The following is a 41,582-nucleotide window of genomic DNA, read 5'->3' as shown; positions in this document are numbered from 1 at the left end:
AAATTTATTTAGGACACATATGTATGACACACAAACCACGCGTATTAACATGGCATATCCATGGATCGTACTTGTATTATTTATCCCAAGGTGACTATATCTTATATATTCCATATACGCCCGAAAGAGGACCTCGCTATGGCGGACGGGGAACAACCTTCCCTTTTGGCGACAATGTGATTGAAGTTCCTGCCTGCGAAGTGCGTAATCTCGACCTAGATCTTATCCTTTTTCAATGCGATGAAAATTACTTGGAAGATCAATATCTGATCCTGTCTGAAGTGCAGCAACAGTTACCTCGTATCTATATTGAACACGACCCGCCATGGCAGCATCCCTGTGATGAAGTTCATCCAGTCACCAATCCAGCCGTTACACTGGTGCATGTGACACACTTCAACCAGTTAATGTGGAAGGCAAATATTCCGGATGTACGTGTCATCACACATGGTGTAGATACACACGATGTCGCTTACAATGGTCGATTGGAAAAAGGGATTGTCGTTATCAACAACCTTCCCTCCCGTGGACGCATGCTAGGTAGCGATATTTTCAAGTATGTACAAAAGCAGGTACCATTAGATCTCATCGGAATGGGTAACGAACCCTATGGGCTTCGTGAAGTGCTCCATCCGCGCCTACCCGAATTTATTAAAGACTATCGTTTCTTTTTCAATCCAATACGGTACACAAGTTTGGGCTTAGCAATCTGCGAAGCTATGATGGTGGGTCTTCCCATCGTTGGATTGGCTACCACAGAGCTTTCTACCATTATTGAAAATGAAAAAACAGGCTATATCGGCTTAGAGATCGAAGAGCTCATCGCTAAAATGAAAATGCTGCTGAATAATCCCCAACATGCACAGCAGCTCAGTGTAAACGCACAGCAGAAAGCAAAAGAGCTTTTCGACATAGTTCGATTTGGACAACAATGGGAGAATTTAATTAATGAAAAAATTCATCAATATATACTATCATGAAAAAAAGAATAGCTTTTATTAGTGATCATGCCTCACCCTTAGCGACCCTCGGAGGTAAAGACAGCGGCGGCCAAAACGTTTATGTTGCCGAGGTTGCCATGCAGCTCGCTTTGATGGGCAATCAAATAGACATCTATACGCGATGTGAGCATCCAAGCCGAGAAGGGGTCGTCCTCTGGAAACCAAATATAAGGGTCATTCATATTGTCGCAGGCCCCAAAGATATACTCCCAAAGGAAGAGCTTTATGGACATATCGATGAATTTACCGCCCATACAATCGAATTTATGACCGCTAACCAGCTGAGCTACCAGTTGGTACATGCGCATTTTTGGCTGTCGGGTATGGTGGCCATGGAAATCAAGAAACAACTGCATATCCCCTTTGTTATTACTTTTCATGCCCTAGGTGCGGTGCGCCGCTTACACCAGGGGGGCTCAGACAAATTTCCGAAAATTCGTGAAAAAATTGAGAAAGATATCATTTGGGCAGCCGAACGCGTCATTGCCGAATGCCCAAACGATCTGAAGGACTTGATTCAACATTATCAGGCGCCACAGGATAAAATAGAAATTATTCCCTGTGGTTTTAATCCGGCTGATTTTCATCCAACAGACCGCACCGAAGCAAAGGAAAAGCTTGGACTTGATTCCGCGTACACCTACATTTTGCAACTTGGTCGCATGGTGAAACGAAAGGGAATAGACAATGTGATCGAAGCCTTTTCCCATGCGCACCATGCGCTGCCCGAATTGCGGCTATTGGTCGTTGGTGGAAATCTGGCGACAGCGGAAGACCGCGCAGAATTTGATCGTCTGCATCATCTGTGTATCGAGTTAAAAGTGGAAGATAAGGTCATTTTCACGGGACAACAGCGTCGTGATCTGCTTAGGTACTATTATGCTGCAAGTGAGCTTTTTATCACCACGCCGTGGTATGAACCATTCGGGATTACTCCGCTGGAATCCATGGCCTGTGGTACGCCCGTAATTGGTGCCGATGTGGGCGGTATATCGTTTACGGTAAGGCATGAAGAAACCGGCCTTTTGGTAGCGGCACAACAGCCACAACAATTGTCTGCTGCGATTGTTGACCTGATAAATAACGACCGTAAACGATTGAAATTTTCTGTTAATTCTCTACGCCATGTTAAATCCTTTACGTGGAAAGTGGTCAGCGAAAGTATTGCGCAGCTTTATGCACAATGTTTGCCTCAGGATGCCGAAAAAGAAACAATTACGCAGATCAGGCAAAGCTTTTTGGGTTCCTCAAAGACTTTCGAAAAAGCGGCAGAATCTTTGGCGCTTGGCATAGCCAGGCTGTCGTCCAAAATGGTCTCTGTATTGCATGAAGGTAAAAAAATCATGATCTGCGGCAATGGTGGTAGTGCCGCGGAGAGCCAGCATTTCGCTGCCGAGCTCGTGGGTCGATTTGAAATACCACAGCGTCCCGGCTATCCGGTGATCTCGCTTAACGCTGATGTGGCGGTTCTCACCGCATGGGCAAACGACTTTGGCTACGAAAGCGTATTTGCAAGACAGGTACAGGCACTTGGGCAACCAGGAGATATGCTGATCTGTTTAAGTACAAGTGGCAACTCGCCCAATATCCTAAACGCATTGAAAGAAGCCAGTAAAGCTGGGGTGATTTGTGCAAATTTGCTGGGAAAAGATGGTGGCGAGGCCACGCAATTCGGAGATCATAATCTCATAGTTCCTTCCGATCACACGGCCCGTATTCAGGAAGTACAGCTACATATTATTCACCAGCTCTGCGCACTGGTGGAACAGCGGATGGCAAATCTGAGTAGGAAAAATGAACACTTCGTTATACATAATAAATTGATCGCATCATGATGGAGAGCGCTGTTTTTCTGGATAAGGATGGAACGCTGATTAAGGATGTTCCCTACAACGTTGATCCCGCACGCATCGTTTGTTATTCCGACATTTTTGAGCCTCTAAGAGGGTTACAAAAAAGGGGCTATAAGCTCATTGTTATCAGCAATCAGTCGGGTATTGCCCGACGTTATTTTACAGCTGAAGATTTGGATATCGCTTTTTCAGCATTGCACGAACTACTCCGCTACGAGCACATCCAATTAGACGGTATCTACTATTGTCCACATGGCGATGTCATGGACGAACCGCAATGCTCCTGCCGTAAGCCTTTACCCGGAATGCTCTATCGGGCTGCCAAGGAGCTGAACATAGATTTAAAAAAATCCTGGATGATCGGCGATATCCTAAGTGATGTCGGCGCCGGCCGTGCGGCAGGCTGCAGGACCATATTGGTAGACCGAAGCCAGGAAGAAAGGAAACAGGAGCGAATTTCTGATCCTAAATATACACCAGATTTCATCGTAGATGATTTTTACGGATTGGCGCAACTTATCAACTCAGAAAAAGTAGATTATGAAAGATATAGCATTAAATAAACTTGTCGAAAATGGTTTTGACAATCCAAGGGTCCTTGTTTTGGGAGACTGTATGCTGGATATTTATCTAGATGGGGAATGCAAGCGGCTTGCTCCCGATGTCGCCGTACCCGTGCTCGATGTCCAATCCGTAGAACATTGCCTTGGCGGAGCCGGGAATGTGATCACGAACCTCAGCAATATGGGGGCCGTCGTGTCGGTCGTTAGTCTGTTGGGCGACGATAGCAGTGGACAGACAATAGCACGCAGTGTGCAGCGACAGGGAATTGACACGGGTGGCCTGCTCTATAATAAAAATTGTCAGACACTAACAAAAACACGATTACGTAGAGATGGACACTGTCTGCTTCGTTATGATATTGGTCAGAAGTATCATTTTAGTGCAGCGCTGGCCAACCAATATCTGACAGCGGTAAAAAAAGCCCTTCAACATGTCGACATTGTTTTTATTGCAGATTATGGAAAAGGTAACATCACGGATGAGCTCATTGTGCTGCTCGCAGAAGAACAGCAGGTTGAGCCCAAAATTATTGCCATAGACAGCAAAGATTACGACAAGTATGCATGCCTAAATCCCGACTTAATTAAGCCCAATTATGACGAAGCAAGAAAAATCCTGAGCCAGGAAGAAGAGGACGACCGCCTAACACAAGCATCGAAATGGCCCGAAAGCCTAGCTGCCTTGTCTCAGGCGAACTGGGTGGCACTTACCCTTGATAAGGATGGTGTTATCCTCTTTAAAAAAGGTGGTTCAGCAAAGCACTACCGGGTTCCTGCTTTAAAAGAAGGTAATTTCTCCGGCGCTGGCGACACCTTTCTGACCGTGCTTTGCTTGGCTTACTATAATAAACTTGATGCGGATATTGCGATAGCACTGAGTATAAAGGCAGCACAGATCGGTATACAAAAAAATGGTACAGCACATTGTAGCTGCACGGAATTAGCCCAGCGCCTTACGAACAAAGATGATAAATTAATTACCGACCTGAATCATCTTGAAGCACTATGCGATGGACTTCGGAAAGAAAATAAACTCGTATTCACCAACGGTTGTTTCGATATTTTCCATGCCGGCCATGCCCATTACCTCGGTGCAGCTAAGGCACAGGGTGATATTTTGATTGTCGGCATCAATACAGACGAGAGCATCAGACGTTTAAAAGGAGCAACAAGACCTGTCAATTCGCTTGACGATCGAATTGAAGTATTGCGGGCGCTTGGAGCTGTAGATTATATTGTACCGTTTGGTGATGAATTATCGGACAACCCTATCCCGATCATCGAAAAGGTTAAACCGCATATCTTTGTAAAAGGTGAAGCATACCAAAATAAAGAACTGGCCGAACAAGGGCTACTCCAAATACTAGGGACACAACTCGTATTTATTCCGCATGTCCATCAGCAGTCGACTACTAAAATCATTCAGCGGGTGCAGGAAAAGGACAATCAACTGTTAAAGAAAATCAGCTAAAATGGGGACTTGGAAAGATTGTAAAAACATGTTGATCATTCGCTTAGACAATATGGGCGATCTGATCATGAGTAATGCAGCGCTTCAGGAAATTAAATCAGCGAATGGAAATTGTAAAATCACATTACTTGCGTCAGAAATGGCTGTTCCCATTATCCCCTACCTAGGCACTGTCGATGACTATATACAATACGATGCCCCTTGGATGAAATTGAGCTCGCATGACACGGTTGCTTCGACTGAAGCATTGATTGCTGCAATTAAAAAGCGGGAGTTTGATAGCTGTATTATTTTCAATGTATACAGCCAAAATCCAATGGCTTCGATCATGTTGGCATATCTAGCGGAAATCCCCCTGCGAGCGGCTTATATGCGCGAGAATCCCTATACGTTGCTTACCCATTGGATACCAGACAAAGAACCCCTGTTTGAGATACAGCACCAAATAGCACGTGATCTCGAACTGGTCAGACTACTTGGCATCAGCCGGTCGATCAATCGATTACCGAGCCTAATTGTACCCCGAGGTCAATTATCGAATTTAATTCCTTTACGTGGGGGGAAACAGATTATTGTCAATTGTGATGTTTCGGAGCAAAAAAGACGAATTCCCCGTGCTGTCGCACAACAATTGACGCGGCAGCTACTTGATTCAGCATTTCAGGTCATACTTGTTGGCAAGGAATACAACGATTACCTGAGATCATGTTTTTCAGAACTCGTAAGGGAAAATCTGATTAACCTTATTGGAAAGACGACAATTGATGATCTCCTACTCCTCGTAGCACATGCAGATGCTGTGCTCACGGTCAACACGGGCGTTGCTCATATTGCCTGCGCGCTACAAAAAACCACGTTGGTCCTTTACGCTCAAACAAACCCGCAGCATATCCCATGGTCGCAGGATACTGACTTTATCCTTTACCCCGTCGACCCTGCTCTGCGCTCCAAAAATACGATTAACAGCTTTGTCGATAAGCAGAATGGATCATCTAGAATGACACCGTTAAGTGTTGAAAATATCATGGATAAATTGAATTCATTACTTAAGCATTCCTCCCAAAAACAGACAGCGCCGGAAGGACCCGTCTGATCTCGCGTACAATATGCTCTATGGCGATAGGTTTGGTCAGATCAAAAGTGATATGCAGTGCTGTGTTGAGTGGCCCCCAACGCTCGGGCTCACCATCTAGACTTATGACCACACTTTTTGCTTCTAAAGCAGCGGCAATATGGGATATTCCTGTGCAGTTGCATACAAGTAAAGTCGATTCCTTCAAAAGACAGCCAAGCGTACCCAAATCAAGTCTAGAACAGAGGTTAAGCACAGGTCCTTCAAGTATGCGCTGCAGTTCATTGACCAAAGATTCTTCAGCACTTACCCCAGTCAGGACAATCTGATATCCCATTTGCTGCATTAAGTTCGCAAGAAATCCGAAGTTTTCAATAGGCCAGCGTCGTTTGGCGTCCCGACTGCCCACATGGATAATAACGAAAGGATAGTTTATTTCAGCTTTTATTTTCCTATAGGCCTCCCAATCCTCGGGAAATAAGGGGAAATACATTGTACGGTTTGGAATTTTTAAACCTAGAAATTCCATAAGAGCTAGGTGCCTGTTCACCTCGTGAAGCTTTCCTGGATAAGTCATCCAGTCGGGGTTGTCAATTGAAGCTGTTGGTTGAAATCCTACCAGTCGCTTTGCCGCAAAATTCTGTAAAAAATCATTCACCACAGTTCCATCTCCCTGCATCTGAATCAGAAGGTCAAATTTTTCCGCTTGCATCTGCTTGACGAATCGTTCAAGATTGTCGGGATTATATGCAATTTCGGGAAGCTGCGGATGCCCGGGAAAATCCACATATTCATCGATGCAATCAAAGCGTTCCATCAATACACGCATATGAGGCAAACCAATAAAGTACAGTCTGGCATCGGGATAATGCGACTTCAATGCCCTTATGGCGGGAATAGAGGACAGTAGATCGCCCAGCTGAAGGGCTCGAAAAATAGCTATCTTAAACATACCATCGATTTTAAGGATAGACAACCCCCAAGGAAATACGGTTTGATTTATTCCTTTTTATCAATCAAAGCGTTTTTCCTATGCTAAATCATATTATTTCAAACCTTCATCATATTATTTCAAACCTTCGCGGATTTAGATCCGTTCTCTTGAAACATAGAAAAAACATAAACAAAATTTAGTTATATGGAGAATTTAAAAAATAAGCGGATAGCGATATTAGTAACAGATGGATTTGAAGAAATAGAATTGACTAGCCCAAAGGAAGCCTTGGAAAATGCAGGCGCCAAAACAGACATTATATCACCGGCTGAAGGAACAGTGCGGGCAAAAAATGGAGATGAATGGTCAAATGACTATCCTGTCGATGTTGCTCTGCAGGAGGCAGAAGAGAATCGATATGACGGATTGCTGCTACCAGGCGGGGTCATCAATCCTGATAAATTGAGGACGAATAAAACGGCTATTGCATTGATCAATGCTTTCTGGGAACGGGATAAACCGATCGCAGCCATTTGCCATGGACCTCAATTACTGATTAACGCGGATCTGGTGCGTGATAAAAAAATAACGTCCGTTGAAGCCATTCAAATGGACCTGATTAATGCAGGCGCATTATGGGAAGACAGCGAAGTGGTGATTGACGACAAACTTATTACAAGTCGTACGCCCGACGATCTGCCCGCTTTTAATAAAGCCATCATTAAAGCGTTTGCGACAGAAAAAAAGAACAAAGCGTAGTAGTACAGTTTCAATAACGTATAAAATCGGCCAACCTTTAGATCTTGTAACATGTTCAGCATATAAATAACACATAAAACAGTATATTATGAATACAACAAAAAGTTCAAGCCATACGACTGCCAAAGGGCAATCGCAAAGCAGCAACGCTAACAAAGAAAAAAAATCAGCGACAACAACAGGAAAAAGTGCTTCAGCGTCTAAAGGATCGCAAAACGGAAGTTCTGATAAAACCAAAGCTGAACTCTTGGAAATGGCAAAGAAAATGGAGATCACCGGGCGTCACGATATGACGAAAGATGAACTTGCTAAAGCCATTGAGAAGCAGGGCAAAAAATAGAAATGTCATTCACGGACAAGTGCTGATTAGTCCTGAAAATAGATACAGATTTTCAGCTAGAAACTAAGCTTAACAGAAAGACCCGCAATTTTAAATGCGGGTCTTTCTTATTTCTTCCTTTCTTTTGGCCTATCTGTAGGATCATTGGGCATCTCGTTCAACTGATCCACCTGCGGGTCTACTCCGGCCTCGGCATCGCCCTGATCCTTATCGCCTACATCTCGCAGTGTCTCTCCATTTACACCTAACTTGACCTTTTTCTTTTTTTCCATTTCGGTTCCGACGACGCGGTTTTCATTTTTTGTTGCCATATTCCTCTATTTTTTGTTTTTATTGTTTAATCAATGTAAGAGCATGTGATGAAAACCGAAGCTGACAAGACCAGCTGTATTTTTTGTATTCGTTTTCTCGATCAGTTTCTGTCGGTGCCCTTCCACCGTACGTTTGCTCAAAAAAATACGCTCTGCAATTTCGCCGTTGGTGTATCCCTGTGCGATGAGTTCCAATACATGCAATTCGCGTTCTGAAATATCATATTTTAACAAAACACGATTTAGGTCTGGAGCCCTGTCCGCAAAGTTTTTATAATCGTTAAGGCAGGAAACACTTAAGGAACCACTGATATATTTTTCTCCTTTGGCAACCTGCCGTATACCAAAAAGTACCTCATCACAACTACTATCTTTCACTAAATAGCCATCTGCTCCTGCACGCAATACATCTGCGGCAATGTGTTTGTCATTTTCCATCGTCAAGGCAAGGATTTTTATATCGGGGTATTTCTGTTTAACGAAATCAATGAGAGCTATCCCGCCCATTTCACCCATATTAATATCCGTAAGGATAATATCTGGTCGCTGATCGACATTCAACACATCCAAAGCTGCTTCAGCACTTTCAACATCAGCCAAAACAGTAATGTCATCTTGCGTTTCTAAAATCAGCCGAAAACCACTTCTTACCAAATGATGGTCGTCAACAAGCACTATCTGAATCATAGCTATCTGTTTAATGAACTTATGTACTTCTAGGAACAGCACCCAATTGTAAAAAGTTTTTTACAATTGAATTTATCTAAAAAATAAAGAAAATAAGATTGATTTTCTTTTTCTATCATAATAGCAAATATAGAAAGCGAAACGCTTTTGACCTGAGCTTTGTTCTCCTACTAAGTGCATGCAGGTGACATGCCATCATTAAACGATAGATAATATGAAAAACTCAACAAAATTAATTGCCGTCAGTCTATTATGCTTAGCAGCCTATGGATGTAACGGCGCTAAAACTGATGATCAAAAATCACAGGAACTGATGCGTGATTCCGTTCCCAACGATACCACGACGATACAATATCGCGACACCACATCTTCCGAATCCCGTGGAGAAATCCCGCCGACACCACAGCCGGATACAACGACAAAAAAATAAAACGAATGTAACTTGGCTAATGTTCTTGGCTTGATAATAGCATAATTATGAAGTCCTCCCGTCGTGAGATGGCTGGAGATTAGATTTATTGTAGAGAGCTAGACAATGTAAACATTGTCTAGCTTTTTTATTTGGGCACTATTCGAAGGTCAGATTGATTTTCGAAAATCCCAATCCCTGTAAGAGCGGTTTAAAAACGGTGGTTGCATTGGCCTTGGTCTGCTGCAGGATATCCGATTTCTTTACATCATCAGCAACAGCTTTTTCCGCAGCTTTATAAGCTTCATCCACGAGCTCTGCTTCGCGCAAGAAAGCCATTTTCGTATCATAGACTTTGGACGCCTCGTGGTCGATCTTGATGTAACAAATTTCTGGAGCCGGCAATTTGATGGAGACCGAATCCCCCAAAACCGTGATATCTTCCGGACTAAGTTTCGTCAAATTCACACAGCCTACAGCATCTGCTTTCACGATGAGTAATACACTTGCATCCGGTAAAAAAGTATTCACGTTTTTGTGCTCTACAACATCACTGTAACGGTATTTGACCAATTCCAGTTTTCCCATGGCTTCAATACGGTCCACCAACAGCTGATGTTTACTTTCCACTGTCGGTCCGCTGTTATATTTATGATACACAAACCAGGCGCCAACTGCCAAAATGGCTACGATAATTAAAAATTTTAAAAATTTTCCCATAAACTATACTATACAAATTAAAGACCAAGCTGCTTTTTTAGACATTTAACCTGAAAATATTACCTCAATATTATTCTTCAGGGTCACTAAATGGGCATACTTGAAAATTATACCTTTTGATAGACAATTGTTTAGTTAAAAAGTTTAAAAAACATTTGGAACATATGAGCTATAATACTACTTTTGTGACATCAAAATCACGGTAGGTATAGCTCAGTTGGTTAGAGCACTAGATTGTGGTTCTAGGGGTCGTCGGTTCGAGCCCGATTACTTACCCAAAAGGCAGATCAAATGATCTGCCTTTTTTGTTTCTAGTCCCGTCTGTTTGCTCCCGTCTGTTAGCGCCACATAAACCCGCCAATACGGAAAAAGCGGAGCAACTTGTTGATCACGGTTAAAGCAGGTTTTTTAATCTTCCATTTTAATCCATCGAATCCTGTGGGAGCCGCATTGAAATCTTTCACTGTCGCCGCCCCTGTTTTCATATGGATCGGCGCTTCATCCCTTCGAAGTTTCTCCACCACCAGGATGCTATCGTAGTAGTGTAGAGACCCTACCGAACGCGTAAATCCGTTGACCTTCAATCCACGTTGCTCAGAATGGTAAGCATTGATGTAATCAATAAAATTTTTACTATACTCTATAAAAGTACCATTCCTTTTATGGCCACCACCATAAAATACCTGATAAGATGTATGTAAATCTTCACAAAGGTATACGCCATTGTCTTTCACATGATCAAAAAGCTCCTCAAATGTCACAATCTGTTGTTTCATCGTATGGCCACCATCATCAATCAATATATCGATCGGCGGAATAGACTCTTTTACCTGACGCAGAAACTTTCGGTCGGACTGCGAACCAATAAAGATCTCGACATTTTCTTCTTCGAGTTCCTTACAGTGCGGATTGATGTCAATACCATATATTTTAGCACGATCGCCAAAATAGTTCTTCCACATCTGCAGACTTCCACCCTGAAAAACCCCAACTTCCAACACCACGATCTCTTTGCCTTTGAAACGACTAAAATGTCTGTCGTATATATCGAAATAATGCATCCATTTATTGATTAGCTTCGCATTATTATTTCGGAAATAAGTTTCTAACTCGTTCATGTCCTTCGGTCTATTTTAAGGGGTTCTGGTTTTTTATGTGTTGAATTTATTGAAATATAACGAAATAAGCAACGATATATTTTTCTCCAGTCTAATTTTAAAATTCAATTTTAAAACATTCAAATAATTTTCCTACATTTACATAACTAGTTATATAATTACTTATAATACGATGGAATTATTTGAAAAAACAGGAAAAATAGCCTTAGGTAGCAGATTGCGTTACATGGCTTCCAACATCACAGAAGAAGCCGCCCGGATACACGAGCTTTATCAGATTGAATTTGCACCCAAATGGTTTCCCGTATTCTTTATTTTATCGGAAGGTGATTCCAAGACAATTACTGATATAGCAACAGAGATTGGCCACTCCCAGCCGTCGGTCACTAAAATCGTTAAAGAAATGATCGAAGCGGGCCTACTTGAAGATAACCTTCGCTCTATGGATAAACGGAGAAATATGGTTGGATTGAGTAATAAAGGAAAAATGCTATGGGAAAGAATGAAAATTCAATGTATCGATATCGATCGTGCCATTGATGGGATTATCCAGGAAGCTACGCACAATCTATGGGAAGCTTTAGCGGAATGGGAATTTCTCCTTGAACAAAAATCCTTATTGAAACGGGTGCAAGAGCAAAAGAAAATGCGTGAAAGTAAGGATATCAACATTGTACCGTACAATCCAGCCTACCGCTTAGCATTTAAGTCCTTGAATGAGGAATGGATTTCCACCTATTTTGAATTGGAAGAGGCGGACCATAAAGCACTTGACAACCCTGAGGAGTATATTTTGGCAAAAGGCGGCAAAATTATGGTTGCTCTTTATAATGACAAGCCCGTAGGTGTATGTTCACTTATCAAAATGAATCATCCCGATTTTGACTATGAATTGGCAAAAATGGTGGTTTCTCCAACAGTGCAAGGCAAAAATATAGGCTATCTTTTGGGAAAAGCAATTATTGAAGAAGCAAAGACTCTAGGGGCTTCAAAACTGTTTCTCGAGAGCAACACCATTTTAAAACCTGCGATCAATCTCTATCACAAGTTAGGTTTTCAAAAAATCAATGGCTTTCCAAGTACTTATCAACGCTGTAATATCCAGATGGAACTGGATTTAAAAAAATAACCCTGCGCAGTAGAAACATACACTGGAATAGTCAACTCAGATAAGCGAATGAATGCTTCCTTTTTTTGGGGAAGCATTTTTGTTTAATTAATTTTCAAATAAAAGGTGATACTTTTCGCTAAATTGGTACATGTCTATAAATGATATTGCTATGCAACAATTGATCAATTCAAATCGAACAATAGACCGGCAGGTGCTCTTTATGAACTTGTATAAAAGTACATTTCCTATCGTGGCTAAGTATATCAGTCGCATGGGCGGTAATTTAGATGAAGCCAAAGATGTATTTCAGGACGCTTTACTGGTGTATTATGAAAAGATACATTTAAAAGAAACACCACTAAACAACGCTATTGGTTATTTGGTCGGAACAGCCAAAAATCTATGGCTTAAACGGTATGGTCAATCCAGCCCAAACCTCTCCCTAGATCAAGTGGATATTGCTTTGACAACCGAAGAGTCTCCTTCTAGCGCAAGGCTGTTTCGCTTTTTGGAGATTGCCGGGCGCAAATGTTTAGAACTTTTGAAAAGCTTCTATTATGATCAAATGTCCCTGCAAGAAATTGCAGATGAATATGGCTATTCGGGCGTAAGGAGCGCCACTGTACAGAAATTCAAATGCCTGGAGAAAGTTAGAGAATCCGTTAAAGAAAAATCCCTGGTTTATGATGACTTCATGGAATGAGACCCAGCAGATAGAAGCATATATCTTTGGAATGGCTGAACCAGAAGAAGCGTTGCTTTTTGAAGCGCAATTGGTATTGGACGAAGAATTGGCAGACAAGGTTATTGCGCAACAAAAAGCTTATGAAGCTATTCAGCAATTTGGGCGCAAACAATTAAAAACTGAAATTGAAGCCATAACGCAAGCATTATTTACATATCCTGAACATGTCTCTTTTAGAAAAAAAATACTAAAGTTATTTCGCAAATCCTAAATTCTTAACATCATGACGATTGACAAAAATGAGTTCCGCAAATTTGCGGTAGGGCACTGCTATGTCCAAAAAGATCTGGTGGATCATTACATTTCCGGTATCGAGCAATCCCGCATGCCGCTTGCCATGACTCCATATATCACCGAAGAACGCGAATTGCGCGTATCACAGATGGACGTATTTTCCAGATTGATGATTGACCGTATTATCTTTATGGGTGCTGCCGTAGAATCCAACATCGCCAATATCGTACAAGCCCAGCTGCTATTTCTTCAATCTGTTGATCCCAAAAAAGATATACAACTGTATATCAACTCTCCTGGCGGCGAAGTTTATGCTGGATTAGGTATTTATGATACTATGCAATTGATCAGTCCTGATGTTGCAACAATCTGCACCGGTATGGCACTCTCTTTTGGCGCGATATTACTCTGTGGCGGCGCCGCCGGCAAGCGTAGCGCCCTGCAGCACGCACGGGTGATGTTGCATCAACCGCTGGGCGGTGTTCAAGGGCAGGCATCTGACATTGAAATTACAGCCAATCAAGTGTTGAAAATAAAGAAGGAGCTGTACGATATTATTGCCAAACATAGTGGACAAAGCTATCAACGTGTACATGATGTTAGCGACCGGGATCACTGGATGGTTGCTTCAGAAGCAAAAGAATTTGGAATTATTGACGACGTACTGACCTAGCGATGATCATTAAATTTATGAACAATTTCAAACGGACTATTGACAGACTATTGTCAATAGTCCGTTTAATTTTGTTATCAATAAATTTAGATCATCATGAAATTAACATCCATTCGACTGATTGCAAATGACATCCAGCAATCCGTCACATTCTATGAAGAAATCCTGGGCCTCACCGCGCAATGGTTTACACCAGATTTCGCTGAAGTTTCCACCAGTTCGATTACCATAGCTATTGGAAGTACGCGTACGATGCAAATGTTTAGCGACAGCCCCACTGTCTTTGGCAACACGGCCCCCATTATTATTGAATTTTTAGTGGAAAATGTAGATCATGAATATATTCGGATCAAAAATAGTGCTTCAAAAATCGTTCAGGAGCCGACAACAATGCCTTGGGGCAATCGCTCATTGCTTTTTTGTGACCCCGATGGTAACCTGCTTAACTTTTTCACGCCACTGAGCCCTGAGGCCATCAAGAAATTTGGTTTAGACGCTACTAACTAGTCTGCTCATCTGACAAGATACTAACATCGAATATAGTATCTTGTCTTCATTAATTGACATTTAACAGCTATTCAGCTCATGGCCCTCATTAAAGATATATATACACGGGAATTCTATCAGTTTATTGCTGATCAGTTCCACCGCGTTGATAACAATTTTAACAGAGAACAGTTTATCAAACGTGTTTTTGCAGGCAGTTTTCATGAAATGGAATGGAAACAGCGCACAAAACATAGCACAGCGGTCTTGCATGAATTTATGCCGAACTCCTTTCCTGAAGCAGCGGCCTTACTAAGACAAGTTGTGGGACATCTCCTAAAAACGAAGCATCCGGGAGGACTTGAATATGTTATTTTTCCAGACTATATCGAAACTTACGGCATCGAAGATTTTGAAACAGCTGTACAGTCATTTGAAATCGTCACGAGATTTATCAGCTGCGAATTTGCCGTTCGCCCATTTATTATCAACTATGGATCTCGAATGATCGCGGAAATGGAAAGGTGGTCCAAAAGTCCACATGCTCAGGTACGACGCCTTGCAAGCGAAGGATCTCGACCTCGACTCCCTTGGGCGATGGCAATTCCATCGTTGAAAAATGATCCTACTCCTATCCTGTCCATCCTACAAAACCTCCATAATGATTCATCCGAGAGCGTCAGAAGAAGTGTAGCCAACAATCTCAACGATATCGCTAAGGATCATCCCCATCTTGTCTTGGGTATTGCCCAGCAATGGAAAGGTATCAGTAAAAATACAGATGCTATCATCAAACATGGCTGCCGTACCTTACTCAAACAAGGGCATCCAGCAATTCTAAGCTTTTATGGACTGGATTGTAGCGATTTCGATGTTACCAATCTCAGTATTCATACACCGGCTGTTAAAGTAGGTGAACATCTTATTTTTTCTTTTGAAATCGAGAATGGAAGCAGCACCGCTAAATCACTACGTCTGGAGTATGGGTTATATTATCAAAAATCAAATGGCCAGCTATCTCGAAAGGTTTTTAAAATTAGTGAACGAATTTATCAGGGAGCTGAGATAAACCGTATCGAGCGAAAGCAATCTTTTAAATTGATTACCACCCGGAAATTCTATGCAGGGAAGCATAAAATCTCCATTATTGTCAATGGGCGAGAAAGGGTCCAACAGGAATTTGAGCTATTGCACATTTAATGGGACATAAGAAACAAACGAAGGGCTTTCGTGTTCTACTAGAAACAATAGAATATGCGCTGGATGACTTTTTCCAAGGTATATGTGGTAGGTGGTTTATATTAATATGAAGTCTGTTATGAAGAAAATTCTCTTAATCTTTTTTGTCTTACTTATTCTATTTATCATTGGGCTTTTCATTAGAACGCTGACTTATCCGTTTACGCGAGTCAAAAAATCGGAGGTGGCGCCAATGCCGCCAGCGGTCAATGACAGCATTGTTGCCCGATTTGCCGGCGGTATCAAAATAGCCACCATCTCTATTGGCGACTCGATATTATTTAATCATGCTCCTTTTGAAGAACTTAATAATTATATCAGGTACAACTTTCCACTGATCTATCGCTCGCTGGAAACCTATACAATCAATGGTCATGCACTGGTCTTTCGACTCAAGGGAAGCGACAAGAGCTTGCTTCCGCTACTCTTTCTTTCCCATACGGATGTCGTCCCTCCTGGTTCAGCTGCCATAAAAAACAACGATTCATCACTATTTCAGCCTAGCGACCAGGCGATACCACCTGTAAGCGAAATCGCCGAAGAGTGGGACTATGCACCTTTTTCGGGAGCAGTAGCCAACGGCCGCATTTATGGACGTGGAAGCTTAGACATGAAAGGCATGCTTTTCTCCTTACTTGAAGCGACAGAACAGCTGGTTCGAGAACAGGTACAGCCCAAGCGGGATATCTACCTCGCTTTTGGTTTTGATGAAGAAGTTGGGGGCGTACGTGGCGCAGCCAAAATAGCAGACTACTTCAAAGAAAAGGGCCTTAAATTCGAAGCCGTTTATGACGAGGGTGGACTCATTCTGGAAAAGGGCTCGGTCGAGGGGATCAGCTCGGATGTAGCATTGATCGGTTGCGCGGAGAAGGGATTTTTATCCCTGAAAATAAAGGTTAAAGGTCTTGGTGGGCACTCTTCGATGCCCCCAACAACGAGTGCAATTGGTCAAGCGGCAGTCATCATGCAGCGCTTAGAAAATCACCAGATGAAAGCACAGATCAACCCCATTATCCAAAACTTCTTTCAACAGGTTGGTGGCAGCATGCCTTTTGCCTCCCGATTTGCGATCGCTAACCGCTGGCTTCTTGAACCTTTACTTCTGGCTCAACTAACGAAAAACCATTCGACTAATGCTCTCGTGCGAACAACTACGGCACTGACAATGATGAAAGGCAGCGATGCCCCCAATGTCCTTTCACCTGAAGTTGAATTTGTTGTCAATTTTAGACTGCTACCCGAAAACACCCTACAGGAAGTTCGGGATCATGTCGAGCAGGCTACAAGCGGGTTTGATGTTGAGATGGAACAGGTCGACAATGCCCGAGAAGCATCCAAAGTTTCACCAACAGACGCTAAAGCCTACAAAATGATGGAAATTGCTATCCGCAGACTATACCCCGATCTTATTATTACGCCCTACCTGACGGTGGGCGGAACCGACGCCATCAAATATCAGCATCTCAGTGATCATATCTATCGTTTTATGCCCATTAAAATTAATCACGCCGAACAGCAGAGTATGCATAGTACCAATGAATACATCAGCATTGAAAACTACCTGAAGATGATAGACTATTTTTATTACATGATGCGTCACTACGACGATGAAAAGATTTAACCATGGACAATCTTCGCAATTACATTCACACACTGGTTGATTTTTTAACAAACACAGATAAGAAATATGAAAACAGACAATAACGCACTCTTGGAATTCGAAAAATTTATGGCTATCCGATTGAAATCCTCAACAGATTTTGTGGAGGGCCATTTTGACTCTCTTAAAGACATTTCTGTCTCGAATGAGCCGGCAACAATTTTTCCGCCCAATGGAATATACATCTCTGGGGTATCCGAGGTCAATGATTTTAATCAAAAAGGAGCTTCCAATTTCCTTCCGGGTGCAGAAAACAAATTTGAAGTGATCCATCAATATGCCTGTGATTCGCTAGCTTACTGGACGGGTATACAACGTTCGACAGTCAACGTAAAAGGGCGAGATTCAGCAGTGATTTTCAATCTCAGAATCACCGAAATCTTCAGAAAAGAGCAAGGCAATTGGAAGCTTTTGCATCGACATGCCGATAAACTGGCCGAATAATCGAGATGGCTTAGCAAATCGTCAGATAAAACGGCTGTGTGCAGCAAACCACTGGAGACTATTTAAGCTATTGTGCATTGCAGCATTTACCTAATGATAGTTCATTAAATAAACAATGGTGACTATCTAACGTATCCCTTTTGTTACAAAAGCAATTCACACAAACGATTGCATTGAATGATTTTCGTTTAATTTAATTGTATTTATAAAATTAGAGTCAACAATTAAATTTAACTTATGAGATATCCCAAATTTACACTACTGCTTTGCGCGGTATTGGCAAGCTTTCTGTCTTGCAAAAAAAGCGAGGTGCAAACCAATTTAGAAGAGAAATTATCGCTCCGCGCTGCATCCCCTGGAGCAAGCGGATACGAAGTTCCCTTAGGTGGTAATGCCTTTGTTACTTCAGCACCTTCCGGTGCAGTTGAAGTCATCAATAGCAATGGCTTGGCAAACTGGACCAATGCCAATAGTGTGATCAGTACCTATGCAAAGGTCCCCCAAGCAGGCGCTTTACGTGTTAAAATAAGGGCTAAAGTATTACCGTCCGGCGATAGCAGTACGGTGAAGTTAACGATCAACGGTGTAAGTAAACAAATCAAACTTAAGGGTGGAACCCTTAAGGATTACACTGTTGGTACCTATTCGCTAAATGCGGCGGGTTATATAAAAATGGATCTTCAAGGTGTATCCAAGTCAGGTGGTTACTTTGCCGATGTATCCCATTTGATTTTAGATAGTTCGGCAACGAATGGCACAGTAATTTATAGTGACAATAATGTAGATAATACCTACTATTGGTCGCGACGGGGTCCATCCTGCCATTTGAGTTATACCATTCCAACAAATCAGCAAGTTTCCTATTATTATAGCGAGGTGAAAGTCCCCGCAGGAGAAGATAAAATAGGATCTTACTTTATGGCAAATGGCTTCGGCCAAGGATATTTCGGAATGCAGGTCAATTCAGCGACAGAGCGCAGAATATTATTTTCTGTTTGGAGTCCATATAGCACCGATAACCCATCACAAATACCTGCAGAGGACCGCATTACATTAAATAGAAAAGGTGCAAATACCACGACAGGAGAGTTCGGTGGCGAAGGTTCTGGCGGACAAAGCTACCTCAAGTTTAATTGGACTGCCGCTACTACCTATAAATTTTTATTAAAGGGAGAACCTGATAATAATGGAAGTACTGATTTTACAGCATGGTTTAATGATCCTTCGACCAATACTTGGATACTCATTGCAAGTTGGAAACGTCCCAAAACAAATACTTATTTAACAGGATTTCATAGCTTCCTCGAAAATTTCAACGCCGACAACGGCTTTCTGGGACGTTCGGCAGAATATAGTAATCAATGGGTTCGAACATCTGCTGGAACTTGGCTGAAAGTCGTGGAAAGTACCTTTACGGTTGATGCAACCTATTCCAATAACCAGCGGATAGACGCCATTGGCGGAATAACCGGGAATAGCTTCTTCCTTAAAAATGGCGGTTTTTTCAATACTGTCGTAAATCCCGGAACGAAATTTACACAAGCAGGTACTGGCACAGCACCTTCAATAAATCTAACAACACTGCCGTAATACGCATGTTTACAGCAAATTATTAGTAGTTTATATTCCATGTAAAGGGGCGATACGTTCAAATGAAGTATTGCCCTTTTAAAAACTTAACCTTGTGATATTTACATAACAATTCGTACCTTTCACTAACACTTTAATAAAATTAGCTAATCCCCCGCCTTGGGCAGGTTGTAAACCCAATGGCTTTTCCGAATACCGACGATAGATTCCAGCATCAAGAACAATAAACTTGTTTATGAATATACTATCCAAACCCTTATTTATCCTATTGAGCACCCTGTTGCTAATTAGTAGCCTTTCATCAAACGGACAGTATCTTTCACCCATCAATACTGACCATAAACTTAAAAACCAACTCGATACAATTGTAAACTGTTCCGTTGTTGATTATCTTTCCAACAACAATACATTTAGTGTGTCTATTGGGATTTATATTAAAGGGCACAAAACAACCTACACCTACAGTAGAGAAAAGTTACCAAACGCCGATAACTATTACAACATTGGATCGGTGGCGAAAACCTTTGTCGGCGCTCTACTTGCGCAAGCGGTCCTTGATAAGAAAATCAACCTCGATGATGATATCCGTAAATACTTGCCAGGAGGTTATTCCAATTTACAATACCGCGGCCATGGAATCCGCGTTAAGCATCTAGCAAATCATACTTCTGCCCTTCCAAAGACTTTCAGATCGCTACCTACCAAAGTTGTCGATAGTTTAAGGGGGCTCACTATTCCGGAACAGGTAGACTATCTTGGAAAGTACAGTCGTGACGACCTATTGGATGATCTGAGGAAAGTCAAGCCCGACACCGTCCCAGGTACAAAGTTCAGTTACAATAGCACGGCTGTGATGGTACTTATTGCGCTATTGGAAAGTAGCTATAAAGATTCCTATGAACATCTTATCAGCGCATATATGAAGGGACACCTCGGTATGCATTATACAACGCCCTATTTAGATGAGTCACAAATAAACGACGTTGTACAGGGCCATGACAATAAAGGTCAGCCTGTTCCATTTGCGAATCTGAGCGGGTTTTACTTTGGTCCCACAATGAATTCAACGATCAATGATATGTTGATCTACATCGAAGCCAACCTCAAACTAAACGATAGAGCCCTTGGTCTAACACATCAACTGACTTATGGAAAAGACGATGGATTTGGTATGGGGCTCGGTTGGATGATCAATCGTGACGAACGTGGGGTTCGCTATTTCTATCACGATGGAAATACTAAAATAGGCTACAATACCTTATGTGTGCTGTATCCCACAGATGATTATGGTATCGTTATTATGGTCAACGACACCATTGATCAACGCAAGGTCAGTGAACTTAAAAATGACATTAGACATCAGTTATTACTGTATGATCGGCGACAGGTTCAGCCTTCATCTTCAGCAGAAAAGAAGGATTAAAATTAAGTTATCATTAAAAAAATATGTATTTATTTTTAATTCAATAAAAAATAAAATTAAAATAAGAGAAGTAATAATAAATTCTCCCAAAATATTATTAATTTTCGGAAACTAACCAATGTGGAAATCGGTGAATGTTTATTTTTTTAACTAAAGAAAGGAGGCAAACAAAACAACGACAATGAGAACCGCTTGAAAAACCAAGCACATTTAAATTAATGATTCATTCACAAATCTTAAAAACTAAGTTATGTTAAAATTAACCAGTCGCTGGAACAGACTTTATGCTGTTTTGGCCGTAGTTTCCACATTTTCTATTTTTAGTTGCCAAAAAGCTTCATTAACTCCTGAGAGTCCAGAAGCACAACTGAACAAAAAAGCTGCTGTATCCGCACAGGCAGGAGCTACAATTGCAACATTAAATTGGGATCAAACCTATCAAAAGATTGATGGATTTGGTGCATTCGGAGGCCGGATTGTTCCATTCTTTGAATCCGCAAAAAGAGATAGTATTCTGGATTATTTATGGGGAGGCAGTGGATTGAAACTGAATATCCTTCGTGGAAAAGTACTTCATACCTATCCTTTTAATCAACAGACCAAGGTCGTTACCATTAAACCGGCAGGAGTTTCGATTGACGTAGACCCCAATAGTGCGACTTATCAGAATTTGACAGCAGATGAAAAAGAACAGCTTGGACAGGTCTGGATCATCAAGAAAGCAAAAGAAAGATTCCAAGTTCCCTTCGTTATGGCAAGTACCTGGACTCCGCCCTTATACATGAAGACCAATACGAGCAGTATTTCCGCGAAATGGTTTAATGGACTTAATTTTAATACTTCTTCAACAGCTTTCGCGCGCTACCTGACTGGATTTGTAAAATCATTTCAAAATGAAGGAATTACAATCAATGCTATCTCTCCTTCAAATGAGCCTGAAAATGTCTTTTCAGACTGGGATGCTTCTTATTGGGACGCTTCGCATTTGGGACAATTTATTACCAACAATCTCCGTCCAGAATTAAACGGCGCTGGTCTACAATCCACCAAGATTATATCTTCCGAAAATGCGGCCTGGGGAACTGCCGATAATTTCCTCTCAGGCATGGACAGAAGCAATGTCGACATCCTTGCGGGGCACGGCTACGTTGAAATAAGTGGCATCATCACTGGTCAACGTGGGTTTAACCAGAGTCCGTCCATGTGGAATTTTAGTATTGGTGGTAAACCAATGTGGGTAAAAGAAGCGTCCGATGATGGCGGCAATTATGACAGTGGCATTGAAGGCGGCTTGAAACTGGCCGTTAATATGCACAAACTACTGGCGGATTGTAATGCCAATGCCTATGTGTTTTGGCTAGGGATGCTGGCATTTCAAAATAATGAGGCGCTTATTTGCACAAAGAGTGATGGTTCTTTGGAGTTTCCAAAAACGTATGATGTGATGGGACATTATTCCAGGTTTATCAAAGCAGGTTATATGCGTATCAATGTAGCGGTTCAAAATGGAAATGGCTTATTGATTTCGGCTTACAAAGATCCTCAATCAGGTAAGTTTGCCTTAGTTGTCACCAACACGGGTACTGCAGCTGTTCCATTGGATATCAACCTCACAGGTTTTGCAAGCGGTGCGCTGAACAATTACCAAACCACGGCAAGCAGTTCTGGCCATTGGGGTAATGTCGGAGCTGTAACACCAAACAGCTCAGGTGTCTATTCCTTAACAATACCTGCTAAAAGTATAAGCACTTTAGAAGGCAACAAACTTTAATTTGTTCATCATACTGAGGGAGCTGTCCTCCCTCAGTGTATTGTTCAAAACACATATTCTAGTTCTAAATTTTGTGCCATTGCCTATTTCCCTTTATCTTGAAAACTTAACTTTCCATAGCATCTGAAGATATGCCTTCGAAAGCATAAAAATTTGAACGACTTCTAAAAATAAGAATTTAAAGAACAAAATCCAGCTGGCTTTCGTTCTTTAAAAAATCAATTCTAAATCATTAGGAAATATAATGTTTAAAAAACAAATTGAAGAACGCACCTGTTCTTTCCGAACTAAAATATATTCCAATATCTTTGCTACCTATATTTTGGAAAAACTACTATGAAATTGCGCTACCTTACGATGCTTACTCTTGGGATATGTACTATCTCTGGATTAAAAGCACAAGAAAAATCAAATCTTATCAAACTAAATCTTTGGCCCCTATCTGTCGGAAATATTGCATTGGAGTATGAAAGATCGCTCAATGAGCACCTATCGATCAATGGAACGATAAGTTATCGTCCAAAAACCAATTTACCCTTTAAATCCCTATGGGAATCTGTTTTTGATGATGATAATAATATTTTGGGTGAAGCTAAATTAGGCGCTTTTTCCATTACCCCCGAAGTACGTTTCTACCTCGGGAATAAAGAAGTGTTAAAAGGATTCTATATCGCGCCCTTTGTCAAATACGCCAATTACAGTGTACACACAAAGATTACCGTCGATGAATCAAATTATCACCGTGAAGTACCTCTATCGGGCAGCTTAGATGCTTTTACCGGTGGGGTAGCTGTCGGTAACCAATGGAAACTTGGACAAAACATCTATTTAGACTGGCGCATTGTCGGTCCCGGTTATGGCTTCAACAATGGAAAGTTCGAAGGGAAAACTCCATTAAATGCAGACGAACAACGCGAAGTAAGGAGACAACTGGATGAATTTGATAGTAAACTCATGAAAATCAAAAAAGAAGTAAATGCCGATGGCGTAACACTAAGCACTAGCGGACCGTTTGCCGGTATTCGCACAGCATTATCCATAGGCTACCGGTTTTAATTACAAGATCCTACGTTCCTCGTATCATCTTTTCCCATAAGCGCACAATATTGGTGCGCTTTTATCCATAGCAATCGCTAAGGATCCTTTGTGCAGTTTTCATTCCAGTTTCGGGAAGAAATAGATCAACTATTTAGTAAATACCCAAGGATTTCTATCTTTGCACAACGGATCACCAGAATATTTAAACAATTAATTAATAACGATTATTTCGCCGCGAGGTTAGTTTCAGACTTGTTTAAACCTAATTTGATTATGTACGCCAATTTTCAAAGTCAGCTAAAGTCTACAACTAAAACCGCCATTATCTTGGTGAGCACTATTAAGGAATAACATCCCTATCGCTAGTTTTTTAAATTAGATTATGCTCACGGGCATACTTAAGCACTTGTCCTATGGTTTGACATTCTGCTTTTGCCATCATCTTCCTGCGATGTGCAACAACTCTGTGTGGGCTCAAAAAGGTGTAAAAAGCAAATAAAAGACCGTTTATTATCCAATAAAAAAGCAATTGAGCAAGACCTGAGCTATTGACCTCTTCTTGCTCCATTGTTTTCTTTAAATGGTGCTGGATTTTATGCAATTATTCGATCCCGGATTCTGGTAGTTCCAACAATCAAATCCACTTAGTCTTCTATCCACTATTTAGAATGGCCCTTAGGAGGTGTTTCCAGAATTTTAATAAAATGTCCCTAATTTTATCTTTAATATCATTTTCTCCAAATACTCTTGCTACCTTTGTTCTTCAAATTAAATTAACATGCCAAAAGAGACAAGAACAGGGCTTTATCAGGGAATCATCGAAAAAGATGACAACGGGAATTACTTTTGTGGTCCCTACCTACTGGATTATCAGACCGTAGAAACTTACTATAAATTGGGCGATCGCGTTAGTATCAAAACCATTATCAAAAATACAAGCCGCAAGAGTATGGAAGCTTATCCGCAAAAATCAGTTAAATTTTCCTATGCGTCAGAGGATCATGGAAATGATTAAAACCCATTTAGATTGAACAATATAAATAACAAGGCCAGTTCTACAGAAATGGCCTTGTTATTTTCAAGATTGTTTTTGACGCGAGGCGAAAAACAAAGCCTCTGATTTTTGGTAAATCAAGAGGCTTCAACATAATCAAATGGATCGATTACTTTATAAAATAGGTATATTTTTTTTCAGCATAAAGAATGTACATTCAATAACTTATCTAAATGATGCATCTAAAATTCATTTTCCATAAAAGCTATTCTAAATTCACATTCTTTTTGAGCGATTCAACCCGTCGTCGCTACCATTTAGTGTAAGTGTCATTACTGATTTACGCTTCAAATATAAAAAACTAGTTTAATAGCTTCCGAGCGGAGATAATTGCTTGTGTCTAATTTTCGTTGAAATAGCGATTCAGTACGATGAAATTAAAGAGCGGAGTAAGGCGATATATCTCGATAATAAAATTATATTTGCAAAAAAAACAATTAACCCAGCAATGAATAATAAATGTCTTAATTGCAATTGTGCGATAGAAACCATTTTTTTGCGGCTATTGTGGACAAAAAGCTGCAATGCCCAGAACACGATATTAATGCCGTAATCAATACCATTGGATTACGCAATCGAAATTATATTGGAATTAATATATAAGTATACACGAATCACTAGCCAATAAGGTCTTATGCTACAAAAACGATCAAGTTTTTTTCTACAATTTGGTATTCTATTAAATTTAATTACATGTAATTTTTGTTTTGCACAAAGACACAAATACGATAATAGACGAATAGATAGTGCAACATTTGTTGAAACTAGAACAATATTAAGCCAGTTAAGCACGGATCAATATGAGAAAAGGATATTCACCAATGAGTTCGTTACAATACCTTACCGGCTTCTCTTACCAAAAAAATTCAATTCAAAAAGAAAATATCCTGTTGTCATTACATTTCATAATTCATCTAGAATGGGTAGTGACAATGAAAACCAATTAGAGCATTTGGCAAGAACCTGGATTAGAGAAGATATTTATACAAGGTTCAACTGTTTCGTTGTTGCCCCACAGTTTGAAAAGCGTTCATCAATCTACGAATTGAATAAGAATGGTATACTTGAGGCAAGACCTTCAAGAGATGCACGGCAAATTTTAGAATTGATAGAAAATATTGAAGACGAGTTTAAAAATATCGATAAAAATCGAATTTATCTCGTCGGTTATTCTATGGGAGCGTCAACAGCACAAAACCTCATGAGCCTGGCCCCAGAAAAATTCGCAGCAATGATTTCTATCGCCGCTGTACCAGATCTATCTAATATCAACACACTTGTTCATAAAAACATTTGGCTTATCCATGGTGAAAAAGATATAGAGAATTCTTATATTGGAAGCGAAGTTTTGTACAAAAAGCTGCACGGAAATCGTAAACTCAATTTCACAACTTTTAAAAATTTACAGCATAATAATATTGTCATTCCGTTTCTACTAACGGACGAGCTCCAAAAATGGTTATTCACTAAGCATAATTAACTTAATTGGACTAGTACCGAGTCTTCAGGGCAATAGGTTGTAATTCCTCATTCGGTATCTGAGGAACATATACGGTCTGTCCTCCCCTTTCGTCGATCAACAAGGCCAATAAACTACTGATGTCGTCGATCGTGTCCAATCCTATAGGGCTGTCTACTATAGCTATATCCCGATCCGAAAGAATCTTTACGGCCTGATGGAAGCTTTCTTGAACCACTAAGATATCCCCGCGGCCATCTTGGCAGGCGCGATAGATTTCTTGAAGATCAGTGATCACTAAGCCCTTGCCCACAGCTGCTTCCAATTCTTTAAAGTAGTCCTCATTTTTTCGTACAAGCTCCTGTTTCATAAAATTCCAAGCACGGCTCTCCAACTGATGTGTTTCAATGTTGTTATAATCAATAGGCAGGTATCCGTAATAGACCGAGGGGCGATCTGCAACCTGTAAGAGCTTGCTATAGTTATCTTCTGTACAGAAAACGAGCGTGCCAATCCTCTCTTCACCAATAAATCGTAAAAGCGCTTTATCAACCCGATTAAGATATTCCCTGAGAAGATCATCAAGATGTTTGGCATCACTGCTCTTATCCGGAAATGTGTTATGGAATTGATTTTCGGGAATCGGGAACTCTTCGCTACTGATATCCTCAACAATACGACCATTGGTGGCTCGAAAAAGGTGGACACCGCTTTGCGAAAGGAGCATCACAAGATAACTGGTTTGACGGCCAATCTCCTTCACCAACGGGCGTACTGCAAATGTATTGCTGATATGGACTCCTTCTTGGTTTGTCTCCCAAGAGGACTTGAAAACTTCACTGATGGTATCAGAAACGAAAATATGAAGACTTTCAAGATTATAATTGATATCGAGCTCTTGATCTATTTTTTCCAATTTTTCGATCAGACCAGCAATATCTTTCTGATCATGTTTATCCAACAACCTATCAATCGCTTCTCTTTTAAAATTTTTGATTTTTATGCGGTCACTGAGATTATCAGGATGTGTGCGATGGGTATTGACAGAGATGGTGACACATAATTTATCCTGAACCCGAATAAGGGTTTGCAAAAGTTGTTTTTCGAACATTATCATAAAGAAATCCGTTAAGAAATAAATACAGTTATATGAAACAACAATTGCAGGAAGCTTCTTGTTTGAATAAAATTGAAGTGAAACAGTTTCCGAGAACTTATTTTCAAAAAACAATACATCCCCTTGACAGTTATGCTAGGTAAAAAAGCATCTACATGAAAAATATTTTTATCGCGGAGTGACAGGTTGTGTCGATCTCCAACACTCCTGTAGATACGATAAAACTGCTATTGAAGAAGTTGATTTTGATATTCTGATTGACTTTACCACAGCGTTTATCGCAAAGCAAAATGTCCTCTTTCGAGGAATAAAAGCTAGACAATTGAAGCCTAGCTTTTATTTATAGTCGTCGAAACAGTTAATTTAAGCGATAAACTTTGAGCTGTTTTTGCAGCTTTTTACGTACCATGTGAATTCTGGTCTTTATAGTGCCTTCTGGCATATTAAAATAGGAAGCGATTTCATGGTATTTATAACCATCTAAAAATAGACGGAAAATTTCATAATTTTCGGGCGTAAGACTGGTCATCGCTTTTTCGATGTCTTCGGCCATAAACTTATTGATCCCTTTATTGAGTTCAGACGTGTTGGTACTTTCTAAGGCAATATAATTATCCTGAATTTCCGTCACGCGCTTGGCTTTTCTATACTTATTAATATACGTATGCTTCATAATCACATATAGCCAGCTCATTAACTTCGGATGCTGCACAAAGTTGTCTATGGACTTCAATGCCCTTATCCAGGTTTCTTGGATCAAATCTTCCTTTTCATCCGGATCAGCTGTAAATTTAGCAGCAAAATGATTAAGCAAACTTCTTTTTTCGTTGATGAGTACATTTAAATTGTAGTTGTTCATAACTTATCCTCTTTCTTTTTTCAACTGATTGTTTAAAATGGTTTTACATGAACAGAGGTAACAAGAAGGATGCTAGATTTGAAGTTCCATTTGCGCCAAAAAATAAATAGCAGCGTTGAGGGTAGAAATACGTTTTCCTATTTTATAAAGCTAATTAAGCAAAGTTTAATAGCTTTTTGACATTTATTTTAAATAATGATCAAAAAATAAGCAACTAATAAAAAAAGATAATAAGGTATTTATTTACTGCTGAAATGTTAGAAATACGTTTATTCTGCGTTTTAGCAATTTATACTCAGATGAACATTGTATACAGTTGTTGAGAAAACTGAACATCCTATTGATCGAAATACGATATCAAAGCAAACTATCACTCTTCGAAAGCTGTTCTAAATAAAAAAATCAAATTATGGGAAATCTATTGTACATCATCGCCGTTATATTGGTCATCATTTGGGCGATAAGCTTTTTTGGAGGTTACGCTACGGGAAATATCATCCACGTGTTATTGGTCATTGCCATTATTGTCGTTTTATTACGTGTCATTCGTGGTGCTGCTTAAACTGAACTCAAAAGATGAAACAAAGCCGAACGTAAACTACGTTCGGCTTTGTTTGTTTTAAAGATTTACAGACTCGCTATTCAATCCATAGCAAAAAGAATAGTGTGATATTGTCGCTAAGTTTATGTTCTTCATTTGTAGCTGAGGTAAGAATAATACCTTGACATTTTAATTAAGCTTTTCAAAACATCTAATGAGCGCAAACGTTTCGGTTCCCAGTTTTGTTCAAATTAAAAAGGAACGCCAGGAAGCATTTTTGCCGATCCCATTTAACGCTTTTTACGATATAAACTGAACCACTATGACACAAAACTCAGAAATCATGATTCATGCCGCCCGACTGGGCAATCTCGAAGTCTTACGTGAATTGATCAATCAGAATACCGATGTAAATACACGGGATGGCAAAGGCTATACCCCATTGATCATTGCCTGTTATAACAATAAGCTGGCTGCAGCCCAATTACTATTGGAAGCTGGTGCCGATGTAAATGCACAGGATAACGGTGGAAACACAGCCCTGATGGGTGTTGCTTTTAAAGGTTATCATGATATTGCCAAATTATTAATCGGTTATGGCGCAAATTTAAACCTGCAACATGGGAACGGTGGCACCGCGCTGATGTTTGCAGCCATGTTTGGCAGAAATGAAGTACTTAAGCTTCTACTTGACAATGGTGCAAATACCAGGCTACTCGATACCCGTGGCTTGTCGGTGTTAGACCTCGCCGCGCAACAGGGAAATGATACCGCACTCACACTGCTACAGCATTAGTATTTATTTAAATAGGATGGTCCACAAATATGCCCCAAATAGTATAAAACTTTTTGGGGCATATTTCTACATTGGATATTATTTAGATACTACGCAGGCACTTTGCGCGATTTTTCCCGCTCCCAAAACCGGTGTTGGGCAATTGCTTTAATGAATTTATCCACTAAGGACTTCGGATCCTGATCAACTATAATTCCGTCATCAAGCACAGTCTCCGCTGAAAACTCTTGGTATACCTTGCTAAAAAAATAGGTCGCTTCCAAAACCGGACTTGCCTCGACATCTGCGGCAATTGCTTTACAGTGTTTGAACGCTTCATTTAGAAAATGGACAGCATCGGCATTGGACTGCAGTGTAGCTACGCTATCCTTTCCTCCGGGTATATATATGGCGTCATACAGCACCGATGCTCCCGTTAAAAAGCTTTCTTCAACAGGGATCTTCTTGTTGTCCGTGCCCGTAACCTCCCCGAGCTTAGGTGCAATAACATGGACAATTCCACCCGCAGCCCGGATCGCATCTGCCACGGCCTGAAATGATTTCGTATCTACTCCATCGGCAGCAAGCACGGCGATCTTTCGACTCTTGATCGTATCTTTTATCGTATTTTGCATACTTAAAGCCGCCGATTTTTTTAATTGCTCCTTGACTTGAATAGGCTCATAATCGGAAGGATCGGCATCTGCTGGGATGCTTTTATTAATCGGCTTTTCAACTTCTTTTTGCACCTGTAATCCCAAGGCAAACGCAACTTCAGCTGCCAGCCCCTGATCGACCAGCGACAGTATACCGATCATGCGCTGCCTTACCGAAACGGCCTTCACTTTACCCAGCTCAAAACTGAACGCATCTACAAGATGATTTTTTTCCGGCTCAGACTGACTATTATAAAACAGCCTTGCTTGACTAAAATGGTCGCGGAAACTATCGCTCCTAGCCCGCACTTTTCTGGCATCAATACGCTCTTGATAGCTTTTAAAACCACCATCTGCCTCGCCTACCTGCGCAGGATCATTATTCCCCAATGAATTTGGTCCATAGCTCGTCTTACCTCGATCAATCCTTTGCCGCATAAATCCGTCACGCTGATTGTTGTGCGAAGGACAGATGGGCCTATTAATCGGAATTTCATGAAAATTAGGTCCACCTAAACGAATAAGTTGGGTATCTGTGTAAGAGAACAATCGCCCTTGCAACAACGGATCATTTGTAAAATCAATTCCTGGCACAATATTGCCAATATGAAAGGCAACCTGCTCCGTTTCGGCAAAGAAATTATCGGGATTTCGATTTAAAGTCATTTTTCCAATAGGCTGAACAGGCACCAACTCCTCAGGAACAATCTTCGTTGAATCTAGCAGGTCGAAGTCATACTTAAATTCGTCAGATTCGGGAATGACCTGTATGCCGAGTTCCCATTCTGGAAATGCACCGTTTTCAATGGCGTCCCAGAGATCCCTTCGATGAAAATCGGGGTCTTTACCGGATATATTTTGAGCTTCATCCCATGCGACTGAATGAACTCCAAGCAGTGGTTTCCAATGAAACTTAACAAAGTGCGATTCGCCATTGGAATTGATCAACCGAAAAGTATGAACACCAAATCCCTCCATCATGCGGTAGCTTCGCGGTATTGCTCGATCACTCATCAGCCACATGATCATGTGTGTCGACTCAGGCATTAAAGAAATGAAGTCCCAAAATGTATCATGGGCAGAAGCCGCCTGTGGAATTTCATTGTCGGGTTCGGGCTTGACAGCGTGAACAAGATCGGGGAACTTCATTGCATCCTGAATAAAGAATACAGGCATATTATTACCCACCAGATCGAAATTACCTTCTTGTGTATAAAATTTGACAGCAAAACCACGAACGTCGCGGGCAAGATCCGTCGACCCCCTCGAACCAGCAACCGTAGAGAAACGCACAAACACTGGGGTTTCAGTTTCGATATCATTAAGAAAACCCGCTTTTGTCCATTCAGCTAAAGGCTTGTATAATTTGAATACGCCATGCGCGCCCGAACCTCTTGCGTGTACAACACGTTCGGGAATGCGCTCGTGGTCAAAATGTGTGATCTTTTCTCGGAGAATAAAATCTTCCAAAAGCGTAGCGCCCCGATCTCCAGCACGCAGCGAATTTTGGTCATCATTGATCTTGACTCCCTGATCAGTGGTCATTTGCTGTCCTGTGGCGTCCGCCGTATGTGGTCTTAGGGCGTTGACCTTTTTATTTTCCACTGGATCAACTTGTTCAGTCTTCAATTCTTTTTTTTTCATTATAATCGATTTTTGGGTTTAAACATCGTTTGTCGTATAAACTTTGAAGAAAATTCAGCTATAACTTTTGCATATCCATCTGGACGGGCAATATTCACCATTTCATATAGGAACTTTTCCAATCGACTAATCGTTTGTTTTAATTCTAAAAGTGTTCTTAAATTTTCTCTCCAAGAAGATCGGATGGCCCATTAATAAGGGAAAGTATAGACTGGATGAACCTTGTTTAAAGTAGGTACGGCGGATAGCAACTCTACCGCTGTTAAAGGTTGCTGCTACGTTCAAACAAAAAAAGGAGCTTTAGGGCTCCTTTTTTTGTTTATCGAATTTTTATATGTCTATCAGACTTTAAATGTTATACAAAAAGTTGTACCTATATTAAGCTCGCTATCGACGGTGACTTTTGCCTCGAGACGATCTACGAGGCGTTTTACAATAGAGAGCCCAATTCCCGAACCTTCAAATCCCTGCGAGTTCGGCAAGCGTTTAAAAATATCGAATATATTACTATCATCCTTAATATCCATTCCGATACCATTGTCTTTAATATAGTAGTTAACGAAATGTCCCTGCTTTTCACTATATACCTCGACTCTCGGGCGATCTTTTTTACTGCTATATTTTATGGCATTGCTGATCAGATTTAAGAACAACTGGTATAACAGTGTTCTTTCCCCTAAAATCGGCAAAGTTTCTCCCAAAACAAACTCAAGATGGGCGCTTTCAAACTGCTGCTTACAGCTTTCGAGAATGTTAAGAATTTTATTCCGTGGATCGATCAGTTCCGTTTTGAAGGCAACATAATTCGATTGCGTTAGCTGATACACCTTGTCCATCATTTCAGTGATCAGCGCGGTAGCATCCATAATATTTAGTGCCATTTTGCGTAACATATCCTTCGGAAGATCATCTTTCATCAACATCATCTGGGCAGCAAGCTTTATCGATGAAAGTGGATTTTTAAGATCATGGGTTAATGTATAGCCAAATGTATCCAAGGCATTGTTGGACCTGACAAGTTCTTTATTGAGCTGAGCAATCTCTCCGCCGCGCTGGGCAATAGCTTGTTGGGTTATTTGTGCGACTTTCTCCATAAAAGAAAGCTCGGCACGTTTCCACTGGATAGACTTGCCTTTCATCTTTTCACGCCAAGCTTCAAAAGATGTCCGTGGAGATGGAAATTCAACTTTCTTTTCAGGATCGTAATGATATATTTTTTCGGGTTTTCCAGCCCATACATCTTCGTAAACATGTTCTCTGCGGAATAAATAGATGTGCCATTTATTGCTGGGAAGGATATTTATCCGCAAAATGCCAGGCAATATAACCGGTTGCGGGGGGGCACTGTCACCATAGACAAAGTTTGATGTAAAAAATAAATCATTTTGCCCTTCTTCTTCTATAAAGCGATCGATCTCACGCAACTGCAATTCAGTGGGTACATCGCCCCAACTTTTAGAACCTCGGTCGTGCTTGATCATTAGTCCATCTGCGCCCGCAATTTCTAGAATTTGTGGTGCAAAGCGTTCAAGCACAATTCCAATATCGCTATTAACTAATAACTCAGACTTCAGATCACGTTCCATAACACCCATAATGGTTTGTGCTACCAGGTTTTCTTTTTGATGTTCTGAAAGATAGTAGTTTATAGCGTATTGCGTTAAAAAAGCGCATAAATGACGTTGGGCGAGATCAACATTCAAAGGCTCGCTATTCTGGCACGCCACCAAGCCCCAAAGTTTTCCTTCGATAACGATAGAAAAACTGGCACTGGCCCGTGCTCCTGCGTTTTTAAGATATTGTAAATGTACTGGAGATAATGCTCTGAGGCTACAGCGTGTCAAGTCTACCTCAGCAGCCTCCAAACCCTGTATAGCAATAGTCGGACCATCAACATCAGCTACGTGGCGCGCAAGAAACTTCACATAGAGTTCTCGTGCTTGTGCCGGAATATCAAATTCCGGATACCGGTACCCCATCAATGGGGTCATTCCATCTGCGATGGACTCTGCAATGACCTGTCCGCTATTGTCCTCCTCGAAACGGTATACCATAACTCGGTCAAAACCAATAATCTGACGGATCAGTACAGTCAATGATTGCCAAGCATTGCCATGACGTTCTTCAAGGTACTTCGCATAATAAAATAATCGCGTCGCTTTTAAATGATTTTCATTACAGATTTCTATTTCAAGGTATGTCCGCTCGTCGTACTGGTAAATACTCAGGTAATAGTCTACATTTTTAATGCGGATACGCTCCACAAAACGTGTAAAGATCTCTCCTCTAATTTGCGTTTCAATCTCTTTAAGATTCAACTCCTTTTCGGACGATAGCAATGGTAATAGCTGAGCAATAGAGCGTCCGAGGATTTCCTTCATGGGAATATCAAGAACGATAGTTAAGTTTTCACTTGCGGCAATACATCCGCTCTCATCAAAAATACAAAGGAAACCGAAAGACTGGATCTTACCGCATAGGTGGATTTTCTCTTCGTGACACTCCAGTTGACGCATAGTTTGCTAGTTTTTAATCATTTAATTCGCTAATAATAGGAAATTCTCGAAAGAGATAATTTGCCATACATTATAAATCTAGCACCCCTCTTCAAACATGTCATATCTTAGGCTAAGATAAAAAAAAATTGCGACGAATAACAGATCAAACGTTTGTTTAAAATTTATTCTGAATAGCTGATCGTTCAAACCACTGGTATTCAAAACCATAAGCAATTGTTCCTTTTAAAAATAAAAAAGCTAGGTTGGAAAGGACCTAGCTTTTAAAACTTTCTTCACGACTGGACAAGCCGTATTTAAATAAGGAACAATACTTTTAACGAAGTTGTTTGAATAATTTGTTTTTATCTTTTAATAGCTTTCATTCCTGAAGATCAACTCACTTAAATCTTTCCAAAACGATCTATTTCGAAGTGTAAGCATACCCTGACCATGGTAATAAGGAACAGTCCTGCACTGCAACAGCGTCAGTCTCTGCCAAAAGGTCGGCGTCCGGTACACTGGTATCAAATGACAAGGTCCATTGCACAGCTGCTGGTAGATTGACATGTTGTAAATGAGCTGAAAAGTTCATCAGGATAATCATTTGCCTCTCCTTTTGTTCCACATAGATACTAAGTACCTTCTTATCACAGAGGCACTCAGTCCTGATATCACTTCGTTGCATATTTTTTAACAACGGATTGCTTTTCCGAAATGCGATCAACGATTTATAATAGGACAACTGTTGCTGATATGGTTGCCTGTTCAATTCGTCCCAATCCAACACAGCTTGCCTAAATATTGTTTCATCCTGTGGATCGGGAACCTCGTGATCTGTGAGAAAATCTTCAAACTCCCGCTTGCGGCCCTCCCGCACCAGCTCTACCAGCTCTGGATCACTGTGACTGATAAAATACGGAAAAGGTCGCACTGTCCCCCATTCTTCGCCCATAAATAGTAGCGGAAGATAGGGCGACATGAATACAGCAAAAGTCATAAGACGTGTTATTTCTCTGGCGTAAAGCGAGGCCGCACGATCACCCAGCATCCTATTGCCGACCTGATCATGATTCTGACTGAAAACAATGAAGCGATCGCCCGGAATACCCGCCGTATCTGTTCCAAAAAATTTCTCGCGATGGAAAGAATAGTTCCCATCAAAAACATAGGCCTTCTCGTAGGCTTTTGCCAGATCTTCCACGCCATTAAACTCCCGATAATAGCCCTTTTTTGGTTCGCCTACGGCTACGCGTAAGGCATGGTGAAACTCATCTAGCCACTGCGCATCCATCGCAAAACCATTTTTTGCCAAGGGGTCTAAAAATCTTCTGTCGTTAAGATCGCACTCAACAAAGAGATATCGATTTTTCCCTGTTTTAGCGATCACATTATCCGTTTCCGCACGGATTTCCTGAAGGATGTGAATTGGACTGAAATCCTTGATCGCATGTACTGCATCCATGCGCAGCGCATCAATGTGAAAGTCTTCAAACCACATCCGTACATTGTTGACTACCAAATCCCGCTGTCCGTGACAGAAACGGTCGTCATAATTGAGTGCATCGCCCCAGGGCGTTCGATATTTCTCAGTGAAATAAGGACCATACTGCGCAAAATAGTTTCCTTCGGGGCCCACATGATTATAGACCACATCGAGAATTACAGCTATACCAGCCTCATGACAGGCATTAACTAGCCGTTGCAATTCGGAAGCGCCACCATAAGAATGCTGTACCGCGAATGGAAATACGCCATCATAACCCCAATTTCTCTCTCCGGGAAATTGAGCGATCGGCATGATTTCGATAGCAGTTATTCCCAAATTTTTCAGATAAGGAATCTTTTTGATAACTCCATCAAAGTCATGGGACGACGAGAATGTACCGACATGAAGCTCATAGATGATAAAATCTGATTGTTGCGGCGGCTGATAGTCTTGATCGGTCCATGAAAAAGCGAGGTCTACAGCTTGAGACGGTCCATGAACACCTTCCGGTTGTGAACGAGAAAGCGGATCAGGAAATTCGTTGTCGTCTACCCGTATTCTATACAAATCGCCCGCACGGATTAGATCACTTTCGGCATACCAATAACCGTAGGCTTGCTGCTCTAGCGGTATTTCGACACCCATATTATAAAGCATGCAATAGACATTCTTTGCATTTGGCGCCCATACGCGAATCTCCCATAGCGCACCATTGTATTGAACTCCTAATTGTCTAATTCCTGTTTTGCTCATAATCCAGTGGTCGCTCTATTGTGATTGAAATAAAAGAATCGAGCGCGAGGGAACTAAAACCGTATCCCCAGCTGGAAACTCCCCAAAATCACCTATCCTATCGCTATTCGTATCTATGATCTTATTCCAGGAAGCCCCATAGATTTCACTAGGGAGTTTATAGGCGACATCTTCCCAATGGGCATTAAATAAAAGGTAAAAATTGGCATCCACTATTTTATTACCAGCGGTGTCTACTGATCGAATTCCCTGACCATTGAGAAATACAGCAAGGGAACGGGCATAATCCTCCTGCCAATGATGATCATCCATCTCAGATGCGTCTGGGAGAAACCATACGATATCCTCGACACCCGTACCACGAATGGGTATACCTTGAAACCATTTACGACGGCAGAATACAGGATGTTCACGGCGAAAATGAATTAATTTTTTAGTAAAATCCAATAAAGTTCCATCCACGCTGGTCCAGTCCAGCCAAGAGATCTCATTGTCCTGGCAATACGCATTATTGTTGCCTTGCTGTGTTCTGCCCAGTTCATCGCCAGCGACGAGCATAGGCACACCTTGCGACAGGAACAAGGTCACCAGCATATTTCGTTTTTGTTTTTGTCTTAGGCTATTAACTGTAGCATCCTCTGTAGGTCCTTCGACCCCGCAGTTCCAGGAGCGATTGTGACTTTCACCATCTTGATTATCCTCGCCATTGGCTTCGTTGTGCTTATCGTTATACGATACAAGGTCATGAAGTGTAAATCCATCGTGTGCAGTAATAAAATTAATGCTGGCGGAGGGTGTTCGATTATCTCCCCTATATAAATCGGAGGATCCTGTAAGGCGATTGGCAAATTCAGCAATCATGCTATCTGCCCCGATCCAATAATCTCGGATACAATCACGGTATTTTCCATTCCATTCGGCCCAGCCAGCAGGAAATTCGCCAACTTGGTAGCCCCCTTCTCCGATATCCCAAGGCTCTGCAATGAGTTTGACCTGTGAAATCACCGGATCTTGATGAATAACGTCAAAGAATGAACTTAATTTATCGACCTCGTGTAACTCCCGTGCCAATGCTGATGCCAAATCAAAGCGGAACCCGTCAACATGCATTTCTTCAACCCAATAGCGCAGACTGTCCATAATCAGACGTAATACATTGGGTTGACGTGTATTTAAGGTATTGCCAGTTCCGGTAAAATCCATATAATACCTTTGGTCTTCCGCCAAGCGATAATAAGAAGCGTTATCAATTCCTCTAAAAGACAGTGTTGGCCCCATTTCGTTACCTTCGCCGGTATGGTTGTAGACAACATCGAGGATCACTTCGATACCGGCATCATGTAAGGCCTTGACCATTTTTTTAAATTCCATAACCTGCTCGCCATGTGTACCTGAAGCGGAATAGCGCACATCGGGAGCAAAAAAACCGATGCTATTGTATCCCCAGTAGTTAGTGAGTCCTTTGTCCTTTAAATGACGGTCAGTCAAAAAATGATGGATCGGCAACAATTCGACGGCAGTAATACCCAGTTCTTTCAGGTAATTTATAGCAACAGGATGTGCCAAAGCAGCATAGGTTCCTCTTATTTCTTCGGGAATGTCAGGATGTGTCGCTGTAAAACCTTTTACGTGGGTTTCGTAAATCACACTCTGATGCATCGGTACCCGCGGCGGACTGTCGTTCCCCCAATCAAATTTGTTATCAATAACAACAGCTTTGGGAACAAAAGGAGCGCTGTCTGTTGTATCTAAACTCATATCATCGTCTCCAATAGTGTATGCAAATAGCGCATCATCCCATTGTACAGTACCTGATATTGCTTTTGCATACGGATCAATCAACAATTTATGGGGGTTAAAACGGTGTCCTTGCGATGGATCGTGCGGACCATATACCCGATAGCCGTAGCGTTGTCCTGGCTTAATTCCCGAGAGATAGATATGCCACACTTGGTGCGTCTTCTCGGTTATTTTAAATTTTGTGACTTCCTCCTCATCGGAACTAGTATAGAGGCAAAGTTCAACAGCTTCAGCATGTTCGGAGAAAAGGGCAAAGTTAACCCCTTCCCCATCGTAAGTAGCTCCTAATGGATAAGGGCTTCCGGTATAAATTTTTGTTTCCATCTGTATGTTTAACGGTTGTATAATTTCGTGTAGTAAGCTAATTTCTCCTGGTGGTTTGCTGCAAATGCCCCTTTTTGCATACGCCATACCCAATTGCCAGCTGTGCTGGCGGGACGGTTCATGCGGCAAGATCCATCAAGATTCAGGATATCTTGCATCGCGATAATAACGCTGTCTGCAACGGATGCGTGGAGTGAACGTATGAGGACATCATTTAGATTTGTATTTTCAACGATTTGCCCATAGTAATTATTGATCCTTTCTTTGCCCGCTCCATCGAGATCTTGATTAAACCAAGACAGCGAAGTATTATTGTCGTGGGTGCCCGTATAGGCGACAGTATTGCGGTTATATTGATGCGGGATATGAGGTGAATGGGGCATATCGTTGCCAAAAGCAAATTGTAATACGGCCATTCCCGGAAAATTATATTCATTACGTAGCTGATATACCTTAGCGTCTATGTCACCAAGATCTTCGGCGATAAAAGGCATATGATCCAACGAAGTTTTCACATGATCAAAAAAATCCGATCCAGGCCCTACAACCCAGCTTCCATTTTTTGCGGAAGTTTCTTCATGGGGCACTTCCCAATAGGAAGAAAATGCTCGGAAATGGTCAAGCCGTAACGTATCGAATAGCGTACAGTTATGTGACAAACGTTCCACCCACCATTGATAACCATCTTTTTGAAGTGAGCTCCAATTATAGGTTGGCATACCCCATAATTGACCGTCGGCGTTGAAGTAATCGGGTGGTACCCCCGCAACATGATTTATAGTACCGTCTGCTTTTAATGAAAAGTACTGCGGATTGCCCCACACATCGGCAGAATCATAGGCAACATAAAATGGGATATCGCCTATAAACCTAATCCCATAATCACGCGCATAGTTTCTTAACGCACTCCATTGCCTAAAAAATAGGAACTGAAACCATTTTTCCTGTTGCAATTCATCTGCAAATCGAGTGGCGAAATCTTCCAGCGCTGCGCTATCGCGAAGCTTATAAAGCGCTGGCCATTGATACCATGGACGATCGTCATGTCTATTTTTCAAAACTTTGAAGAGTGCATAATCATCAAGCCAGGAAGATTCGCGGTCTACAAACTCGGAAAATTCTTGCGTAGGCTGCGCTGGAAGACGATGGAATGCCTTTTCAAGGAGCCGATATTTTGAGCTGTTTATTTCCGCGAAATCTATTGTTTGCAAGCCCTTCTTTTTCAAGGTCTTCAATTCATCCTTATTCAGCAAGCCAAATTTTAATAATTCCTTTAAATCGATGAGTAAGGGATTTCCAGCCCTGCTGCTTAAGGTGCTATAAGGCGAATAACATTGTGCTAAGTCTGTAGGCCCCAATGGAAGGATCTGCCACCAGCTTTGGCCTCCACGTTGGAGCTGTTTAACAAAACGGCGAGCTTCATTCCCGAGATCTCCGATCCCATAAGGTGACGGTAATGAGCTTATATGCAACAATACACCGGAACTCCTTTTCTGAGTGGAATCTTTATATTTTAAGATCGCCATGGGAAGATCCTTAAAAATAGCATTGATAGGAATTTCTGTGCCTTCGCCACTGCTATCCATCAAAACATGCTGCCAAGTCACTGAACGATGAGTTAAAAGCTGAACTTTTGTATCGGACCAATCAAATGAACAGGGCACAAATTTTGCGATTTTACCAATAGCGGCAAGATGTAGCGGTAAAATCACCACTAACCACTCATCCCCTGACCTACGTGCGAAAGCCAATATATGTTTCAGATATCGACCAGTCACCTTCAGTGGAATATAGCTGCTATCCGGTGCAAGTGTATGATCGTCCTTTCTCAGTTTCACCAATTCCTTTACCAACCAAAGTTTTATTCTTCCATCGTGTCTATTTCGCCATAAAAATGGAATTCGCTCTTCTTTGGCTGTCTCTTCGATAGTGTCGAGGAGACCTTTATTTAATTCATAAGCTATAGGTCGTCGGTTGTCGGGATCAACAAAGCTATAGTTCCAAAGTTCTGATCCCTGATAGATATCGGGTATACCAGGACAAGTAAACTTTAAAATTTGCTGAATAAGTGAATTCAATATCCCATAATCAGCGACTGCCTCAATAAATTGATAAAAGCTCGTAAAAAAAGGACGGTCTTTGTCCAGCAAAAAAGAAGCGAAGTCCCGAACTGAAGCTTCATAAACTAAATTTGGATTCTCCCAGCTTGAGCGTTCTTTACCTTCGCGAAGGTATTTCACCAAGTAGTCCAAGAAACGTTTTTCAAATGCTGCACATGCCTTCGCATCCTGTTTCTCCATTGGATAAGAGGAGACCAAAGACTGATAGATGAAATATTCATCATTTGGGTGCGGAAGGTCCTTTCGATATTCATTCCAGACCACATCCTGCCAAATGCGCAGTTGTTTTACCCACTTTTGCGCCATAGCAGTTAGGACCAAAAGGCGGCTCCGTGAATCCTCCCCTCGCTTGGTGTCGTGTGTTGAACTGGCGTTGATTGACAGTGGCCAATTTTTTTGCCGATCCTGCATAAATCGGTGAAATTGCTTGATACTAAGCCCTAAATTCTGTGGATGGTCACCCACTTCATTATGTCCAATAAACCGGTTGTAGGTGTACATCAAGGTATCTTCTACCCCTTTTGCCATTACTGGCCCAGTCAATTGCATGCAGCGGAGAAAGAAATCGGCCAAAGCAGTTTGGTTCGGCGATTGATAAGCTACCTGCGCTTGCTGAAACTGATTTCGAAATTGATCGACCAGCTCTTGGTCGAGCTCGGGGTTCTTCATCAACTTTTCAAAAAGTGAAGACACAAGTTCGAAGTTCCTTATTGACAATGGAAAGCAATCATCATAAAGCCGATAGACCGGAAAAAGTGCAATAAAGGACTTTAAAATGTCCTTTAGCGCATCCCGCTTCTCTTGGTCAACAACACCCAGAAGTGATGCTAACGATTTGGCAAGA

37 protein-coding genes and 1 tRNA gene (1 of these 38 running past the window's edge) are annotated in these 41,582 nt (G+C 41.3%); 25 read left to right on the top strand and 13 right to left on the bottom strand.

What is annotated here, in order from left to right:
- The 5 genes from B4Z47_RS21840 to B4Z47_RS21820 form a co-directional block, all read left to right on the top strand.
- The coding region (locus B4Z47_RS21840) for a glycosyltransferase (RefSeq protein ID WP_349676669.1) at positions 1–980 on the top strand (980 nt) is incomplete at its 5' end.
- A complete protein-coding gene (locus B4Z47_RS21835; protein ID WP_115048610.1) occupies positions 977–2,836 on the top strand; it encodes a glycosyltransferase in 1,860 nt (619 codons plus the stop codon). The genes B4Z47_RS21840 and B4Z47_RS21835, both read left to right, overlap by 4 nt.
- Complete coding sequence (locus B4Z47_RS21830; protein WP_070564412.1) at positions 2,833–3,417, top strand: D-glycero-alpha-D-manno-heptose-1,7-bisphosphate 7-phosphatase; 585 nt, start codon at positions 2,833–2,835, stop codon at positions 3,415–3,417. The genes B4Z47_RS21835 and B4Z47_RS21830 overlap by 4 nt, the downstream gene beginning before the upstream one ends.
- Entirely contained in the window at positions 3,395–4,888 is a 1,494-nt protein-coding gene (locus tag B4Z47_RS21825) for a PfkB family carbohydrate kinase (RefSeq protein WP_115048608.1), read from the top strand. The genes B4Z47_RS21830 and B4Z47_RS21825 overlap by 23 nt, the downstream gene beginning before the upstream one ends.
- A 28-nt stretch (positions 4,889–4,916) precedes the next feature.
- Entirely contained in the window at positions 4,917–5,981 is a 1,065-nt protein-coding gene (locus tag B4Z47_RS21820) for a glycosyltransferase family 9 protein (RefSeq protein WP_208641773.1), read from the top strand.
- Here B4Z47_RS21820 and B4Z47_RS21815 read toward each other — a convergent pair.
- Positions 5,935–6,912 carry a glycosyltransferase family 9 protein gene (locus B4Z47_RS21815; RefSeq protein ID WP_115048604.1) on the bottom strand — a complete coding sequence of 326 codons (978 nt, stop codon included), beginning with the start codon at positions 6,910–6,912 and terminating at the stop codon, positions 5,935–5,937. The two genes, B4Z47_RS21820 and B4Z47_RS21815, sit on opposite strands and share 47 nt — an antisense overlap.
- A gap of 186 nt (positions 6,913–7,098) precedes the next feature.
- Here B4Z47_RS21815 and B4Z47_RS21810 point away from each other — a divergent pair, with 186 nt between their 5' ends.
- Both B4Z47_RS21810 and B4Z47_RS21805 read left to right on the top strand, forming a co-directional pair.
- Entirely contained in the window at positions 7,099–7,653 is a 555-nt protein-coding gene (locus B4Z47_RS21810) for a type 1 glutamine amidotransferase domain-containing protein (protein WP_115048602.1), read from the top strand.
- 88 nt (positions 7,654–7,741) lie between these two features.
- Positions 7,742–7,993 carry a Rho termination factor N-terminal domain-containing protein gene (locus B4Z47_RS21805; RefSeq protein WP_070564428.1) on the top strand — a complete coding sequence of 84 codons (252 nt, stop codon included), beginning with the start codon at positions 7,742–7,744 and terminating at the stop codon, positions 7,991–7,993.
- A 107-nt stretch (positions 7,994–8,100) separates the two neighbouring features.
- Here B4Z47_RS21805 and B4Z47_RS21800 read toward each other — a convergent pair whose 3' ends face one another.
- Together B4Z47_RS21800 and B4Z47_RS21795 are read right to left on the bottom strand one after the other, a co-directional pair.
- The gene (locus B4Z47_RS21800; RefSeq protein WP_070564431.1) at positions 8,101–8,304 is read right to left on the bottom strand and encodes a hypothetical protein; all 204 of its coding nucleotides are present in this window, start codon (positions 8,302–8,304) and stop codon (positions 8,101–8,103) included.
- 30 nt (positions 8,305–8,334) lie between these two features.
- On the bottom strand, positions 8,335–8,991 hold the full coding sequence (locus tag B4Z47_RS21795) for a response regulator transcription factor (RefSeq protein WP_115048601.1): 657 nt from the start codon (positions 8,989–8,991) through the stop codon (positions 8,335–8,337).
- A 214-nt stretch (positions 8,992–9,205) separates the two neighbouring features.
- Here B4Z47_RS21795 and B4Z47_RS21790 point away from each other — a divergent pair, with 214 nt between their 5' ends.
- Positions 9,206–9,421: a hypothetical protein gene (locus B4Z47_RS21790; RefSeq protein WP_070564437.1), complete on the top strand. Its 216-nt coding sequence runs from the start codon at positions 9,206–9,208 to the stop codon at positions 9,419–9,421.
- 138 nt (positions 9,422–9,559) lie between these two features.
- On the opposite strand, the gene B4Z47_RS21785 is transcribed toward B4Z47_RS21790, so the two are convergent.
- Positions 9,560–10,120 carry a DUF4230 domain-containing protein gene (locus B4Z47_RS21785; protein ID WP_046676305.1) on the bottom strand — a complete coding sequence of 187 codons (561 nt, stop codon included), beginning with the start codon at positions 10,118–10,120 and terminating at the stop codon, positions 9,560–9,562.
- Positions 10,121–10,322: 202 nt separating this feature from the next.
- Here B4Z47_RS21785 and B4Z47_RS21780 point away from each other — a divergent pair.
- Positions 10,323–10,396, top strand: a tRNA-His gene (locus tag B4Z47_RS21780).
- Between the two features lie 62 nt (positions 10,397–10,458).
- Here B4Z47_RS21780 and B4Z47_RS21775 read toward each other — a convergent pair.
- Positions 10,459–11,238, bottom strand: a complete 780-nt coding sequence (locus B4Z47_RS21775; RefSeq protein ID WP_083295870.1) for a class I SAM-dependent methyltransferase — start codon at positions 11,236–11,238, stop codon at positions 10,459–10,461.
- A gap of 172 nt (positions 11,239–11,410) precedes the next feature.
- Between B4Z47_RS21775 and B4Z47_RS21770 the strand changes: the two genes are divergently transcribed.
- From B4Z47_RS21770 to B4Z47_RS21715, 12 genes are all read left to right on the top strand, one after another.
- Positions 11,411–12,367, top strand: a complete 957-nt coding sequence (locus B4Z47_RS21770; RefSeq protein WP_070564440.1) for a bifunctional helix-turn-helix transcriptional regulator/GNAT family N-acetyltransferase — start codon at positions 11,411–11,413, stop codon at positions 12,365–12,367.
- Between the two features lie 151 nt (positions 12,368–12,518).
- A complete protein-coding gene (locus B4Z47_RS21765) occupies positions 12,519–13,052 on the top strand; it encodes an RNA polymerase sigma factor (RefSeq protein ID WP_070564571.1) in 534 nt (177 codons plus the stop codon).
- Entirely contained in the window at positions 13,033–13,305 is a 273-nt protein-coding gene (locus B4Z47_RS21760; RefSeq protein WP_139144943.1) for a hypothetical protein, read from the top strand. The genes B4Z47_RS21765 and B4Z47_RS21760 overlap by 20 nt, the downstream gene beginning before the upstream one ends.
- Before the next feature lie 12 nt (positions 13,306–13,317).
- Entirely contained in the window at positions 13,318–14,001 is a 684-nt protein-coding gene (locus B4Z47_RS21755; RefSeq protein ID WP_070564446.1) for an ATP-dependent Clp protease proteolytic subunit, read from the top strand.
- Between the two features lie 96 nt (positions 14,002–14,097).
- On the top strand, positions 14,098–14,508 hold the full coding sequence (locus B4Z47_RS21750; protein WP_070564449.1) for a VOC family protein: 411 nt from the start codon (positions 14,098–14,100) through the stop codon (positions 14,506–14,508).
- Between the two features lie 78 nt (positions 14,509–14,586).
- Complete coding sequence (locus B4Z47_RS21745; protein WP_115048599.1) at positions 14,587–15,687, top strand: DNA alkylation repair protein; 1,101 nt, start codon at positions 14,587–14,589, stop codon at positions 15,685–15,687.
- Positions 15,688–15,805: 118 nt separating this feature from the next.
- Positions 15,806–17,347 carry a M20/M25/M40 family metallo-hydrolase gene (locus tag B4Z47_RS21740; protein ID WP_115049563.1) on the top strand — a complete coding sequence of 514 codons (1,542 nt, stop codon included), beginning with the start codon at positions 15,806–15,808 and terminating at the stop codon, positions 17,345–17,347.
- Positions 17,348–17,413: 66 nt separating this feature from the next.
- Positions 17,414–17,830 (top strand): nuclear transport factor 2 family protein, encoded by a 417-nt coding sequence (locus tag B4Z47_RS21735; RefSeq protein ID WP_070564452.1) that lies wholly within the window; start codon positions 17,414–17,416, stop codon positions 17,828–17,830.
- A gap of 237 nt (positions 17,831–18,067) precedes the next feature.
- Positions 18,068–19,420: a DUF3472 domain-containing protein gene (locus tag B4Z47_RS21730; protein ID WP_070564455.1), complete on the top strand. Its 1,353-nt coding sequence runs from the start codon at positions 18,068–18,070 to the stop codon at positions 19,418–19,420.
- Between the two features lie 235 nt (positions 19,421–19,655).
- A complete protein-coding gene (locus B4Z47_RS21725) occupies positions 19,656–20,843 on the top strand; it encodes a serine hydrolase domain-containing protein (RefSeq protein ID WP_115048597.1) in 1,188 nt (395 codons plus the stop codon).
- A gap of 250 nt (positions 20,844–21,093) precedes the next feature.
- Entirely contained in the window at positions 21,094–22,614 is a 1,521-nt protein-coding gene (locus B4Z47_RS21720; protein ID WP_115048595.1) for a glycoside hydrolase, read from the top strand.
- 336 nt (positions 22,615–22,950) lie between these two features.
- Positions 22,951–23,670 (top strand): DUF3575 domain-containing protein, encoded by a 720-nt coding sequence (locus tag B4Z47_RS21715; protein WP_083295872.1) that lies wholly within the window; start codon positions 22,951–22,953, stop codon positions 23,668–23,670.
- Between the two features lie 352 nt (positions 23,671–24,022).
- On the opposite strand, the gene B4Z47_RS21710 is transcribed toward B4Z47_RS21715, so the two are convergent.
- A complete protein-coding gene (locus B4Z47_RS21710; protein WP_115048591.1) occupies positions 24,023–24,220 on the bottom strand; it encodes a hypothetical protein in 198 nt (65 codons plus the stop codon).
- A 210-nt stretch (positions 24,221–24,430) separates the two neighbouring features.
- Here B4Z47_RS21710 and B4Z47_RS21705 point away from each other — a divergent pair, with 210 nt between their 5' ends.
- Together B4Z47_RS21705 and B4Z47_RS21700 are read left to right on the top strand one after the other, a co-directional pair.
- A complete protein-coding gene (locus tag B4Z47_RS21705; RefSeq protein WP_070564469.1) occupies positions 24,431–24,667 on the top strand; it encodes a hypothetical protein in 237 nt (78 codons plus the stop codon).
- 673 nt (positions 24,668–25,340) lie between these two features.
- The gene (locus B4Z47_RS21700; RefSeq protein ID WP_115048589.1) at positions 25,341–26,186 is read left to right on the top strand and encodes an alpha/beta hydrolase-fold protein; all 846 of its coding nucleotides are present in this window, start codon (positions 25,341–25,343) and stop codon (positions 26,184–26,186) included.
- 10 nt (positions 26,187–26,196) lie between these two features.
- Here the strand turns inward: B4Z47_RS21700 and B4Z47_RS21695 are convergent, their stop codons facing one another.
- Both B4Z47_RS21695 and B4Z47_RS21690 read right to left on the bottom strand, forming a co-directional pair.
- Positions 26,197–27,282 (bottom strand): hypothetical protein, encoded by a 1,086-nt coding sequence (locus tag B4Z47_RS21695; RefSeq protein WP_139144944.1) that lies wholly within the window; start codon positions 27,280–27,282, stop codon positions 26,197–26,199.
- A 358-nt stretch (positions 27,283–27,640) separates the two neighbouring features.
- Positions 27,641–28,141, bottom strand: coding sequence for an RNA polymerase sigma factor (locus B4Z47_RS21690; RefSeq protein WP_046676293.1), 501 nt, complete (start codon positions 28,139–28,141; stop codon positions 27,641–27,643).
- 409 nt (positions 28,142–28,550) lie between these two features.
- Between B4Z47_RS21690 and B4Z47_RS21685 the strand changes: the two genes are divergently transcribed.
- Together B4Z47_RS21685 and B4Z47_RS21680 are read left to right on the top strand one after the other, a co-directional pair.
- On the top strand, positions 28,551–28,703 hold the full coding sequence (locus tag B4Z47_RS21685; RefSeq protein ID WP_115048587.1) for a lmo0937 family membrane protein: 153 nt from the start codon (positions 28,551–28,553) through the stop codon (positions 28,701–28,703).
- 301 nt (positions 28,704–29,004) lie between these two features.
- The gene (locus B4Z47_RS21680; RefSeq protein ID WP_070560777.1) at positions 29,005–29,478 is read left to right on the top strand and encodes an ankyrin repeat domain-containing protein; all 474 of its coding nucleotides are present in this window, start codon (positions 29,005–29,007) and stop codon (positions 29,476–29,478) included.
- 89 nt (positions 29,479–29,567) lie between these two features.
- On the opposite strand, the gene B4Z47_RS21675 is transcribed toward B4Z47_RS21680, so the two are convergent.
- The 5 genes from B4Z47_RS21675 to treY all read right to left on the bottom strand — a co-directional run.
- Positions 29,568–31,757 (bottom strand): catalase, encoded by a 2,190-nt coding sequence (locus B4Z47_RS21675; protein ID WP_115048585.1) that lies wholly within the window; start codon positions 31,755–31,757, stop codon positions 29,568–29,570.
- A 341-nt stretch (positions 31,758–32,098) separates the two neighbouring features.
- Positions 32,099–34,273, bottom strand: a complete 2,175-nt coding sequence (locus tag B4Z47_RS21670; RefSeq protein ID WP_115048583.1) for an ATP-binding protein — start codon at positions 34,271–34,273, stop codon at positions 32,099–32,101.
- 403 nt (positions 34,274–34,676) lie between these two features.
- Positions 34,677–36,494 (bottom strand): malto-oligosyltrehalose trehalohydrolase, encoded by a 1,818-nt coding sequence (treZ, locus tag B4Z47_RS21665; RefSeq protein ID WP_070560782.1) that lies wholly within the window; start codon positions 36,492–36,494, stop codon positions 34,677–34,679.
- Positions 36,495–36,509: 15 nt separating this feature from the next.
- On the bottom strand, positions 36,510–38,618 hold the full coding sequence (glgX, locus tag B4Z47_RS21660) for a glycogen debranching protein GlgX (RefSeq protein WP_115048581.1): 2,109 nt from the start codon (positions 38,616–38,618) through the stop codon (positions 36,510–36,512).
- 8 nt (positions 38,619–38,626) lie between these two features.
- Positions 38,627–41,582 carry the 3' portion of a malto-oligosyltrehalose synthase gene (gene treY, locus B4Z47_RS21655; protein WP_159332935.1) on the bottom strand. It continues 1,247 nt past the right edge of the window, so only the last 2,956 of its 4,203 coding nucleotides appear in the window; its start codon lies off the right edge, out of view; it ends in the stop codon at positions 38,627–38,629.

Origin of the sequence: Sphingobacterium sp. UBA2610 (genome assembly GCF_002339225.1) — a bacterium.
Lineage (GTDB): Bacteria > Bacteroidota > Bacteroidia > Sphingobacteriales > Sphingobacteriaceae > Sphingobacterium > Sphingobacterium multivorum.
The sequence above is the reverse complement of the archived record's forward strand: the minus strand, read 5'-3'. Positions and strand labels throughout refer to the sequence as shown.

Coding starts and splice junctions, on each gene's coding strand:
- B4Z47_RS21835 (WP_115048610.1), top strand. CDS start 977: ATGAAAAAAAGAATAGCTTTTATTAGTGATCATGCCTCACCCTTAGCG.
- B4Z47_RS21830 (WP_070564412.1), top strand. CDS start 2,833: ATGATGGAGAGCGCTGTTTTTCTGGATAAGGATGGAACGCTGATTAAG.
- B4Z47_RS21825 (WP_115048608.1), top strand. CDS start 3,395: ATGAAAGATATAGCATTAAATAAACTTGTCGAAAATGGTTTTGACAAT.
- B4Z47_RS21820 (WP_208641773.1), top strand. CDS start 4,917: ATGTTGATCATTCGCTTAGACAATATGGGCGATCTGATCATGAGTAAT.
- B4Z47_RS21815 (WP_115048604.1), bottom strand. CDS start 6,912: ATGTTTAAGATAGCTATTTTTCGAGCCCTTCAGCTGGGCGATCTACTG.
- B4Z47_RS21810 (WP_115048602.1), top strand. CDS start 7,099: ATGGAGAATTTAAAAAATAAGCGGATAGCGATATTAGTAACAGATGGA.
- B4Z47_RS21805 (WP_070564428.1), top strand. CDS start 7,742: ATGAATACAACAAAAAGTTCAAGCCATACGACTGCCAAAGGGCAATCG.
- B4Z47_RS21800 (WP_070564431.1), bottom strand. CDS start 8,304: ATGGCAACAAAAAATGAAAACCGCGTCGTCGGAACCGAAATGGAAAAA.
- B4Z47_RS21795 (WP_115048601.1), bottom strand. CDS start 8,991: ATGATTCAGATAGTGCTTGTTGACGACCATCATTTGGTAAGAAGTGGT.
- B4Z47_RS21790 (WP_070564437.1), top strand. CDS start 9,206: ATGAAAAACTCAACAAAATTAATTGCCGTCAGTCTATTATGCTTAGCA.
- B4Z47_RS21785 (WP_046676305.1), bottom strand. CDS start 10,120: ATGGGAAAATTTTTAAAATTTTTAATTATCGTAGCCATTTTGGCAGTT.
- B4Z47_RS21775 (WP_083295870.1), bottom strand. CDS start 11,238: ATGAACGAGTTAGAAACTTATTTCCGAAATAATAATGCGAAGCTAATC.
- B4Z47_RS21770 (WP_070564440.1), top strand. CDS start 11,411: ATGGAATTATTTGAAAAAACAGGAAAAATAGCCTTAGGTAGCAGATTG.
- B4Z47_RS21765 (WP_070564571.1), top strand. CDS start 12,519: ATGCAACAATTGATCAATTCAAATCGAACAATAGACCGGCAGGTGCTC.
- B4Z47_RS21760 (WP_139144943.1), top strand. CDS start 13,033: ATGATGACTTCATGGAATGAGACCCAGCAGATAGAAGCATATATCTTT.
- B4Z47_RS21755 (WP_070564446.1), top strand. CDS start 13,318: ATGACGATTGACAAAAATGAGTTCCGCAAATTTGCGGTAGGGCACTGC.
- B4Z47_RS21750 (WP_070564449.1), top strand. CDS start 14,098: ATGAAATTAACATCCATTCGACTGATTGCAAATGACATCCAGCAATCC.
- B4Z47_RS21745 (WP_115048599.1), top strand. CDS start 14,587: ATGGCCCTCATTAAAGATATATATACACGGGAATTCTATCAGTTTATT.
- B4Z47_RS21740 (WP_115049563.1), top strand. CDS start 15,806: ATGAAGAAAATTCTCTTAATCTTTTTTGTCTTACTTATTCTATTTATC.
- B4Z47_RS21735 (WP_070564452.1), top strand. CDS start 17,414: ATGAAAACAGACAATAACGCACTCTTGGAATTCGAAAAATTTATGGCT.
- B4Z47_RS21730 (WP_070564455.1), top strand. CDS start 18,068: ATGAGATATCCCAAATTTACACTACTGCTTTGCGCGGTATTGGCAAGC.
- B4Z47_RS21725 (WP_115048597.1), top strand. CDS start 19,656: ATGAATATACTATCCAAACCCTTATTTATCCTATTGAGCACCCTGTTG.
- B4Z47_RS21720 (WP_115048595.1), top strand. CDS start 21,094: ATGTTAAAATTAACCAGTCGCTGGAACAGACTTTATGCTGTTTTGGCC.
- B4Z47_RS21715 (WP_083295872.1), top strand. CDS start 22,951: ATGAAATTGCGCTACCTTACGATGCTTACTCTTGGGATATGTACTATC.
- B4Z47_RS21710 (WP_115048591.1), bottom strand. CDS start 24,220: ATGGAGCAAGAAGAGGTCAATAGCTCAGGTCTTGCTCAATTGCTTTTT.
- B4Z47_RS21705 (WP_070564469.1), top strand. CDS start 24,431: ATGCCAAAAGAGACAAGAACAGGGCTTTATCAGGGAATCATCGAAAAA.
- B4Z47_RS21700 (WP_115048589.1), top strand. CDS start 25,341: ATGCTACAAAAACGATCAAGTTTTTTTCTACAATTTGGTATTCTATTA.
- B4Z47_RS21695 (WP_139144944.1), bottom strand. CDS start 27,282: ATGATAATGTTCGAAAAACAACTTTTGCAAACCCTTATTCGGGTTCAG.
- B4Z47_RS21690 (WP_046676293.1), bottom strand. CDS start 28,141: ATGAACAACTACAATTTAAATGTACTCATCAACGAAAAAAGAAGTTTG.
- B4Z47_RS21685 (WP_115048587.1), top strand. CDS start 28,551: ATGGGAAATCTATTGTACATCATCGCCGTTATATTGGTCATCATTTGG.
- B4Z47_RS21680 (WP_070560777.1), top strand. CDS start 29,005: ATGACACAAAACTCAGAAATCATGATTCATGCCGCCCGACTGGGCAAT.
- B4Z47_RS21675 (WP_115048585.1), bottom strand. CDS start 31,757: ATGAAAAAAAAAGAATTGAAGACTGAACAAGTTGATCCAGTGGAAAAT.
- B4Z47_RS21670 (WP_115048583.1), bottom strand. CDS start 34,273: ATGCGTCAACTGGAGTGTCACGAAGAGAAAATCCACCTATGCGGTAAG.
- treZ (WP_070560782.1), bottom strand. CDS start 36,494: ATGAGCAAAACAGGAATTAGACAATTAGGAGTTCAATACAATGGTGCG.
- glgX (WP_115048581.1), bottom strand. CDS start 38,618: ATGGAAACAAAAATTTATACCGGAAGCCCTTATCCATTAGGAGCTACT.